This window comes from Shewanella sp. BJSY2023SW007, from assembly GCF_047314525.1.
GTDB classification, from domain to species: domain Bacteria; phylum Pseudomonadota; class Gammaproteobacteria; order Enterobacterales; family Shewanellaceae; genus Shewanella; species Shewanella chilikensis.
Window position 1 is genome coordinate 1 of the sequence record NZ_JBKORL010000091.1, and the last position, 57,671, is coordinate 57,671.

At 52.9% G+C, this 57,671-nt stretch carries 51 protein-coding genes and 2 riboswitches (1 of these 53 running past the window's edge); of the genes, 34 read left to right on the forward strand and 17 right to left on the reverse strand.

All coding sequences use genetic code 11. The features are described from left to right. Positions 1 to 135 precede the first annotated feature (135 nt). Positions 136 to 753 (forward strand): paraquat-inducible protein A, encoded by a 618-nt coding sequence (locus tag ACMHXE_RS15590; RefSeq protein ID WP_101055879.1) that lies wholly within the window; start codon positions 136 to 138, stop codon positions 751 to 753. On the opposite strand, the gene ACMHXE_RS15595 is transcribed toward ACMHXE_RS15590, so the two are convergent. The 4 genes from ACMHXE_RS15595 to ACMHXE_RS15610 are packed head-to-tail and all read right to left on the reverse strand — an operon-like array spanning position 744 to position 6,364. Next, positions 744 to 1,049, reverse strand: coding sequence for a DUF3240 family protein (locus ACMHXE_RS15595; protein WP_025009174.1), 306 nt, complete (start codon positions 1,047 to 1,049; stop codon positions 744 to 746). The two genes, ACMHXE_RS15590 and ACMHXE_RS15595, sit on opposite strands and share 10 nt — an antisense overlap. Beyond that, complete coding sequence (locus ACMHXE_RS15600; RefSeq protein WP_101055878.1) at positions 1,046 to 4,099, reverse strand: efflux RND transporter permease subunit; 3,054 nt, start codon at positions 4,097 to 4,099, stop codon at positions 1,046 to 1,048. The genes ACMHXE_RS15595 and ACMHXE_RS15600 overlap by 4 nt, the downstream gene beginning before the upstream one ends. A 1-nt stretch (position 4,100) precedes the next feature. Next, on the reverse strand, positions 4,101 to 5,123 hold the full coding sequence (locus tag ACMHXE_RS15605; RefSeq protein ID WP_413732748.1) for a membrane fusion-like protein: 1,023 nt from the start codon (positions 5,121 to 5,123) through the stop codon (positions 4,101 to 4,103). Further along, positions 5,120 to 6,364 (reverse strand): TolC family protein, encoded by a 1,245-nt coding sequence (locus ACMHXE_RS15610; protein WP_413732750.1) that lies wholly within the window; start codon positions 6,362 to 6,364, stop codon positions 5,120 to 5,122. Before ACMHXE_RS15610 ends, ACMHXE_RS15605 begins: the two co-directional genes overlap by 4 nt. 84 nt (positions 6,365 to 6,448) lie before the next feature. On the opposite strand from ACMHXE_RS15610, the gene ACMHXE_RS15615 reads away from it, so the two are divergent. Beyond that, positions 6,449 to 6,973 (forward strand): helix-turn-helix transcriptional regulator, encoded by a 525-nt coding sequence (locus ACMHXE_RS15615; protein ID WP_101055875.1) that lies wholly within the window; start codon positions 6,449 to 6,451, stop codon positions 6,971 to 6,973. Positions 6,974 to 7,379: 406 nt separating this feature from the next. On the opposite strand, the gene ACMHXE_RS15620 is transcribed toward ACMHXE_RS15615, so the two are convergent. Together ACMHXE_RS15620 and ACMHXE_RS15625 are read right to left on the reverse strand one after the other, a co-directional pair. Further along, positions 7,380 to 8,303 carry a YeiH family protein gene (locus ACMHXE_RS15620; RefSeq protein WP_234555683.1) on the reverse strand — a complete coding sequence of 308 codons (924 nt, stop codon included), beginning with the start codon at positions 8,301 to 8,303 and terminating at the stop codon, positions 7,380 to 7,382. Positions 8,304 to 8,516: 213 nt separating this feature from the next. Continuing rightward, positions 8,517 to 9,122, reverse strand: a complete 606-nt coding sequence (locus ACMHXE_RS15625; protein ID WP_224867743.1) for a malate synthase — start codon at positions 9,120 to 9,122, stop codon at positions 8,517 to 8,519. Positions 9,123 to 9,216: 94 nt separating this feature from the next. Here ACMHXE_RS15625 and ACMHXE_RS15630 point away from each other — a divergent pair, with 94 nt between their 5' ends. Continuing rightward, positions 9,217 to 10,755, forward strand: coding sequence for a DUF3612 domain-containing protein (locus tag ACMHXE_RS15630; RefSeq protein ID WP_052248136.1), 1,539 nt, complete (start codon positions 9,217 to 9,219; stop codon positions 10,753 to 10,755). A gap of 104 nt (positions 10,756 to 10,859) precedes the next feature. Here ACMHXE_RS15630 and ACMHXE_RS15635 read toward each other — a convergent pair whose 3' ends face one another. From ACMHXE_RS15635 to ACMHXE_RS15645, 3 genes are all read right to left on the reverse strand, one after another. Continuing rightward, positions 10,860 to 11,177, reverse strand: a complete 318-nt coding sequence (locus tag ACMHXE_RS15635; protein WP_234555682.1) for a hypothetical protein — start codon at positions 11,175 to 11,177, stop codon at positions 10,860 to 10,862. Positions 11,178 to 11,328: 151 nt separating this feature from the next. After that, positions 11,329 to 13,239 (reverse strand): methyl-accepting chemotaxis protein, encoded by a 1,911-nt coding sequence (locus ACMHXE_RS15640; RefSeq protein WP_101055869.1) that lies wholly within the window; start codon positions 13,237 to 13,239, stop codon positions 11,329 to 11,331. A gap of 274 nt (positions 13,240 to 13,513) precedes the next feature. Beyond that, positions 13,514 to 15,163 (reverse strand): electron transfer flavoprotein-ubiquinone oxidoreductase, encoded by a 1,650-nt coding sequence (locus ACMHXE_RS15645; protein WP_165566096.1) that lies wholly within the window; start codon positions 15,161 to 15,163, stop codon positions 13,514 to 13,516. A gap of 232 nt (positions 15,164 to 15,395) precedes the next feature. Further along, a riboswitch (molybdenum cofactor riboswitch) is annotated at positions 15,396 to 15,531 on the forward strand. Here ACMHXE_RS15645 and moaA point away from each other — a divergent pair. From moaA to ACMHXE_RS15715, 14 genes are all read left to right on the forward strand, one after another. Beyond that, entirely contained in the window at positions 15,519 to 16,499 is a 981-nt protein-coding gene (moaA, locus tag ACMHXE_RS15650) for a GTP 3',8-cyclase MoaA (protein ID WP_028780719.1), read from the forward strand. (Overlaps the previous riboswitch by 13 nt.) Before the next feature lie 70 nt (positions 16,500 to 16,569). Then, the gene (gene moaB, locus ACMHXE_RS15655; protein WP_100143302.1) at positions 16,570 to 17,100 is read left to right on the forward strand and encodes a molybdenum cofactor biosynthesis protein B; all 531 of its coding nucleotides are present in this window, start codon (positions 16,570 to 16,572) and stop codon (positions 17,098 to 17,100) included. Next, positions 17,093 to 17,569, forward strand: a complete 477-nt coding sequence (gene moaC / locus ACMHXE_RS15660) for a cyclic pyranopterin monophosphate synthase MoaC (RefSeq protein ID WP_025889198.1) — start codon at positions 17,093 to 17,095, stop codon at positions 17,567 to 17,569. The genes moaB and moaC overlap by 8 nt, the downstream gene beginning before the upstream one ends. A gap of 4 nt (positions 17,570 to 17,573) precedes the next feature. Beyond that, a complete protein-coding gene (moaD, locus tag ACMHXE_RS15665) occupies positions 17,574 to 17,822 on the forward strand; it encodes a molybdopterin synthase sulfur carrier subunit (protein WP_144218005.1) in 249 nt (82 codons plus the stop codon). Between the two features lies 1 nt (position 17,823). After that, complete coding sequence (gene moaE / locus ACMHXE_RS15670; RefSeq protein WP_224867739.1) at positions 17,824 to 18,282, forward strand: molybdopterin synthase catalytic subunit MoaE; 459 nt, start codon at positions 17,824 to 17,826, stop codon at positions 18,280 to 18,282. A 12-nt stretch (positions 18,283 to 18,294) separates the two neighbouring features. Next, on the forward strand, positions 18,295 to 19,095 hold the full coding sequence (gene modA, locus ACMHXE_RS15675; RefSeq protein ID WP_413732755.1) for a molybdate ABC transporter substrate-binding protein: 801 nt from the start codon (positions 18,295 to 18,297) through the stop codon (positions 19,093 to 19,095). After that, entirely contained in the window at positions 19,096 to 19,761 is a 666-nt protein-coding gene (gene modB / locus ACMHXE_RS15680; RefSeq protein WP_101055866.1) for a molybdate ABC transporter permease subunit, read from the forward strand. Then, a complete protein-coding gene (locus ACMHXE_RS15685; protein WP_101055865.1) occupies positions 19,758 to 20,852 on the forward strand; it encodes an ABC transporter ATP-binding protein in 1,095 nt (364 codons plus the stop codon). The genes modB and ACMHXE_RS15685 overlap by 4 nt, the downstream gene beginning before the upstream one ends. Before the next feature lie 120 nt (positions 20,853 to 20,972). Beyond that, positions 20,973 to 21,332: a YgiW/YdeI family stress tolerance OB fold protein gene (locus ACMHXE_RS15690; RefSeq protein WP_286998022.1), complete on the forward strand. Its 360-nt coding sequence runs from the start codon at positions 20,973 to 20,975 to the stop codon at positions 21,330 to 21,332. A 55-nt stretch (positions 21,333 to 21,387) separates the two neighbouring features. Continuing rightward, entirely contained in the window at positions 21,388 to 21,909 is a 522-nt protein-coding gene (locus ACMHXE_RS15695; RefSeq protein WP_101055863.1) for a PepSY domain-containing protein, read from the forward strand. Between the two features lie 2 nt (positions 21,910 to 21,911). Beyond that, positions 21,912 to 22,589, forward strand: coding sequence for a response regulator transcription factor (locus ACMHXE_RS15700; RefSeq protein WP_101055862.1), 678 nt, complete (start codon positions 21,912 to 21,914; stop codon positions 22,587 to 22,589). Between the two features lie 49 nt (positions 22,590 to 22,638). Then, positions 22,639 to 23,901: a sensor histidine kinase gene (locus ACMHXE_RS15705; protein ID WP_101055893.1), complete on the forward strand. Its 1,263-nt coding sequence runs from the start codon at positions 22,639 to 22,641 to the stop codon at positions 23,899 to 23,901. 3 nt (positions 23,902 to 23,904) lie between these two features. After that, positions 23,905 to 24,585 (forward strand): TIGR01621 family pseudouridine synthase, encoded by a 681-nt coding sequence (locus ACMHXE_RS15710; protein ID WP_165565932.1) that lies wholly within the window; start codon positions 23,905 to 23,907, stop codon positions 24,583 to 24,585. 114 nt (positions 24,586 to 24,699) lie between these two features. After that, positions 24,700 to 24,867 (forward strand): YqaE/Pmp3 family membrane protein, encoded by a 168-nt coding sequence (locus ACMHXE_RS15715; RefSeq protein WP_025009192.1) that lies wholly within the window; start codon positions 24,700 to 24,702, stop codon positions 24,865 to 24,867. A gap of 85 nt (positions 24,868 to 24,952) precedes the next feature. Here ACMHXE_RS15715 and ACMHXE_RS15720 read toward each other — a convergent pair whose 3' ends face one another. Next, positions 24,953 to 25,609: an FMN-dependent NADH-azoreductase gene (locus ACMHXE_RS15720; RefSeq protein WP_165565933.1), complete on the reverse strand. Its 657-nt coding sequence runs from the start codon at positions 25,607 to 25,609 to the stop codon at positions 24,953 to 24,955. A gap of 108 nt (positions 25,610 to 25,717) precedes the next feature. On the opposite strand from ACMHXE_RS15720, the gene ACMHXE_RS15725 reads away from it, so the two are divergent. Then, the gene (locus ACMHXE_RS15725; RefSeq protein WP_165565934.1) at positions 25,718 to 26,602 is read left to right on the forward strand and encodes a LysR substrate-binding domain-containing protein; all 885 of its coding nucleotides are present in this window, start codon (positions 25,718 to 25,720) and stop codon (positions 26,600 to 26,602) included. Here the strand turns inward: ACMHXE_RS15725 and ACMHXE_RS15730 are convergent. The 3 genes from ACMHXE_RS15730 to ACMHXE_RS15740 all read right to left on the reverse strand — a co-directional run bounded on the left by ACMHXE_RS15730 (position 26,571) and on the right by ACMHXE_RS15740 (position 28,811). Further along, complete coding sequence (locus ACMHXE_RS15730) at positions 26,571 to 27,080, reverse strand: M23 family metallopeptidase (RefSeq protein ID WP_045283325.1); 510 nt, start codon at positions 27,078 to 27,080, stop codon at positions 26,571 to 26,573. The genes ACMHXE_RS15725 and ACMHXE_RS15730 overlap by 32 nt on opposite strands. Before the next feature lie 260 nt (positions 27,081 to 27,340). After that, complete coding sequence (locus tag ACMHXE_RS15735; RefSeq protein WP_413732759.1) at positions 27,341 to 28,147, reverse strand: hypothetical protein; 807 nt, start codon at positions 28,145 to 28,147, stop codon at positions 27,341 to 27,343. Positions 28,148 to 28,151: 4 nt separating this feature from the next. Next, complete coding sequence (locus tag ACMHXE_RS15740) at positions 28,152 to 28,811, reverse strand: Bax inhibitor-1 family protein (RefSeq protein ID WP_101055858.1); 660 nt, start codon at positions 28,809 to 28,811, stop codon at positions 28,152 to 28,154. 271 nt (positions 28,812 to 29,082) lie between these two features. On the opposite strand from ACMHXE_RS15740, the gene ACMHXE_RS15745 reads away from it, so the two are divergent. Continuing rightward, entirely contained in the window at positions 29,083 to 30,912 is a 1,830-nt protein-coding gene (locus tag ACMHXE_RS15745) for a LamG-like jellyroll fold domain-containing protein (protein WP_413732761.1), read from the forward strand. 53 nt (positions 30,913 to 30,965) lie between these two features. Here ACMHXE_RS15745 and moeB read toward each other — a convergent pair whose 3' ends face one another. Both moeB and moeA read right to left on the reverse strand, forming a co-directional pair. Further along, on the reverse strand, positions 30,966 to 31,718 hold the full coding sequence (moeB, locus tag ACMHXE_RS15750; protein WP_165565937.1) for a molybdopterin-synthase adenylyltransferase MoeB: 753 nt from the start codon (positions 31,716 to 31,718) through the stop codon (positions 30,966 to 30,968). Between the two features lie 7 nt (positions 31,719 to 31,725). Beyond that, positions 31,726 to 32,970 carry a molybdopterin molybdotransferase MoeA gene (moeA, locus tag ACMHXE_RS15755; protein ID WP_039034625.1) on the reverse strand — a complete coding sequence of 415 codons (1,245 nt, stop codon included), beginning with the start codon at positions 32,968 to 32,970 and terminating at the stop codon, positions 31,726 to 31,728. Positions 32,971 to 33,244: 274 nt separating this feature from the next. Between moeA and ftnA the strand changes: the two genes are divergently transcribed. Continuing rightward, complete coding sequence (ftnA, locus tag ACMHXE_RS15760; RefSeq protein WP_028780740.1) at positions 33,245 to 33,772, forward strand: non-heme ferritin; 528 nt, start codon at positions 33,245 to 33,247, stop codon at positions 33,770 to 33,772. A 41-nt stretch (positions 33,773 to 33,813) separates the two neighbouring features. Here the strand turns inward: ftnA and ACMHXE_RS15765 are convergent, their stop codons facing one another. Both ACMHXE_RS15765 and ribB read right to left on the reverse strand, forming a co-directional pair. Next, entirely contained in the window at positions 33,814 to 37,011 is a 3,198-nt protein-coding gene (locus ACMHXE_RS15765) for an EAL domain-containing protein (RefSeq protein WP_165565938.1), read from the reverse strand. 259 nt (positions 37,012 to 37,270) lie between these two features. Then, the gene (gene ribB, locus ACMHXE_RS15770; RefSeq protein ID WP_025009206.1) at positions 37,271 to 37,924 is read right to left on the reverse strand and encodes a 3,4-dihydroxy-2-butanone-4-phosphate synthase; all 654 of its coding nucleotides are present in this window, start codon (positions 37,922 to 37,924) and stop codon (positions 37,271 to 37,273) included. 113 nt (positions 37,925 to 38,037) lie between these two features. Then, a riboswitch (FMN riboswitch) is annotated at positions 38,038 to 38,224 on the reverse strand. 324 nt (positions 38,225 to 38,548) lie between these two features. Here ribB and ACMHXE_RS15775 point away from each other — a divergent pair. The 14 genes from ACMHXE_RS15775 to tuf form a co-directional block, all read left to right on the forward strand. Further along, positions 38,549 to 40,687 carry a S9 family peptidase gene (locus ACMHXE_RS15775; protein ID WP_413732764.1) on the forward strand — a complete coding sequence of 713 codons (2,139 nt, stop codon included), beginning with the start codon at positions 38,549 to 38,551 and terminating at the stop codon, positions 40,685 to 40,687. Continuing rightward, entirely contained in the window at positions 40,684 to 40,959 is a 276-nt protein-coding gene (locus ACMHXE_RS15780; protein ID WP_165565940.1) for a GIY-YIG nuclease family protein, read from the forward strand. Before ACMHXE_RS15775 ends, ACMHXE_RS15780 begins: the two co-directional genes overlap by 4 nt. 751 nt (positions 40,960 to 41,710) lie before the next feature. Beyond that, positions 41,711 to 42,091 (forward strand): preprotein translocase subunit SecE, encoded by a 381-nt coding sequence (gene secE / locus ACMHXE_RS15785; RefSeq protein ID WP_039034630.1) that lies wholly within the window; start codon positions 41,711 to 41,713, stop codon positions 42,089 to 42,091. 8 nt (positions 42,092 to 42,099) lie between these two features. Then, a complete protein-coding gene (nusG, locus tag ACMHXE_RS15790; RefSeq protein WP_025012047.1) occupies positions 42,100 to 42,651 on the forward strand; it encodes a transcription termination/antitermination protein NusG in 552 nt (183 codons plus the stop codon). A 123-nt stretch (positions 42,652 to 42,774) separates the two neighbouring features. Next, a complete protein-coding gene (rplK, locus tag ACMHXE_RS15795; RefSeq protein WP_101095066.1) occupies positions 42,775 to 43,203 on the forward strand; it encodes a 50S ribosomal protein L11 in 429 nt (142 codons plus the stop codon). Positions 43,204 to 43,207: 4 nt separating this feature from the next. Then, a complete protein-coding gene (gene rplA, locus ACMHXE_RS15800) occupies positions 43,208 to 43,909 on the forward strand; it encodes a 50S ribosomal protein L1 (RefSeq protein ID WP_039034632.1) in 702 nt (233 codons plus the stop codon). A gap of 262 nt (positions 43,910 to 44,171) precedes the next feature. Further along, positions 44,172 to 44,672, forward strand: a complete 501-nt coding sequence (gene rplJ / locus ACMHXE_RS15805) for a 50S ribosomal protein L10 (protein WP_039034633.1) — start codon at positions 44,172 to 44,174, stop codon at positions 44,670 to 44,672. Positions 44,673 to 44,726: 54 nt separating this feature from the next. After that, entirely contained in the window at positions 44,727 to 45,095 is a 369-nt protein-coding gene (gene rplL, locus ACMHXE_RS15810; protein ID WP_039034634.1) for a 50S ribosomal protein L7/L12, read from the forward strand. A gap of 233 nt (positions 45,096 to 45,328) precedes the next feature. After that, on the forward strand, positions 45,329 to 49,360 hold the full coding sequence (gene rpoB, locus ACMHXE_RS15815; RefSeq protein WP_101055852.1) for a DNA-directed RNA polymerase subunit beta: 4,032 nt from the start codon (positions 45,329 to 45,331) through the stop codon (positions 49,358 to 49,360). A gap of 84 nt (positions 49,361 to 49,444) precedes the next feature. Continuing rightward, positions 49,445 to 53,656, forward strand: a complete 4,212-nt coding sequence (gene rpoC, locus ACMHXE_RS15820; RefSeq protein ID WP_039034636.1) for a DNA-directed RNA polymerase subunit beta' — start codon at positions 49,445 to 49,447, stop codon at positions 53,654 to 53,656. A gap of 178 nt (positions 53,657 to 53,834) precedes the next feature. Further along, the gene (gene rpsL / locus ACMHXE_RS15825) at positions 53,835 to 54,209 is read left to right on the forward strand and encodes a 30S ribosomal protein S12 (protein WP_025012042.1); all 375 of its coding nucleotides are present in this window, start codon (positions 53,835 to 53,837) and stop codon (positions 54,207 to 54,209) included. A 76-nt stretch (positions 54,210 to 54,285) separates the two neighbouring features. After that, positions 54,286 to 54,756, forward strand: a complete 471-nt coding sequence (gene rpsG, locus ACMHXE_RS15830; RefSeq protein WP_025012041.1) for a 30S ribosomal protein S7 — start codon at positions 54,286 to 54,288, stop codon at positions 54,754 to 54,756. A gap of 72 nt (positions 54,757 to 54,828) precedes the next feature. Beyond that, positions 54,829 to 56,925, forward strand: a complete 2,097-nt coding sequence (gene fusA / locus ACMHXE_RS15835) for an elongation factor G (protein ID WP_025012040.1) — start codon at positions 54,829 to 54,831, stop codon at positions 56,923 to 56,925. 80 nt (positions 56,926 to 57,005) lie between these two features. Further along, positions 57,006 to 57,671, forward strand: partial view of an elongation factor Tu gene (gene tuf, locus ACMHXE_RS15840; RefSeq protein ID WP_071239068.1) — the 5' portion only. The gene runs 519 nt beyond the window's last position; only the first 666 of its 1,185 coding nucleotides appear in the window; the start codon lies at positions 57,006 to 57,008; the stop codon falls past the right edge of the window.

Below are 57,671 nucleotides of genomic sequence, written 5' to 3' on the forward strand. Positions count from 1 at the left end.
ATAGACATAAAAAATCGGAAACCTACAAACAGGTTTCCGATTGTCTCTCATCAGAAGGATCGGTCAACCGATCCTTATCTGATCTACATTGCGCCGAGTGGTGGGCCTTTTTGTTGAGTTTGTGGAGTGACCCCGATGCGTCGAATTTTACCTATCATGACCCTGTTATTGTCGCTGGCCTTGCTGATCCCCGGGGTGACTCAACCTATTTTGAGTGTCAGTGGCACAGTGGAAAAGGCCGAACTGACCGAAGCCGGGTTGGACATGATTGCCGAAGCCGTCAGTGATGACTCGGGGCGCGACAGTGCCAGGGGAATGCTGGCGATGATTAGCGGTATGCTGGGGCTGAACAACCTTCAAGGTGAAATGGAGGTGTTCAACAAGACCCGTAGTATCTGGGGCACAGTGACCGAGCTGCATCAACACGGCAATACCCTGGTGGCGGCGCTGGTGATGCTGTTTTCCGTGATAGTGCCGGCCTGCAAGCTGGGGCTGATGCTGCTGGCTCAGGCACCGCTGTCCAGTAAGGTGCGGCAGATCATCGACAGTATTACCGCGGCCATTGCCAAATGGTCCATGGCCGATGTATTTGTGGTGGCGCTTATCATCACCTATATGGCCGGCAACGCCTCGGCCGGCATGGGGGATTTGGTTCACACCCACGCCAGCCTGGAGTCGGGCTTCTGGTTTTTCCTCGGCTATTGCCTGTTGGCCATCGCCGGCCAGTATTGGCTTAAACCCCGTCAGTCCTGACCCAGCACGCCGTCTGTCGCTATCGGTACTATCCAATAGCGGCAGGGGTTGTGACGGCAGACCTCCGCCAGGGTTTGCAGTAGCGCCTGCTGTGACTCTTGCGGATGCATCACCTCGAACTTGTAGAATTCCCGATACCCTTCCACCTGCTCCTTGAGATTGAAGTGGCTGTGCTCGCGGCTGAAGCCACAGATATTGATCAGGCTGAAGCCGGAGAGGTAGTCCAGCGACATCAGGGTGTCGACCACATCGTCTTTTAGATTGTGCTGCACTATCAGCACCAAGAGTTGTTTCATTGGCGTTTCTCCAGGGTTTGATACAGCAGTGGCAACAGATAAAGGGTGGTGATAGTGGAGGTGATCAGCCCGCCTATGACCACGATTGCCAGCGGCCTTTGAATTTCGGCGCCGGGCCCGGTGGCAAAGGCCAGCGGGATCAGGCCGAACATGGCGGTGGTGGCCGTCATCAAAATCGGCCGCAGTCGGCGGGCGGCACCTTGTTCGACCCGCTCACTGAGGCTGGCAAACAGATGCCGCGACTGTTCATAGTAACTGACCATCACCACGCCGTTGAGCACGGCTACCCCCAGCAGGGCGATAAAGCCCACTGAGGCCGGCACCGACAGGTATTCGCCCGAGATAAACAGGCTGAAGATACCGCCCATCATGGCAAAGGGGACGTTGGCCAGGATCAGCAAGGCTTTGGAGATATTGCCGAAGGTGGTGAACAGGATCAGGTTGATCAGCATCAGCGCCACGGGCACCACCAACAGCAGGTTACGGGTCGCCCGTTGCTGGTTCTCGAATTCGCCGCCGAAATTCAGGCTGTAACCGCTGGGCAGAGACAGCTCAGCGGCCAGCTTGCCCTGTAGTTCTTCGACAAAGCCGACGATATCGCGGCCGCTGACATTGGTGGTGACCACGGCAAAACGGTTGCCTTGCTCGCGTTCAATCAGTATCGGCCCTTCGCGATAGCTTATTTGCGCCAGTTCACCAAGGGGCCTGAGGCTGGCATCCGGCATTACCAATAGCCTTTGCTCCAGTTGCGGCAGGCTGTTGATACCATCTGCTGCCTGGGCGATCAGCACGGGAGTTCGCTTCTTGCCCTGGATTATCTCGGTTATGGCCAGGCCTTCCAGTTGGCTCTTGAGATATCGGCCAAACTCATCGGCACTCATGTTGTAACTGCGGGCCAAACCCTCCTTGAGGCGGAGGTTGATAAAGGGGCTGCCTTCGGTCATGGCGGTTTTGACATCCTGGCTGCCGCGAGTGGCGCTGGTCAGGTGTGCCGTCTCGCTGGCCAATCTTGAAAGTGTCTCAAGATCTTCACCGAAAATTTTAATCGCCACATCGCCTATGCTGCCGGTAAGCATCTCGGAGACCCGCATCTGGATAGGTTGGGTGAAGTTGAAATTGATCCCCGGAAACTTGAGCACTTCGGTGCGTATGGCATCGATAAGCTCCTCTTTGCTGGCAAAGCGCCACTCCTCCACGGGTTTAAGTTCCATGAAGACATCGGTTTCATTCAGCCCCATGGGATCCAGCCCCAGTTCATCGGCGCCGGTGCGGGCCACCAACTGGCGTATCTCGGGGACAGTGGCCAGCAGGTGCTGCTCTATCTGAGTATCCAGTGCCAGCGAGGCCTGCAGCGAAATCGATGGGGACTTTTCCAACTGCAGAATAATGTCACCCTCATCCAGGGTCGGCATAAAGGTTTTTCCCACCTGAGTAAACAGCCCCAGGCTCAGTACCAGTGCCACCAGTGCCGTGGCGCAAAAAGCCTTACCGTGCTGTAACACCCACTGCAGACTGAGCAGGTAGCGCACCTTGAGCCAGCCAATGGCCTTGGGTTCGTTGGCCGCTTTTTCATTGACCAGATAGGAGGCCAGCACGGGGATCACTGTCAGCGACAGTGCCAGTGCCGACAGCATGGCAAACACTATGGTGATAGCCACTGGGGTGAACAGTTTGCCTTCGAGGCCGCTGAGAGTCAGTAGCGGTGAGAAGACTATGATCACTATCAGGGTGCCGGATACTACAGGCACGGCCACATCTTTGGTGGCGCGGTAGATGAGGTGCAGCCTGGGCAGGCGTTTGCCGCCGGCAATCTGGTTGACCATGTTCTCCACCACCACCACGGAGGAGTCCACCAACATGCCGATGGCGATCACCAAGCCGCCGAGGCTCATCAGGTTGGCCGACAGATTGAAGTAGCGCATCAGCATAAAGGTGGCCAATGCCGCCAGCGGCAGCGACAGTGATACTACCAATGCCGCCCGCAAGTTGCCGAGAAACAGCGCCAGCAACAGAATAACCAACACCACGGCCTCAAACAGGGCATCTGAAATGGTGCCTATGGCAGTGTCTATCAGGTTGGCTCTGTCGTAGAACACATTCAGCTGGCTGCCGGGAGGCAGGGTCTTTTCTATTTGGGCCAGCTTTTCCCGTACCAGTTTAATGACCTGATCGGTATTGGCATCCTTGAGGCCGACGATCAAGGCCTCTGTGGTTTCTTCACCATTACGGGTCACGGCGCCGTAGCGGCTGAGATGACCTATTTCGACTTTTGCAAGGTCTTGCAGGCGATAGCTGCCGCCCTGATTTGTGGCAATCACCAGTTGTTGCAGGGCCTCCAGCGAGTCGATGCGCCCTTCGGTGCGAACCGTCAGGTTATCTGTCCCTAGCGTGATGCGTCCGGCACCCGTGTTGCTGTTGTTGCTCTCGATACGGGCTATCAGTTCTTCCTGGCTGATACCGGCCTGAGCCAGAGCGACGGGATCCGGGGTGATCTGCAGTGTCTTGGCAAAACCGCCGAGAATGTTGACATCGGCGACTCCGGGCACGGTACGCAGCAGCGGCCTGACTTCCCATTCCAGCAACTGACGGCGTTCCAGCAGCGACAGCGAGGGATTCTCCAGCGAGAACATAAAGATTTCACTGAGCGGGGTGCTCATGGGGGCAACGCCGCCTTCCAGATCGGCGGGCAGCTTGTCCCATACCGCCGCCAAGCGTTCACTCACCTGTTGTCTGGCCCAGTAAATATCTGTGCCTTCGTTGAAGTCCAGGGTGATGTCGGTAATTGCATACTTGCTGGTGGAACGCAGTATCGCCTGCTTGGGGATCCCCAGTAGCTCAGTCTCAACCGGTACTGTCACCTGGGCCTCTATCTCTTCGGCTGTCATGCCGGGAGCCTTGAGGATGATTTTCACCTGGGTCGGCGAGATATCCGGGAAGGCGTCCAGCGGTAGCCCCAGCCAGGAATAGGCGCCGGCACCACAGAGCAGCAGCGCTGTTATCAGGGTAAACAGTCTTTGAGTCAGGGAGAAACGGATAATGGCACTGAGCATGCTATTCGCCCCCCAAACCCAGGAGTATGCCTTTGACGGCCGCCACTGAGTCGCTCAACACCTCGGCACCGACCAGAGTCTCATTGGGTGCCAGGAAGTAGCTGTCGGCGCTGGCGCCTAGCACTTGTACGTCGATTGGCCGCAGCTTGTTTTGGCTGTGACTCAGCACCTGGCTGCCAGTGCCCCAGGAATAGAGACTCTGCTTGGGCACCACCAAGGCATTGATGGCCTGCAGCGGAATAACCTGCAACTGCTGCCCGGGTTGCAGGCCGCAGCTTGGGGGAACGGCCTGGCTCCAGGCATCGACAAAGCCCTGTTTGGCCAGCTGGTCCTTGCGGCTAATCTGCAGTTGGCACTCTCCGGTCATCACGGCATTGACACTGTCTTTCTGGGCCAGGGGTAAACGCAGCTTAAGCCTGAGTTCGTCGGCGGGCAGTATCCCCAGCAGTGGGGCGCCGCTCATCAGCGGTTCACTGCTATCGCCGTATTGCAGCAGTCCGGCCATGGGCGCGTGCAATATCAGAGTCTCGGGATTGTCCCCCGGTTTAAGCAATTCACTGAAATGCTGCAGGTGTTCATATTGCAACAAGGTGTCGAAATACTGCCGGCTTATCTGCGACCAGGTTTCGGCACCTATGGCACCGTTGGCTCGCAGCTTTTGGTTGCGATCATAGCGTTGCTTGGCGAGCTTGAATGCCGCTTCGGCGGCGGCAAATTGCAGCTGAAAGTGGGCAATTTCGGCGCCCTTAAGTTGTACCAGTGCTTGGCCTTCATCGACCCATTCTCCTTCGGCCACCAACCAGCGTCGCTGTTGGATGGTTTCCGGGGCCGTGAGATAGAAGCTGCTGCCGGGCTGAGCCGCCAATATTGCCGGTACAGGGGCGGCCTCTATCTGTTGCACTTGGTTCACTGAGGTGAAGCTGAGTGTCAGCTTACCTAGGTCAGCAACCGAAATTTCCTGCGCCCACAGCGGGGAGAAGAACAGTGTCGACACCAGTGTGCCAACCAGGGTTTTAGGGGTCATAGGGTAACTCCGAGCGCTTGCAGTTGTTGGGAATGCAGCTGGGCTTGTGCCAGATGGTTGAGCGACAGCCTGGCTTGGGTATCCAGGGCCTCAAGATGGCGCCGCAGCCAGGACTCATACTGGGCTGGGCCTTGTTCGGCCGTGGTCAGCAGGGTTTCGCTGAGCTGTTTGCTCAGCTGCACGGCTTGTTCCAGCCCTTGCTGTTCTTGTTGTAGCTGGGCTTGACGACGTTTGAGTTGTTGTAACTGCAGTTGGCTCTGCAGTAGCTGCTGTTGTTGCTGTTGCTCCAGTTGCAGCCTTTGTTGCTGCAGTTCGCCAAGCTGTTGTTGGCTCAGGCCGTTGCCAACAGGTAAGGGGATTTCCAGTGCCAGACCCAGAGACTGTTCATCCTGTCCCAGAGTTGCAGTGTTTTTGGCCGTGACAGACATCAGCCAAGGAGTGTCATTTCCTTCGAGTTGAGCGTTTGTGGTGAGCTGCTGACGTTGCTGCTGCAGCGCCAGCAATTGCCACATGGGATGCCCGGCACCGGCATCATCCGGCAGTGGGGTGTCACTTTCATCCAGTGACGGCAGCTGTTGCAGCCCGGTCAGGCGCTTGAGTGCCTCATTGGCTTCTTGTTGTTGTTGCTCCAGTGGGAGTTTAGTGAGCGACAACTCCAGCAATTCACGTTTTAACAGCAGTACCGAAGTTGCCGGCATTTCACCACTTTGGCTCAGGGCCTGTTGCCGTTGCAGCAGTTGCTGCAGTACCTGTTGCTTGTGGCGTAGTTGCGCCAGCTCCTGCTCGGCTTGTGCCTGTTGCCACCAATACTGACGCAACAGACCTGAGAGATAGAGGCGCTGCAGCTGGCTTTGCAAGGCCAGCATGCGTTCGTTAATGGGCTTGAGCTTGGCATTCTGGCGCTGCATGGCCGGCGACTGAAAAGGCAGGTTGAGCGAGAGCTCCTGCTCATAGCTGTTGTGGCTTTCCAGGCTGCCCAGGTGGCTCAAACTGATGCTTGGCAAGCCTGTTAGCCAGTCCGAGCTGTGATATATTGGAGCCAGTTGTGCCGAAGAGGTGTGCAGCCTGTTTTGACTCAGGGACAAAAGGGCATCTCTGTCTGTTTCCGGGGCCGCTCTCAGCTGAAACACCATTAACAGTAGGCTACAACCCAGGTAGAGGGGGCGGATTTTCATGGGAGTGTCTCTTGGGGAAATACCAGCCGCCAGCCTGGCATTGATTTGGTTGGTTGTCTTCGGCAACCTGTATCATATTTGGGCTTATGGGACATATGTACCATAAGTTAACTACATGTTTTTGAAGATTATTAATCGGGAGTTGCGTCAATGAAGGATCTGGTGATGATAGGGCTGCTCAGCGTGATCATGACGCTGAACTTGCTGGATGTGTTGTCAGATATGCAACTTGGCGTGCCGACTTATCACATAGTGCAGGAGAGTATTTTGGTGGCGCTTTCCGCCTGTGGCGCCCTGTATATCAGTTTTGATCTGCTCCGCCGCAGCCGCGAGATGCAGCTACTCAAGTCAAAGTTAGCCAATGCCGATGCCAGGATCTGCAATATCTCCAGCCGAATGCAAGCTGCTCGCCAGGAATACACCCAGGCGGTACAGCAACAATTTGAACTCTGGTCGCTGACCCGCAGTGAGCAGGAAGTGGCTTTATTACTGTTGAAAGGCTTGAGTTTCAAAGAGATTGCCAGTGTTCGCAGCACCAAGGAGAAGACGGTGCGCCAGCAGGCATCGGCAATTTACGCCAAGGCGGATGTTGATGGCCGCCATACCTTCTGTGCCTGGTTTATGGAAGACTTTATTCAACCCGTTGCTAGCGCCGATACTTCACAGGCGGCCTAAGACGCGGGTGGCATCTGTCGTTTTGAAAGCGACTTGACACGCGTTTCTTGAAGCCAATCCTGCGGCGGCTGAGTGGGTAGGATTAGGCATTTGCTCCGGCAATTTTCCTCCTTGCTACTAGGCTGTCGCCTTCATAGAGAGTGGTTTTCCTGCCAGTTAATGCATATAAAAAGGAATAAAAAATTTTTTCTTAGTGCTTTGGGTTCTTTATTATTGAGAATCGATATTGGCACTCAGGCTCCACAGACACCAATAATAGCGGCATTATTTAACTGTGGAGGTGGCGGTGAAGCCTGGCTATATTCTGCTGTTTCTCTTACTGGTGGTACTGGCATCGACCCAGACTCAAGGCTTGTTGCGGGCTTTGATTGAACTCAGCGCCTTCGTAGGCTTTTGTTACCTGTTTTCAACTCTGCCAGAGAATATAGCCAAGAGACGAGCTGCCGATAAACAGCCAGAGGATCACCCCGAGAAGTAAGGGCTTACTACCACTCTGTTTTAATTTCCTGAGGGTGATACCGCAGCCAATCAGGAACAAACACACCACCAGGGTACGCTTCGCCAGTTCAAATAGCTCCTGATAGATAAATTGGCCCTGAGGCAACACACTGGTGATGGCGATAGCCAGGCAGTAAAACAGAATAAACCCGGGAATATTGAGTTTCCCCTTGCCACCAAACAACAAGGCGCTGATTGCCGCCAGAGGCACTATCCACAAGGCGCGTGCCAGTTTGATGGTGGTAGCTGTCTTAAGAGCTTCTTCACCGTAGGCAGACGCGGCGCCCACCACGGACGAGGTGTCATGAATGGCGATGGCGCTCCAAACCCCGAAGTCATGTTGGCTCAACTGCAGCAGATGACCTATCACGGGAAAAACAAACAGGGCAACCGAGTTGAGTACAAAGACGCAGGCCAGTGCAATGGCGGTTTGTTCGTTGCGGGCATTGATAGCCGGTGCCACCGCGGCGATGGCGCTGCCACCACAGATGGCCGTGCCACTGGCAATCAAGTGACCGACTCGTCTATCCAATCCCAAAACCCGAGTCAACGCCGTGCCCGCCAGCAGAGTCAGCAATATTGATCCCAGGATTAACGGTAAGTTGCCCACAGAGGCGTCGATCGCCTGTTGCAGCGGAATGCCAAAACCCAGACCGACAATGGAGATGGCCAGCAGTTTTTTGGTTAGTTTCCCAAGATCCCAGTCCGATGGCAGCCAGCCGAGATTAGCCAGCACAAATCCCACCAAAAGTGCCAGAGGTGAGGAGATGGCGGGGTGTAGGCAGGCGATGGCAAGCAGGCAAAACAGCCACTTTTTCTGCAGTTGGCTCATGGGCAAGAGATAGCAAGATTCCGGGGACGTTAGTATAAGTGAGGCAAAATGCTAGGAAAACTAAAATTAACTTAATGTTCAGCGTAAGTTTTGCTGAATCTCTGGCTAAGGCAACAGGATCAGGGAAGCCAGTTCCCCGATCCTGAGTCGATGTCACTTCTGGCAGAAGTTTGCTGTGTCTAATAAGGCCAAGTGTCTATGACGCTTTTGCGATTAGACTCGTGAAGACAACTGATATTCATGGCCATCTTTGGTGGTAAAGCGTTTGCAACTCTTGTTGCTGCGTGGCTGACCGCCATCATTGTGCAACAGGCTAATCCACTCACGCTTGAGTCTGTTGTCCTGGCAGCGACCATCGATGAGACAGCGTTCCAGCTGAATGTCTTCAATGGCGGCGCAGTCACGACTGCCGATACAGCCTTGGCGGTCAAAACTCAGCTCCAGGTGACAGTCGCGATCATCCTTGAGCAATATGGCTTCGGGCTCGCTGCGGTGGCCGCTCAGGGCGACAAACTGTTGTGGCTGTTTGAGGCCACATTGGCTGCCATCGGCAAAGCAGGCCAAGAGATGCTGATAGTAAACCACATAACAAACCACCTCGGCATGTGAGCCGTTTGCCAGTGGGAACAGCCGGTCAAGCAGTTGCTTGGCATTGGCCATCTTGTCGGCGATATGGCGTTCACCGAGTGCTTCCACGGCAAAGACGGCTTCGGCGATGAAAGGGTTGTGCTCTTGATTGATTTTTTGCTGCATAGTGGAGATGTTCATCGTCTCGCCCTCGTGTTTGCTTTCCTTGACCTGATGGCACTGTCGCCTCATGGCCGGACAATTCCTGTGAATTGCTTAATTTGTAGGCTAGCGTTTTTTTGATTACAATTTCACAATAAAAATTTTACAGTGTGAATTTTACAAAATGCGCCAAGACCAAAGCCTGATCCGTAAGTCACATTTTCTGGGAACTAAAATAAGAAACCTCAGAAAACGCAATCACTTAACTATGGAAGATTTGTCGGCACGCTGTGTCAGGGTCGATCCTGAGTCGGCACCGTCCGTGTCATACCTGTCGATGATCGAAAGGGGCAAGCGTGTTCCCAGTGCAGGTATGCTGGCGGTCATAGCTGCAGTTTTTCAAAAAGAGGTGAGTTGGTTTCTGGACGATGCGCCGGAGGAGCAGGCTATCACCCCGGACAAAGGACGACGCGGCGGGGTGAGTGGTATGCCGCTGGAGCCAGGTTTCCTGTTCTCCAATGATATTTTGCAGATAGCTATTCCCGAGATGCTGTCACAAACGGGGATCAGCGGCCGCCAGTTTGCCCACCTGTTGATCCGCGCCCATCAGGAACACCATCAAAACCATTTCCCCGATCTGGAACGGGCCGCCGAAGAGGTGGGTAAGAAGCGTCTGCCCTTGTCGGTAGAAGAGATGCTGGATCTCGCCGCGGCGCAGGGACTGAAGATCCAATGGTTCGCCCGGCCGGCAAAACAGCTGACGGATGCCCAGGGGATATGTACCGGAGAGTTGGTGACCTCTTACATGGAGCCGCCGGGAACGCTATTTCTCAACGAGATCCTCAAGTCTCAACCAACTAGGCTCAAGTACGATTTGGCGGTGCATATAGGTCACTGTGTGCTGCATAACCGCGATGGGCTGAGCAATGTGTTGACCGTGGGCCGCAGTGGCTTCAGTGAAACCGATCCCCAGATCCAGAGTTCGTCTCTTAATGCCCAGGATATACTCCAGGCCTGGCGTGGCTTTGAGGCCAGTTTCTTTGCCGGAGCCTTGCTCTGCCCCAAGGTGGCATTCAGGCAGTTGCTGGACAGATACGGCTACGAGATAGATGCTCACCGATTGGCGGGGGTTTCTCCCTCGGTAGCGATGCGGCGTATGACAGTGGTTTCACCTTACCCTCACTGGCACTACTTCGACGCCTATGCTCCGGGCAAGCTAAAAGCAGTGTATCGCGGTAACGGTATACCTCTGCCTTGGGGTAATATGCGGGCGGTGGCTGATCCTTGTCAGCACTGGGCGGTATTTCGGATGATCACCGAACCCAAGGAAGGCAGTTCGGCGCAGATTTCCATCCTGGATGTGGAGCAACAACCCAGGATCTATTGCTGTGAATCGGTTAAGGTCAAAGACTTGGCCGGCAACCACCATGTGCTCTGTGCTGGAATAGATCTCAATCCTGCCATTGAGGCTCAAGGGGAAGATGCCTTGTCATTGGCGCAGGATCTTAAGCAGGCTTGTGTCGAGCAGGGCGGAGAAGGTGCCATTCCCAGAAAGATAAAACAGCAACTGCTGACAGTGGCACGGATACTCAATATCAATTGGGTCGAGCGCGGTATTGCCGGTGATGCCAGATTGATCTGCTCCAGAGGTGCGGTTTGCCCGAGACGGCCAACCTGTTATGGCGAGCAGCCTGAGGTGAGCTTTCCCTGGCCCAAACAATAACCTTGGAACGCTAGCACAACCTTGGGTTGGTAAATACAGACAATAGATAACTTATATTCACCTATTGTCTGTTTTGAGTGGCGCAGTTATTACTGGGTTTTAGTTCACTCCAATATGGCCATTACAAAGCCAATAGTGAGTAAAATAGCCATAATAAGCCTAAGAATGCTTTGTTGTTTTTGATAACGAATAATCACAGGATCCTGGCTGTTGGCCAGAGTGCCAGATTCCAGCGATTGTTTGACTCTTATCGCTATGTTTGATGATTTTTTTTCATCTGTTTGAGCCAGTTCAGGATACTGAATCCGTATATGTTTCAGTAGCTGCTGCCAACGCCAAAGCTGCAAAACAAAGAAGAGTCCTGCCAGAATAAACATCAGCCAGGCGATATGTGACAGCGCCCATTCTATCTGTGGTTCCATGAATACTCTTTTATTAGCCGAAAGATAGTTGCGGCTATGTTATACCAATCAGAAGTAAGATTCAGAAGTTGCATGTGTACTCAAGGCTTTGCGGGAATGAGGTTCAGTATTCCCAACGGCAGTGACAAGGCTGCCGTTGGGGAACCTGAGGTTAAACCTTGAAGCGGGCGACTAAGGTATCCAACCTGTGGGCCAGATTATTGAGTGCGTCACTGGCCGCCGCAGCCGCTTCGGCGGTCTCGGCAGTGCGCTGGGTTATCTCATTGATCTCACTGACGTTACGATTAATATCTTCCACGACTGTGGATTGCTCCTCAGTGGCTGCCGCCACTTGAATATTCATATCGCTTATCTGGGCAATTTGTCCCGAGATACCGCTGAGTGCCTGGCTGGCCTCATCGACGGCCTGAACGCCTTCATGGGATCGATTGCGACTCAGCTCCATGGCACTGACGGCTCGGGCGGCTTCGGCCTGCAGCTTATCTATCATCACCTGCACTTCATCGGTTGAGGTGGCGGTGCGGGAAGCCAAGTTGCGAACTTCATCGGCCACAACCGCAAAGCCACGGCCGGCCTCACCGGCTCGAGCCGCCTCAATGGCGGCATTTAATGCCAGCAGGTTAGTTTGTTCCGAGATGGCACGGATCACATCCAGAATGCCGCCGATGGACTTGGTGTGGGTCGCCAGCGACTCGATCACCTCGCCGACCTGAGCCACATCCTGTGACAATTGGTTAATGGTATTGCGGGCACGGGTCACCACCTGTTGGCCAGTGGCCGATTCGCTGTCGGCATCTTTGGCTGTTACCGCCGCCTGGGCCGCATTGGCGGCAATTTCATTAACGGTTGCCCCCATTTCGTTGATGGCGGTTACCACCATCATGGTGCGGTCTTTCTGATCCTGGCTGTCGCTCATGGTCTGCTGGGCCTGCGCCGAGACTTCCTTGGCGGATAGCCCCAACTGTTCGCTGGTGGCGGCCACTTCGACCACAGAGTCTTGGATCTTGGAGATAAAGCTGTTGAAGCCCTTGGCCAGTTGGGCGATTTCATCTTCACCCTCGACCGGCAGACGTTGGCGCAAGTCGCCTTCGCCTTCGCCTATGTCGCGGAACATTTCCGCCACCTTGCTGATGGGACGGCTAACAGAGCCGGCCACTATCACAGCCAGGAAGATAAAAGCGGCGGCAATCAATACTGTCCATAATAGAATTTGATAGGCCGCCTCTTGCAACAGGGCAAAGATCTCCCCTTGAGGAACCTGGGCTACCAGATACCAATCCATTGACGGAATATAGCTGCTGGCAACCAGCATATCGATACCATCGACTTTGGTTTCAAGCAACTGGAAGTCGCTTTTATCAAGCAGCTTGCTAAGATTGCCTGGGTAGAGATCCTGCAGGCTGCGCTTGCCTGTCAGGTTCTTGTCCGGATGCAGTTGGATCTTGCCCTGATTGTCGGTGAGGAACACATAGCCGCTTTGCTCTATCTTGAAGGAGTTGAGCAGGCGCACCATATCGTCGAGTGACTTGGCCAGCCCCACCAGGCCGCGACCGTTGGGCTGTTGATAGTTAATGAAGAGTTTGACCTCGCCGTTGGCTTCGGTAAACACATTCAACATGCGTTCCTGGCGACTGTCTCTGTAGTTGAAAAACCAGCCATCCTGCTGTTGGTTGAGGATCCGCAGAAAGCCGTCCTGGGTGTAATAGGCCGCTGTTTCCCGATCGGCATAGGAGGCTTGTGCCAAGTGATACTGACGAGTCATATCCTTGAGCTGAGAAATGACCAAAGGGACTTCGGCTTCCGGGCGTCCCTGTTCCAACCAGTGTCTGAGCATTTGACTGTGGGCCAGTTGTTCGGCGCCATTCATCAGCGTGCTGATTTCCAGATCCAACTTATTGCGGATCTGCAGCATTAAGCTTGGCAGTTCGGAACCGAGCATACGTTGTTCAACGACCTCACGGGCACTGCGCTGACTGAGAACACCGACTAAAATCGTCGACATCAGTACCGCCAGCGTCACTGTCAGTAGAATCTTTTGTTTAATGGTGAGTTTGAGTTTCATAGCGACCGCCTATCCATATCCTTATAGTGTGGACAACAGCATTAACTGATTTAACGTTAATTACACTTGAGCATAGTAATTAACGCATTGGCAGGGACTTCCCCGTAAGTCTTTGTAGAGTATAGGCAGGCCAGCTGTTTTATGGGGCTGGATCTTATTGTAGAACCGCGATTATGACTAAAAAACTCTCGTGCATCAATAGGTGCTAATATTGCTTTTGCGTAAATAAAAAACGCGTCTTAAAAGACGCGTTTTTGTGGTTTACAGTCATCAATTACATATTGGGATAGTTAGGGCCACCACCACCTTCGGGTGTCACCCAGGTGATGTTCTGGCTGGGGTCCTTGATGTCACAGGTCTTGCAGTGAATGCAGTTCTGGCTGTTGATCACAAACTTGGGTTGTCCCTCGTCTTCAACCACCTCATAGACCCCCGCAGGGCAATAGCGTTGCGCCGGTTCATCGTATTTCACCAGGTTGACCGCAATAGGAATAGTGGCGTCTTTCAAACGCAGATGGCAGGGCTGGTCTTCTTCGTGGAAGGTATTGGATAGATACACGGAAGAGAGCTTATCAAAGCTAAGCTTGCCATCCGGCTTGGGGTAGTCAATCTTGCTGTAGGCGCTGGCCTCACTCATCTGGGCATAGTCGGGATGCTCATCCCTCAGGGTCACAGGGAACTTGCCGCCAAACCAGTTTTGATCGATGTAGTTAAAGGCCCCCCCCAGGAAGGTGCCGAATTTGTGCATGGCCGGGCCGAAGTTACGCGAGCGGTAAAGTTCATCAAAGAGCCAGCTCTGTTCCAGCCGCTCCTGGAAGCAGTCGAGATCTTTTCCGCCTTCAACCCCGGCGATAAGGCCTTCGGCCAGAGTCTCGGCCGCCAGCATACCGCTCTTGATGGCGGTGTGAGTGCCCTTGATCTTGGCAAAGTTGAGTGTCCCGGCATCACAACCTATTACCAGACCACCGGGGAAGCTCATCTTGGGCAGAGAGTTTAGTCCCCCTTTGGTGATGGCGCGGGCACCATAGCTCAAACGCTCGCCGCCGCTTAAGGTCTTGGCGATGACAGGGTGGGTCTTGTAACGCTGAAATTCATCAAAGGGGCTCAGATGCGGGTTTTTGTAGTTGAGGTCGATGATCAGTCCCACGGCAACCTGGTTGTCTTCCATATGGTAAAGGAAACCGCCACCGCTGGCGCCTTCCAACAGCGGCCAGCCGCCACTGTGAACCACTTTACCCTGTTGGTGTTGTTCGGCCGGGATCTTCCAAATCTCTTTGAAGCCTATGCCATAGTGTTGTGGTGTTTTACCGTTATCCAGGTGGAATTTTTCTATCAGCTGCTTGCCCAGATGGCCACGGCAGCCTTCGGCAAACACTGTATATTTGGCGTGTAGTTCCATGCCCGGCATATAGCTGTCTTTGGGCTGGCCATCGGCGCCTATGCCCATGTCGCCGATCAGTATTCCTTTGACGCTGTCATCTTCATTGAACAGCAATTCGCTGGCGGCGAAACCGGGGAATATCTCCACTCCCAAGCCTTCGGCTTGCTCGGCCATCCAGCGGCAGAGGTTCCCGACACTGATAATATAGTTGCCATGGTTATGCATGGTCTTGGGTACCAGGCTGTTGGGCAGATGTTTACCATCTTCGGCCGACTTGAGCAGATAGATTTCATCTTCTGTAACCTGGGTATGCAGGGGGGCTCCCAGTTCTTTCCAGTCACCGAAGAGTTCTTCCAATACGCTGGGTTCAAAGACGGCGCCGGAGAGAATATGTGCGCCAACTTCAGAGCCTTTTTCGACCACACAGACACTGATCTCTTTGCCGCTGTCTTTGGAGATCTGCATCAAACGGCAGGCCGCAGCCAGTCCGGCGGGGCCTGCACCAACGATAACAACATCGAATTCCATTGATTCGCGTTCCATCATGTCACCTCTATCCTTCAAAGTCCCCCGATGTAAACGGGTGTTTTATTTTTATCCAGCTCCAACCTTACCTGAAAATCTATTCAGCGCACAGTATTTGATCGGAAAGCAGCGGTTAGTTTTGATGAAATTTATGAGTGAAGCTTGTCACAAAAAGTCCACGCAGATTTGAACCAGATCGGGAAATACATTTTTAGGGGTATGGTTCACCCCCCTTTTCGTCCTATAATTGGCCCAGACGGTTCTCCGAGCTTTTGGTCCTACGTCAGTGAAGATATGGCCCTTTAGCCGTGGCAATTTTGCCACCGGGGTGAGCAAAGAAATGCCCTCACCTCCCTAACTTGGAAAGGTGATCATGTCCCAATTACAAGACAATTTTGGTCGAAGATTTCACTATTTGCGGATGTCAGTTACTGACGTCTGTAACTTCAAATGCAGTTACTGCCTGCCGGATGGTTATCGCCCGGAGGGCAAGCCCTCTTTTCTGACGCTCAGCGAGATTGAGAATCTGGTTGCCGCCTTCGCCAAAGTAGGTACCCGCAAGGTACGGATCACAGGTGGCGAGCCTACGCTGCGCAAAGATTTTACCGATATCATCCGCGCAGTTGCCGACAACAGCGAAATTCACACTATCGCCACTACCACCAATGGTTATAGGCTCGAGAAGCACGCCAAAGAGTGGTATGACGCCGGGCTGAGGCGGATCAACGTGTCTGTGGACAGCCTGGACCCCAGGATGTTTTATCAGATCACCGGCGAGAACAAGTTCGATGAGGTCATGCGCGGTATAGATGCGGCGCTGGAAGCCGGCTTTGAGCGGGTCAAGATCAACGCTGTGCTGCTCAAGGATCTCAACGATAAGGACCTGCCGCGTTTCCTGCATTGGATCAAACATACCCCCATAGATCTGCGTTTCATCGAGCTGATGGAAACCGGTTTGGGTCACGACTACTTCAAGGCGCATCACCTGGCCGGAGCCGATATCAAGGCCAGACTCGAGGCCGAAGGTTGGCAGTATGATCAGCCCGCGGCCGAAGATGGTCCGGCGCAAAACTTCAGCCATCCTGATTATCGTGGCCGTATCGGGCTCATCATGCCTTATGCCAAAAACTTCTGCGCCAGCTGTAATAGGTTGCGGGTTTCTGCCAAGGGTAAGTTGCACCTGTGTCTGTTCACCGAACATGGTGTCGATCTTCGGGATCTGCTTCAGAGTCCTGAACAGCAGGATGAGTTGATTGCCCGTTTGCATCAGCAGTTGCAGCAGAAGAAAGAGACTCACTATCTGCATCAAGGCATTACCGGTGTGACCCAACACCTGGCCTCTATCGGCGGTTGAGGGTGGCGCTCGTCTGGGCGCCAGATACTTATCATCGCCATCTCGGTAGCATTCAGCAGCAGGAACTGACATGGGACATTGCATTCATACCCATTTTGAGCCCTTGAATATCGCCATTCTTACCCTTTCAGACAGCCGGGATCTGCAGACAGATACCTCAGGGCGTTTTCTGGTACAGGCACTGCAGGAGGCTGGGCATAACCTGGTCGAGCGTAAGCTCTGCCCGGATGATAAATACCAGATGCGCGCCATCGTCAGTCAATGGATAGCCGCGGCCAATGTTCAGGTGATTATCACCACAGGCGGCACCGGCTTTAGCGGCAGAGACAACACCCCTGAGGCGCTGCGGCCGCTGTTTGACGCTGAAATAGAAGGCTTTGGTGAACTCTTTCGCCACATCACTTACACTGAGCTGGGCACTTCTACCGTGCAGTCGCGGGCACTGGCCGGTATCGCCAATCAAACGGCGCTGTTTTGTCTGCCCGGTTCCACCGGCGCATGTCGTACGGCCTGGAACAAGATCCTCAAAGAGCAGCTGGATGCCCGGCACCGGCCCTGTAACTTCGTATCCCATTTGAAAAAGGTTGCTATAGATGACTAATGCCTTTACCCATATCAATGCCGACGGCAACGCCCATATGGTGGATGTGACCGAAAAGTCGATCACCGAGCGCGAAGCCCGTGCCGAGGCCTATATTGAGATGTCTGCCGAGACGCTGCAGATGATCATGAGTGGCAGCCACCACAAGGGCGATGTATTCGCCACTGCCAGAATCGCCGGCATTATGGCCGCGAAGAAAACTTCAGAGCTGATCCCTCTTTGTCACCCCTTGATGCTGACCAAGGTCGAGGTGGATCTGCAGGCTGAGCCGGAGCAAAACCGGGTCAGGATCACCAGCCTGTGTAAGCTGGCTGGTAAAACCGGGGTTGAAATGGAAGCCCTGACGGCGGCCTCGGTTGCGGCGCTGACTATTTACGATATGTGTAAAGCGGTGCAGAAGGATATGGTGATTACCCAGGTAAGACTGCTGGAGAAACGCGGCGGTAAATCCGGTCATTTTAAGGTGTAACGATATGATTAAAGTGCTGTTTTTTGCTCAAGTACGCGAATTATTGGGAACGGCTGCCATTGAAGTCGAGAGCCAGCCGGGTTTGACGGCCGAGGCGCTGCGTGCCCAATTGGCGGCCACAGACGACAAGTGGGCCAGAGTGATGGCGTCCGACAAGCTGTTGGTGGCCATCAACCAAACCCTCAGCCCTTGGCATACAGAGATCAAAGCGGGTGACGAGGTGGCCTTCTTCCCACCGGTAACCGGAGGTTGAGATGCAAAGCGATCGTATTTTGGTACAAACCGCCGACTTCGATGTCCCGGCTGAATATACCCGCATCGCCGCCGACAACAGCGACGGCGCCGTGGTGACCTTTGTCGGCAAGGTGCGTGACTTCAACGATGGCAGCGCGGTTACCGACCTGACGCTGGAACACTATCCCGGGATGACAGAAGCCGTTTTAGGGCAAATTGCCACTCAAGCCCGTGAGCGTTGGCCGCTGAATCAGCTGACCATAATTCACCGGGTTGGTACTATGCATTTGGGCGAACAGATAGTGTTTATCGGTGTCAGCAGTGCCCACCGCAAGGCGGCGTTTGCGGCTTGTGAGTTTCTCATCGATTTCCTCAAGACCAAGGCGCCATTCTGGAAACTGGAAGCCGGTGAAAGTGGTCAACACTGGGTTGAGGCTCGCGATGCCGACGAGCAGGCCGCCAAGGCCTGGGAAAAGTAACCGGAGCGTGTGATGGTGCTATTGGAGCGATTGCTGAATTCGACGACCAGGGCCGTGCTGACCGCGCTGGCGCTGCTCAGTCTGTGTCTGCCGGCTTCGGCGGCGCAAAGCGTTCATGTGGCTGCGGCGGCCAATATCAAGTTTGCCCTGGATGATATTGCCGAGCGTTATCAGCAACAGACAGGACGCCAACTCAAGATCTCCTACGGTTCTTCCGGTAACTTTGTGGCGCAGATAAAACATGGTGCGCCGTTTGAGCTGTTTCTCTCGGCCGATGAGCGTTATGTCGAGGCGCTGGCTGACGCAGGCATCACTCGCGACAAGGGGTTGGTCTACGCCTATGGACGCTTGGCTCTGGTGGCTCCAAAAAATTCGCCGCTGAAACTGGATCAAGAGCTACAGGGGCTGCAACAAGCACTGGCCGCCGGGCAGATCAAGCGCTTTGCTATCGCCAACCCGGATCATGCTCCCTATGGCGAGCGCGCCCGCGCACTGCTCAAGCAAAAAGGTTTGTGGCAGGAGTTGCAGGCCAACCTCATCTATGGTGAAAACGTTTCCCAGGCGGCGCAGTTTGCCTTGAGTGGTTCGACTCAGGGCGGCATAGTTGCCCTGTCGCTGGCGGTGGCGCCACAGTTTCAGGCGAGAGGTCGTTATCTGGCGTTGCCGGTAGACTCCCATGCCCCGCTGACCCAGCGCATGGTACTGCTTGAGAAAGCCGGTGACGATGCCAAAGCTTTTTATGATTATCTGCAAGGGCAGGAAGCGCGACAGGTGTTCAGCGCCTATGGCTTTGCCTTGCCCGAGGGAAGTTGAATGGATTGGCAGTCGCTGTGGCTCTCGGTCAAACTGGCTGCCATCAGTGTCTTGGTACTCTTGCCGCTTGCCATCTTGCTGAGCCGCTTGCTGGCCTATCGAGAGTTTCGCGGTAAGTCATGGATAGAGGCGCTGATCATGGTGCCTCTGGTGTTGCCGCCCACGGTGATAGGTTATTACCTTTTGGTAGGGCTTGGCAGTGAAAGCTGGCTGGGCCAATGGCTGCAGCAAACCTTGGGCGTGCAGCTGGTATTTCATTTCTCCGGCCTGGTGGTCGCCTCGGTACTGGTCAATATTCCCTTTGCAGTGCAGCCTATTCAAAGAGCCTTTGAAGCCATTCCTCAGGATGTGCGCGATGCCTGCGCCTGTTGCGGCATGAGTCGCACCAAACAGCTATTTAAGGTGGAGTTGCCCTTGGTGTGGCCGGGGATTTTGACGGCCCTGGTGCTGTGTTTCTCCCATGTGCTCGGCGAGTTTGGTGTCGTCCTGATGATGGGGGGCTCCATCGCGGGAGAGACCAAGACGATTTCCATCGCCATCTACGACAGTGTCCAGGCGTTTGACTTCGCCTCGGCCGGTACTATGTCGCTGGTACTCTTGTTGTTTGCCATCACCACATTGGCATTGACCACAGGGTTGTCGCGGCGGCTCGGGAGATTGAGATGACTCCGACAGATCTGCATGTCAGCGTTCATCAAACCAAGGGGATCCCACTGCAGGCCGACTTTGTTTGCCGTGCCGGTGAAGTCCTGGCCGTGGTGGGGCCCTCCGGTGGTGGCAAGACTACGCTGCTGAGGATGATTGCCGGTCTCAATAAGCCGCAATCCGGCAGCATCCGCTATGGTGATAAACCCTGGTTTTCCGAGACAGTGAACCTGAGCCCGCAGCAACGCCATCTGGGGTTTGTGCCGCAACATTTTGGCCTGTTTCCCAATCTGAGTGCGGTCGACAATGTTATCGCCGGGCTGGATCATCTGCCTAAGGGCGAACGCCGTGCCAGAGCGCTGGATTGGCTGGAGCGGGTCAATCTCCACGGTTTGCCGGATCGTTTGCCTGAGCAGTTGTCCGGCGGCCAGAGACAGCGAGTGGCGCTGGCCAGAGCGTTGGCGCGTGAGCCTTCGGTATTGCTGCTGGATGAACCTTTTTCTGCCGTCGATCGCGAGACCCGTGAGCGCCTGTATCTGGAGCTGGCACGGCTCAAGTCACAGCTGCATATTCCGGTGATCATGGTGACCCATGATCTCAACGAAGCCTTATTGCTGGCCGACCGCATGGTGCTTATCAGCCAAGGGCAGTTACTGCAACAGGGTGTGCCCCATGACGTATTGGCCAAACCCCGCAATGAGGCGGTTGCCCGGCAGATGGGCCTGAGAAACCTGTTTGACTCTGAAGTGGTGGCCCTGGAGCAGGAGCGACAACTCACCTGGCTTAAGTTTGGCGAGCAACTGATTGCCTGTGACTATGATGCGCGCCTGAATCCGGGAGATAAGGTGCGCTGGGTGGTGCCCAATCAAGGCGTCAGATTTAACTCCATCAGCCGTGGCCGCCTGTGCCGCAGCTTCAATAAACTCAATGTCAGGCTCGAATCCCTACTGGTGATGGGCGAGTCTGTGCGCCTGCTGGCGGCAATCGAAGGCGTGGATCAGACCCTTAGCGCCGAAGTGCCGTTACATCTGGCTCGCAAGCTGGAGTTGGTTGCCGGTATGCAGACAGAAGTTGCTCTCAAATCTGAACAAATTCATATTCTCGAACACTGATAAGACAGTCTTTATGCCGGTTGTCGATTAGATGATCAAAACTTAATTTAGCTTCCATCCTGAGTTCAAGCGCTGAAATCTATACTGCAGCCATTGAAACAACCTCAGGAGAGAAACAAGATGCAAAAGTTGGCATATTTACTGGTATTATCCTCATTCTGCAGTGCCGCTGCTCTTGCAGCCTATACCGGGCCAGGAGTCGAAAATCGGGTCATTACAGCGTCTCAGGTCGAGCAGGCCAGTGACGATACTCAAGTTGAGCTGACAGGTTACCTGGTGAAGAGCCTGGGCGACGAAACTTACCTGTTCCGTGATGATTCCGGCGAGGTTAAAGTCGAAATCGATCATAAGCTGTGGCGCAATATCAATGCCGATGTGAAAGAAAGCACTCTGGTGAAACTGACCGGCGAGGTTGACAAAGAGTGGAACGGCAATGAAGTTGAAATTGAAAGTATCACCTTGATTGGTGACACTAAATGAATCTTGGCTTGTATGAGTAGTTGGCCTTTGATGCCAGCGCTCGGATGGAGGCAAAATGAGACGTTTATTGGCGGGGCTGGTGCTGTTTTCTTCGGTAGCAGTCGCGGCTCCCTCGCTGCTGGAATTGTTGAATGATAGTGACCGTATTCAACCGATAGAGCTGATGCAGCGTATTGAGTCCCAGTTTCCCGGGGTGATCGTCGAGTTTGAAACCGATGTGGATAATGGGGTCTTGGTCTATGAAATTGACTTAATAAACCCGGATGATCACACTACCACTGAGCTGGATATACTTGCCGGCAGCGGTGAGATCCTCAAACGCAAAGTCGATCGTTTGGAGGCTGACGATATGGCTGAGTTGGCTGCGGTCAAACTCTTGGTGCAGAAAAAGCTCAGTTTTTCCCAACTGGTGGAAATGGCGATGCAAAACAGTAAGGCTCATCTGCTGGAAGCTCAGTTGGACAAAGATCTGGGGATTGCCTATCTGGAGCTGAAAGTAATGGATGAACGAGGCAAGCATAAGCTGGCGTTTGATATCGAAAAACAGCGGCCATTGCCTCTACTGAAATGGGACTGACAATGAAGATATTACTGGTCGAAGATGACGTAACCACTCAGGATTATATCGTCAAGGGCTTCCTGGAGCAGGGACATAACATTGAAACTGCGGCCGATGGTCATCAGGGTTTGCTGTTGGCGACCAGTAGTCAATACGACTTGGTAATACTGGATCGCATGTTACCCGGGCTCGATGGCCTCAAGGTTTTGGCGGCGCTTCGGGCCACCGGCAATCAAACCCCGGTGTTGATCCTCTCGGCACTCAGTCACGTCGACGAGAGGGTCAAGGGGCTGCGCGCCGGTGGTGATGACTATATGACCAAGCCGTTTGCCTTCTCCGAACTGCTGGTGCGGGCTGAGAAACTGATGTTGCGTGGCCAGTCACTGCCGGCCAAGACAGATCTCAAGGTGGGTTTATTGGAGATGGAGTTACTGACCCGTAAAGTGACTCTGGACGGTACTGAACTGATGTTGCAACCCAAGGAATTCCAACTGCTCAAGTACCTGATGGAACACGCCAATCAGGTGATCAGTCGCACCCTGCTGTTTGAAGCCGTATGGGACTACCACTTTGACCCCAGAACCAATGTTATCGATGTGCATATCGCCAAGCTGAGACGTAAGTTCGAAGAGTTGGGGCATGGCGAGTTGATTGAAACCATAAGAGGGGCTGGTTATCGTCTCCGCCAAAGCCATTAAGCCGTATCAGAGCAGCGTATGGCGTATTACCATCTTCTTCTCTGTGCTGGTGACTCTGATCATCGGCGCGTTACTGTTTGCACTCTATCAACAGCTGGTGACAGAGCAGCAGTCTCAGGTTGAGAAACACTTAGCCTCGGAGGCGCAGCGTTACCAGCAACTGGCCTTGAGCGTAGATAAGCGCAGCTTTGCGGCGCAAATCCATGCTGCTGATCCGCAAACTGCACTGATTGCCTGGCAGGGTAGCCCGGATATGGTCGGGGCGTTGACCTTTATGCCCGACAATATGCCACTGCTGCCGAAAACCCGTGATTTCCCCATCCTTACCGGCGGCCCGGATAAACTGCATATTCTCACCGGCGGCGTGGTAATGACCCGCTATGGCCCTGTGCTGATCGCCACCCGTACCGACCACTTGGCGACCTTGATCGAAAAGTTTCTCAGCGCGGCGGCCACCGCTGTGATGCTGACAGTGGTATTGACGCTGGCCATGGGGTATCTGTTTTCCAAGGCGCTGCTCCGGCGTTTGGTGCAATATAACCGCCTGAGTGAACGCATAGAGCGAGGTTACTACAACACCCGCTTGCCTGTGAGTCGCAACAGTGATGAATTCGATATGTTGGCGCGCCAGTTCAATCGGGTGCTGGATACCCTGGAACGCAACCTTGCCGCCGTGCGCGGGGTGACTGACAATATCGCCCATGACCTGCGCACGCCTTTGTCGCACCTGAGGATCGGATTGGAGCAGCTGCCGCAGTATCCAGCGGAAGAGCTACCCGAGCGCAGCGCGATTCTTATTGAAAAGCTGGATCACTGCCTGGCGACCTTCAACGCCATGTTGTCGCTGACCCGCATTGAAGAGGGGCAACAACAACTGGAGCTGGAGAGCTTCAGCTTACAGCAGATGTGTCATGATCTGCTGGATATGGCCGATGTATTGGCCGAGGCACAAGAGCAACAACTCAAGCTGGAAACCAGTGAGGATTGCCATATCACAGGCGATAAACATCTCTTGTTCCAGGCGCTGTTCAATCTGGTCGACAACGCCATTCGCTATGCAGGCGAGGGAGCTTGTATCACCATTTCGCAGCAAGCCAACCAGGTCATCATCAGCGACAATGGCCCCGGGATCCCGGAAGCGGAGCGTGAGCGGGTCTTCGAACGCCTGGTGCGGCTGGACCCCAGCCGTCATAAGCAAGGCACCGGCTTGGGGCTTTCTATGGTCAAGGCGATTCTTTCGCGGCACAACGCCAGTATTTCACTGCAGGATAACCACCCCGGCCTTAGGGTCATAGTCACATTTCAGGTTTAACCCATGTATTCAGTGATAGCTACAGAACCCGACTTTATCCTGCTGGACAAGCGGCCCGGAGTTCACTTCCACAGTCAACACGGTGAGGCCGGGCTGGTGGCCAGTGCCGAGCGAGAATTGGGTTATAAGCTCTATCCCGTACATAGGCTGGATACCTTGACCTCCGGCCTGTTGCTTCTGGCCCGTTCATCCGAGGCGGCGGCCGAATTTACCCGTATGTTCAGTGAACACAAGGTGCAGAAATATTATTTGGCGTTGGCCAAGGGTAAACCGGGTAAGAAACAGGGTTGGATCATAGGTGATATGGCCAAGTCCCGCCGTAGCCAGTATAAGCTGCTGCGTTCCACCGATAACCCGGCGGTTACCCAGTTCTTTTCCTGGTCGGTCGCCGAAGGGTTGCGCCTGTATCTGCTCAAGCCTCACAGCGGCAAGACCCATCAGCTGAGGGTGGCGCTTTCCAGCCTGGGAGTGCCGATTCTGGGGGACACTCTCTATGGCGGCAGTGCTGTTGATGCTGACCGTGGCTACCTGCACGCCTATGCTTTGGAGTTTGAATGGCGCGGGCAAGCGCTTAGATACCTGAGCTTGCCATCGCAAGGCGAAGTTTTTATGCAGTCGGGAGTTCTCGGTCAGTTGCAAACGCTTAAGCAACCCTGGGAGTTGGACTGGCCCAAGCGCAAATAAATACTGGTAGCTGACATTTCGATTTACTCAGGGAAAGGGAAAAGGTTGCAAGCCGGGCATCATGCTGCCAAGTTAAATGGGTTGTCCCTTTAATTCCTTGCCAGGAGTCATACCATGGATACCAATAAACTCTTGCTCGTCATCATCGCCATTTTGTTGCCACCGGTGGCGGTATTTCTCAAAGCCGGTGCCGGTAAAGACCTGCTGATCAATATCATTCTCTGTCTGTTCTTTTGGTTTCCGGGGTTGCTGCATGCGCTCTGGGTGGTGACCAAGAACTGAGCACAAGCGCTGAGACAGTGGCATTGGCCGGTCTTTGTTAGCGGCCAATCTGGGCTTTGGTTTCTCAAACGCAGTGGTTTGATTGCTAAATTTTTTGGGCCAGTTCCCTCAGTGAGGCGCTGGCCGCTTCGATGGAAACCCGATGGCGCTCGTCGGCAAACTCCTGAAATTCACTGCGCACCTCATAAAACTGTTCTACCCCAAGATAGTGGCTCAGGGTCTTGATATGGGGACCCAGGTGATTCATTCCGGCGCGAATGCCCTCGTCGCCAAAGCCAAACTCGCCGCAGGAGTAAACCAACACCAGTTTCTTGCCGCTGAATATCGGTCGCAGCGGAAAATCGCCGCGCTTTAAGTCGAAGCTGAATGTGCGATTGATGCGTATGACCTGATCAAACCAGGCCTTGAGTGCCGCCGGCATGCCATAGTTGTACATGGGCGTTGAGATCAGAATGATATCGGCCCGCTGCAACTCGTCGATAAGGCAGTCCGACAGTGCCAGCAGCCGTTGCTGCTCTGTACTTTGGAGTTCCTCCGGGGTGAATACAGCGGCAATCCAATCTTGGGTGATGGCCGGTGGTGCTTGGTCACCCAGATCACGATAGATGAATTTTGATAGGTTATTTTGGGCTTGCCAGTGATCGCAGAATAGCTGCGCCAACGACTTGGAAATCGAATTGTAGCTGGACTTGTCATTGTCGGTTCTTCTCGCACTGGCATCTATTCTTAAAAGGGTTTTCATCACTTTCTCCGTTTGTTTGCTCAGGGCATAACTATCTGGAATACCGCTCGAGTTGACAAAGGGTCATTTCTCACTTATAGATGAGCAAAATTCACTTATTTAATCGCAATGTTTGCCCATTTACCCACACTGAATAACTTGAGAGTGTTCGAAGCCGCCGCCAGGCATCTGAGCTTCAAGCTGGCTGCGGAGGAGTTGAGCCTGACTCCGACCGCGGTTTCCCATCAGATAAGAAATCTTGAGACTCAGCTGGACACCCGCCTGTTTATCCGCCAGACCCGGGCGGTATCACTGACACCGGCTGGAGCCGAGTTGGCAGAATCCTGTCGCCAGGCCTTGCTCGGCATAGCCCAGGGGATTGAACGTTTGGGTGTGACACCAAACCAGCTGAGAGTTTCCACCACCCATGGTTTTGCCGCCCTATGGCTGGCGCAGCGATTGCCGGACTTTCAGCAGCGTTTCCCCGATATTCGGGTGTCGGTCAGCAGCGATGAGGGGCTGCAGCCTAGCGACCCTCTGGGTGAGACAGATCTCTGCATACGCTACGGCAAAGCGGCAGAAGGCGAAGAGGTACTGTTCAGTGAGACGTTCGGCATTTACGCCAGTCCCGGTTATCTCAAGAGCAAGCAACCTCAGGTGACGCTGTTGCAGACCCGCTGGCAGAACCCGGCTCTCGACGGGCTCGATTGGCAGCAATGGCAACAGACCTATCACGAGTTCAAAGGTGCCAGATTGCTGGAGTTTACCCAGGAGGATCACCTGGTGCAGGCCGCTCTGGCCGGTGAAGGCCTGGCGCTTGCCAGTTCTGTGCTGGTGGCCTCTTTGGTGGAGCGGGGTTGGTTGAAACCTTGCTTGCCGGGCAAGGTGTTGCCTGGGCTCAGTTATCGGCTGCTGCCGGCTCCCGGCCGGGAGCTGAGCCACAGAGTCAGGGTGTTTCTCGAATGGCTCAGGCAGCAGGCACTCAGCGGGGCGCCAGATAGGTCACAGGATTGAGATAAAACGCTTTCTTGTATCCCTGGGGCGCATCATCCATCAACCAAGGCATGGGCATGAGGCTGACTATGCTGTAGTGCAGATGGGGCGGCTTGCCTTTGGCATTGCCCGAGTCGCCGACCGTGCCCAGTTTACTGCCCTGAGGTAGATAAAAACCGTTCGGCTCCAGGCTGTCCAGATGGGCGAAATAATGCAACTTCCAGCCTGGCCCCAAGGCCAGCACCACCTTGCCGCCGAGACGCCACTCCCCTTGATAGAGGCGCAGCATGGGCGTCGGGGCCTGCACTTGAGTGCCGCGGGCGGCGAAGATGTCTATGCCCTTGTGTACCCCGGAGGTGCCCCAGGGGTAATACCAGAAACTGTCTTTATGCCAGTCTTTGGCGCTGGCCTGGTGAACCGGCACCTGTGGGTTTTCCGGGATCAGGGCACCGGCAAAGATCAGCAGTAGCAGCAGGATAAAGCCATAACGTTTCTTCATTGCCGACACCTTCCTTAGCTTCAAAATTAACAGCAGATCGCTATTCGCGTTATCGGGTCTTGTTTTATCCCGAGCCTATCAAGATAGTACTTGGATGCCAAACCTATCCTGGTTCTGGGGTTTTGCTCTTGGCTTGCGTCCTGGAGTGCTATCACAGCTCAGTGCCAGAAAGATTTTCCGATGACACCCGCAGTGACATAAAGGTATTGAGACCTCGGGATATTCAGCAGCATTTCTGTAATCGAACATCCCATAATGCTTCAGTGGATTGGGACAAACAGTTCGTCTGTGATGGTCAGTTTATCTTGCTGCAAGCGGTAGACAGAGTCGAGCATAAAAGCCGCACTGCCTTGCCAGCAGAACCCGCCACTTCCCGAAATGCGTAATTGCTTATCGCGGCCCAGAGCCAGAGTAGAGAAGCCGCAAAAATCGCCACTGCCAAGCTTGCCGTCGGCAAAAGCCAGTTTGTGGCGTTCAGTGGCGGTTATCAGCTCGACATAGGGCGATATCTGATCGCCGGCGTCAAATTCGGTTTCCGCTTGCCCCGGAAACAGCCGCAAACAGGCCTGGCCCATCTGCCAGCTTGAGGGAATAGCCAGCGCATCCGCAGCACCTGCGATTGGGCAAGTTTGTTGACTGAAACTGCCGAGCTTTTGCTCTCTGTTGCTCTTGCAGTTGGCGGCGTTGTATTGCAGGGCCGCCAACACGGATTCACCCCCGAGGCGATAAAAGTGGCTGCCCCAATTGAGTTCTTCATATTCGGCCAGAGCTATGCACTCGTTGAGTTGACCACTGCGGGACAGACCCAGCAAGAGATCGCTTATCAGCCAGTAGTAGCGGCGAACATCTTCGATGGCCGGCTCGGTTGCACCTTTGATTTGGGGGAACAACTCATAGCCACATTCTTGATGAAAGGTGGCGAGCGCCGCCGTTGCCTGTTGATACTCGCCTTTGGCATAACCTTGCTGGAAATCACTCCTGGCCTTGGCCAGAGCCTGAGTGCTGCACTCGGCAGCGCTCAAAGAGCAAAAAGCCATGGGGAGCAGCAACAGCAAGAGTAAACGCAAGGCGTTAATTCCTTCTTCCCAGAATGCTCAAAATGCGTAGGAATAGGTTGATGATATCCATATAAAGCGCGGCGGCGCTGTCGATGGCGTTGTCGACTGTCTTTTCCTTGGCATTGGCTCGGCCCCAGTCATAGCCAATGTAGCCACAGAAGATCAATACCACTATCCAGTCGGTAATGCCGTGATGGGTCTTGAAGATAAATAGCTCTACCAGTTCGACAATGATCACCAACAGTAGGGCTATTGTCAGGGCGCCGGCTATGCGGGCAAAGAAGGCGGGAAATAGGGTGCCCAATATCATCATTGCCAGAGTCACGATAGTCGTTATCCGCAGTGCCTCCAACACCAGAGTCGGGTCATAGCTGCTGACCACCAGGTTAATTATCAGACCGAAGGGAACAACGACCAGGTTGTAGCCGAGAAAGCTTATCGCGGGCTGGGCTGAGCTTTCAAATAGATAGATGCCCGCCATACAGCAGACGAAGTAGCCGATAAAGAACAGCCAGATTGGAATGGTGATGATGATTTCAGGATCGATATTCAACACCATCAGATAGTTGACCACAAACCCCCAGATCAGGGTCAGACCAACGACCAGGTTATATTTGCCGGCACTGATCTGGCCCTTATTTGTGCCATAGTTGCGTCGCAGGCTATTGTCCATAGTGGGAAATTTCCTTTTTGCAGATTTCAGGCGAGATGAAAGCGCCACACAATATAGAAAAATATCAGGCTCAACAAGGCGCTATCACCCAAAATCCTGTAGGACATCTTCCAACCCTCAAGCGCTTGCTGCAATAGTGACTTTTGTTGCTAGTATGTATATTTTGATGCTTTGTTGTAACTTAATGATTTTGAAATAAAAGTATTTATTTTGCTTCATCTGTCCTTGTTTAAATTCAGACTTTCTTACTAGCCTGAACTGGAGAGATTTAATGCGACACTCAATTGGAGCACTGGTTCTGGGCGCCGTGCTTGGCCTGACCGGGTGTAACTCAGATAGCGACAGTGGCACTCAAGCCGCAGCCGAGAGTTACACTCTGGTGGTCATGCCCGATACCCAGAAGTACTCCCGCTATAATCCCGAGCGCTACAATGCTCAAACTCAATGGATTGCCGATAACTACCAGCAACAAAATATCGTTTTTACGGCGCATCTGGGGGATGTGGTTGACCTGCCTGACTCAGAGCAGGAATGGCTCAATGCCCGTGCGGCCATGAGCATTCTGGAGGCCAATCCAGCCACCCCATACAGCATATTGGCGGGTAACCATGATGTGCTGGCTTACCGTCAGTCCGGGGTTGATATCAACAGCAACCTCGACAGCGACAGAACCCTGGCGGCAGAGCCTTTCCTCAAGCATTTCCCGGCGTCTTTGCAGCAAAATAACTTTGCCAGTTTCCAGGGGGCAGATGCCACCGGCTTCAACAGTTATCACCTCTTCAAGGGCGGTGAGCGCGAGTATCTGTTGCTGGCGCTCGACTGGCGTACCTCGGCGGCCAGCATAGCCTGGGCACAGTCAGTATTGGATGCTCACCCGGAAACACCAACCATACTTACTACCCATCAGTTATTAAATGTGGCCGATGATGGCAACAGCGCCATATTTACCGACAATGGCGCCATGCTGTGGGACAAGTTGATCAAAGACAATGACCAGATTTTTCTCACCTTCAACGGCCATCACCATGGTGAGGCCAAGATGGTGGCCAAGAACCGCTATGGTCGCGATGTGGTCATGATCTTGGTGGACTACCAATCGGGATTCTGGGGTGGCAACGGTATGTTGCAACTGGTGAGTTTCGATGAAGCCAACAAGCGGTTGCAGTTCCGTTCATTTTCACCTTGGGTAGCGGCCATCCCTGAGGCAGAGAGGCAGCCTCAGGATGTGCTGCAACGCTGGGAGTTTGAACAGCCACTGGACTTTGAAAAACGTTTTGCCAAGCTGAATCAGGAAGTGGAAACCGAAGGCCCGGGTAAGCTTGAAGGAACACTTGCCTACTGGATATTCGATGCCGAGCATAAGTTAACCAGCACAGATCCAACCAAGGTGCAGTTTATGGATCTATCTGGGCGCGGTAATACCTTGAGCCTCAAGGCCAAGACGGGCAGCAGTGGCACTCAGGAGCAATTGTTTGAACTGCTGGATGAAGCTCCTGGCTTCGGCCACGCCACAGGGGCGGCTCGTTTCAAGGGCGGCAACACCCTGGGCGGCTATTACCTCTCCAGCCAGGCACCGACGCTGGTTTCTGCCGATGGCCAGGCGGGTATTCTGCCGCAGTACACCATAGAGATGATAGTGCGTCTGGCACCAGAGTGGCAGGCATCGGAAAATGCCTGGGGCGCCGTCTTTGCCCATAAACCCAGCCAGAGCCAGGTGTGTGAACACCATAAGCTGGATTGTGGCGGCGGTGATCCTTCGCTGGCGTTGACCGCCTCCAGTCTCAAGGAGTTCCAGTGGATCTCCACCTCCAGCAATGGCGTGGGGCCCAGCAACTGGTCTTGGGAAGTGGACAGGGATTATTGGTATCACGTGGCCATAGTCAACGACGGCCAATACGCCACCATGTATGTGGACAACTCCAGGGTAATGCGTACCGCCGAAGCCGAGCAGCATGGGCTGGTGAGTATTCCCGGCGGCGAATGGATGGTAGGCGCCTCCAGTTGGGACGGTGAGGTGGCCGATCTGTTCCGTGGTGATATTGCCGAGATCCGGATTGTCGACAGGGTATTGCCTGAGTCTGACTGGCTTAACGCCAAGTAAAAAAATGCTGAAAATCAAAGAGGCTGCCCAGGCAGCCTCTTGTTATTGCAGACTCAACCGCAGACGGGGCAGTTGGGGATCTGCGGCAGCTTCATCTCGCGAAACTCCATGGTCATGGCATCGAACATCAGCAAACGACCGTAGAGCGGCTTACCGATACCACTGATCACCTTGATGGCTTCCACTGCTTGCAGGCAGCCCATCATACCGACGACCGGCGCCAGAATACCCGACTCGACACAGCTGAGTTGCTGCTCGCCGAACAGACTGCTGAAACAGTGATAGCAAGGCATCTGTTGCTGATAACCGAAGACGGAGATCACCCCTTCCATACGGATAGCGGCAGCGGACACCAAGGGCACCTTATGCCGAAAACAGCTGCGATTGAGCTGTTCGCGCACCGCAACATTGTCGGTGCAGTCCAGCACCAGATGGTGTTCGGCAACCAGTTGATCCAATTCGGGATCATCCAACACTCCATTGATGGTTTCTATCTGAACATGGGGATTGAGCGCACTCAGGCTCTCTTTGGCCGATTCCACCTTGGGCTGGCCTATATTGCCATCCTGGTGCAGTACCTGGCGCTGCAGGTTGGACAGTTCGACAGTGTCGAAGTCCACCAGGGTCAACTTGCCGACCCCGGCAACCGTCAGATACTGACCGGCAGCGCAGCCTAGGCCACCGGCACCTATCATCAGCACCTTGGCCTGTTTGAGCTTCTCCTGGCCTTCAATGTCCATCGCCTTGATGGAGATCTGCCGGCTGTAGCGCAGCATCTCGGCATCTGTGAGTATCTCGTCGCTCATATCGGCCTCAGCACAGCACGCTGTTAAAGGGTTCTACCGTGACTCTGGTGCCCGCCGGGGTGTCGCCCTGCATCTGTTCCAGAATAATAAAACAGTTGGCCAGGCTCATGGAGGTCAGCATGCCCGAACCCTGTGAGCCGGTTACCGCCACTTCCAGTTCCCCGTCCTGGTTGCGGCTCAGAATACCGCGCTGGTATTCCACCCGTCCGGGCTGTTTACGTATGGGGGCGGTCAATTTGGCATCCAGTAGTAGTGGGGTTGGTTGTGGCAGCCCCTGCAGTTTATGCAGCAAAGGCCACACCAGCTTGTAGAAGGTCACCATGGATGAAACCGGGTTGCCCGGCAGACCACAGAACACCGCCTTGCCTATATGGCCGAGGGCAAAGGGTTTGCCCGGCTTGATCGCCAGTTTCCAGAAGCTTATTTTGCCTTCCTCATCGAGGATCTGCTTGGTGAAGTCGGCCTCACCGACCGAGACCCCCCCTGAGGTGATCACCATATCGGCACTGGCCGAGGCGTTGCGAAACGCTTGGCGGATAGCCTCAGGATCATCCGCAATAACGCCGAGATCCTGCCACTCGACACCGGCGCGGCTGAGCAGGCCCTGAATCGAGTAGCGATTGGAGTCATAGATCTGACCGGGCGCCAACTCTGAACCCACGGGGCGCAATTCATCACCTGTGGAGAAGAAAGCGATTTTAACCTTACGGATCACTCTAAGGCTGCTGATGCCTATGGTGGCCATCACCCCCATTTCGGCGGCACCTATCAGAGTGCCGGCCCTGAGGACCTTGGTGCCGGCCAGCAGCTCTTCGCCGCGGCCACGCACATTGTCTCCGGCCTGCTTGCAAGGTTCTATGGTGATCTGCTCGCCATTGGCTTCGGTTTTCTCCTGCATCTGCACTGTATCGAAACCCGCAGGCACAGGAGCGCCAGTCATGATGCGAACACAGCCGCCTGGCTGATATTGGCCTTCAAAAGGGTGGCCGGCAAAGGAGCTACCCAGTAATTTCAGGCTGGCCTTCTCGGGCAGGTCGGCATAACGATAGGCGTAGCCGTCCATCGCCGAGTTATCGAACGGCGGCAAGTCTATGCTGCTGGCCAAGTCTTCTGCCAATACTCGTCCCAGAGAATCCGACAGTTGCACGGTTTCGGTATCTTCCAACGGGGTGACCTGCTCGAGTAGCAGGGGCAGAGCGAGATCCGGATGCATCAGCCCTGGATGGGCACAGACGTCTTGCGGCTTGGACATAGAGCAACCTTATTTGAGCTATTACTGAACCTGGTTGGCTATTATGCCACGCTGAAAGTGGATGACTATGATCTGCATGCCAGTTTTCGCGCACTGGGTGCAGGCTTTTCCTTTTACAGTCAGCGGATTGCGCCAAATAGCAAATGAGAATTCAAGTTAAATGAAAAGTGTTTTCATTATAAATCATTGCGTTAGGTAAAGATTCTTGCATTTGTTGTGTCCCTTGATAACAATAGCGCCCATGAAACAGATACCCGAAATGAGAGGCAAGGATATGTTGGCACAAGCCATGATTGATAAGTTGAACGAGCAGATCAATATGGAGTTTTTCTCCTCTAACCTGTATCTGCAGATGAGCGCCTGGTGTGAAGACAAAGGCTTTGAAGGCGCGGCCAAGTTCCTGCGGGATCACGCCGATGAAGAGATGCAGCATATGCGCCGTCTGTTCACCTATGTGAGTGAAACCGGTGGCATGCCTCTGCTGGGCGCCATTGAAGCTCCAAAGGCCAATTTTGAATCCCTGCTGTCCCTGTTCGAGTACACTTACGAGCACGAGCAGCTGATCACCAGCAAGATCAATGCTTTGGCTCATACCGCCTTCACGACTCAAGATTATTCTACCTTCAACTTCCTGCAGTGGTATGTGGCCGAGCAGCACGAAGAAGAGAAGCTATTCAAGTCGATTGTCGACAAGATCCGCCTGGTGGGCGAGGATGGCAAGGCGCTGTTCCTGGTGGACAAGGACCTGATGCAACTGGCGAGCGAAGGTGGCGAGACAGTGATGAATGCACAGATGGCTTAAGGCTATCCGCTGATGACAAGAGCAGCCTTAAGGCTGCTTTTTTATGCCAGAAGCTGACGAATGAAAGTTTCACCCTGAGCGAGGATCGGAGTCAGGCTCTTGGCCGGCAGCGGTCTTGAAAGCAGATAGCCCTGGCCAAAATCACAGCCCATGGACTTGAGCAAGATCCATTGCGCGCGGGTCTCTATGCCTTCTGCCACCAGTTGTAAGTCCAGGCTCTTGCCCATCATGACTATTGCCCGCACCAGGCTGGCATCGGCCTCATTCACCAAGGCATTATCGACAAAACTTTTGTCGATTTTGATCACTGAGATAGGGAACTTACGCAGATAGCTCAAGGAGGAGAAGCCGGTTCCAAAATCATCCATATGAATCGTCACCCCGAGTTGGCGAATGCTGTTGAGCACCTCCAAACAATGGGGACTGTCGTCCAGCAACATGGATTCGGTGATTTCTATGTGCAGTCTCTCGGCGGCTATGCCGTGACGTTTGATGGCGTCGGCCAGCAAGGTGTCGAAGCGTACCCCACTGACATTGATACACTGGCGGCTGGAGACGTTGATCGCCATATCCAGCTTTATTCCCTTGGCATGCCAATGGCTTAGGTCTTTCAGTGCTTGTTCCAGTACCCATTCGCCTATCGGCTCTATTAGGCCGTTGTTCTCTGCGATAGGAATGAATTTCTCCGGCGAAACCCAGCCATATTCGGGGTCATTCCAGCGTATCAACGCCTCGACAGAGGTGATTTGGCCGGTTTCCATAGAAACTATGGGTTGATAATGCAAGCAAAACTCTTGATGCAACACGGCGCTTCTTAGATGTTGCTCCAACTGCAAGCGCTCCAGCATGCTGGCGTTCATGCTGGGAGTGAAATACTGGTAGTTGTCGCGGCCGTTGTCTTTGGCGCTGTACATGGCGGTTTCTGTGTTGCGGGTCAAGGCATCTATGTCATCGCCGTCCTCGGGATAGACACCTATACCAAAGCTGACCGAGATCAGGGTGTCCTGACCATCGATATCGAAGCTATTGCCGAACAGGGCTTTTACTCTGTCGGCTACTGCTGTCAGGGCGGCATCATTCTTATAGTGTGGCAAGATCACGGCAAATTCATCGCCCCCTATGCGGGCGACAAACTTCTGTTCATCCGGGAGTGACTCCAATCTTCTCGCCACCTGTTGTAACAGTAGATCACCGCGTTTGTGGCCCAGTACATCATTGATATATTTGAACCTGTCGAGATCGATCAACAGAATTGCCAGTTTGTGACCATGAATACGGGCCTGTAACAGCTCGTGGTGCAGCCGCTCGTTGAACATCTTGCGGTTAGGCAGCTTGGTCAGAATATCGAAATGAGCCTGATACCAGATGTCCTGCTCGTATTTTTTACGGTGGCTGATATCGACAAACAAACCTATGTGTTTGAGTATATTGTTGTTATCGTCTCTAACCAGGGTGATGGCCAAGTACTCAGGATAAATTTCACCGTCTTTGCGCTTATTCCAGATCTCGCCTTCCCATTTGTTATTGGTCAGCAGGCTATCCCACATATTACTGAAGAAGGCATCATCGTGGCGATAGGAGTTGAGTATTGAAGGATTCTTGCCCTTGACCTCTTCCAGCTTGTAACCGGTAATGCGGCTGAATGCCGGGTTGACCAGTTCAATACGGTTATTGGCATCTGTGATGACAATCCCCTCGCCGGAGTAGTCGAATACCGCAGCGGCCTGTTTCAACTGTTGATAGGATTTTTGCCTTTCATTAAGCATTTGTCCCAGAGCCTTGGCCATGTCGGCCAATTCATCCTTACCCTCGACCTTGATATCCAGATCCAGATTAGGATCCTTGGTCATCAAGCGCATGTTGTTGGCTATAGCATAGATACGCCTGAGCAGATTGTGACTCAGGGCCCGGCCAAGAAACAACAGCAGGCCGATAGTGACGGCGGCTGAAAGGAGATAGAGGGCAATAAGGCGCAGCGATTGGGCGCGCTGAGCGTTGGAAAGATTGAGAATATCATCGGAAATACTGTCGGCTATGGCATCCATTTGGCGGATCCTTTCACTGGCCAACTGCCACCAGACTTCGGGAGTCACAGGTGGCTTGGGTTGGGTCAGGGCCTTCAGAGCATCGAGCATCTGCTCGTCGGAAATCTGCACCAGGGAGTCTATCTCTTTCACCTTGGCCCCCCGGCTTTGCATGGATGCTATCAGCTGCATCTTGTGGCGATATTCGTTGAGTTTGTCCTCGATTTGGGCGATCGCCTGTTGTTGTGTATTAGAGAGCACCCGGTTTGAGCTTAGTTTGTTGAGGATCTGCTCCAGTGATTCCAGTTTGCTATAGAAGCCTTGTTGGTACCTGCTTTCTCCCCGAAGAAGAAAGTTTTTAAACTCATGCAATAGGCCGCCATAACCCAGCTGGGAGCTGAACTTGTGTGCCTGGCGCGTGATGGCATCTTGTTGGCGCAGTTGTTCCCTGACGTTATTCAATGCCCGACTCTTATTATCCTGCAGCATGGTTTGCAAGCGTTGTTTGTGTTCTGCTATAGCACTGGCCCGGAACAGATCTATGCTCTGATCTTGCTCTGTTATTAATGCCAACAGCTGTTCATAACTGTCGGTATCAAACTGACGTTTCAGCAGCATGCCGTTGATCAGGCCGCGCTCGCGCACCGCCAATTCCTGAATCCGCAATAGTGCAGCCAGGTCGGCATAGGCTCTGGCCTGTTGTACATTGCTTGACAGGGATTGCAGATTAGCTATACCCAGCAGGAGTTCGTAGTTAAAGTCGGAATAGAAATTCAGTGCGTCGCTTTCGTCGCGGCTCAATAGTTCGCGCCGGTTGTTTTCCAGAGCCTGCTTGCCGAGCCGCAGAGCTTCCAGTTTGGTTTGTAGCAGATGCTGGGCCGTAGGAGACAGTTGTTCAGGGAGTTGCAATAAGTGGGGAGAGTTTTGCAGGGCGGTTATCTGTGCCGATACCCGCTGCTGCTGCACCTGCAGACTATCGGTAAAGCACTTACCATCGCAGGCGATATAGGCGGCGCTGAGACCACGTTCCTGCTGCAATTCGTAGATGAGATCGGCCAGGCGACGCCCTACCTCGACGGCATGATAACTTTGGTTGGCCAAACGATAGTTATGCAGCAGTTCAAATAAACGCACACAACCCAGTAGGCTGAGAACCAAAACAGGCACTAAGGCAAACAAGAGTAATTTGCGCTTTAGGCTCAGTTGGCTTAACACCTATGGCTCTCCTCGAAATCCTAACTGATAAAGACCTGCCTGTAAGCTATTGGGATACAGGCAATAACTCTCGATAAGTAACATATTGCCTATCAGGGGGCGACCCGTTATTCAAGGATTTCTAATCTAGGTCACGAAAATAAACCTTAAAAAGAAAAGGGTTAATGTAAGCCTTGTTGTAACCTAGTTTGCTGGTTTGTTTAAATCAAAAGCGGCTATGTAGCCGCTTTTGATTAAATAGTTAGAGAGTGCTGGTTTATTAGCCTGCGTTGGCCAGCAGAGATTCGCGATAGCTGACAATATCCTCGATGGAAAGAACCGGCAGGTCGTGTTTGTCACCAAAGGCAATGATTTGTGGCAGTCTGGCCATGGTGCCATCCGGATTGGTCACCTCGCACAGCACTCCGGCGGGTTTTAGGCCTGCCAGTTGCATCAAGTCCACAGTGCCCTCTGTGTGACCGCGGCGGGTCATCACACCACCGGGCTGAGCCCGCAGCGGATAGACGTGTCCTGGGCGGGCCAGGTCTTCCGGTTTGGCGTTGTCGGCAATGGCGGTCTTGATAGTCGTCACCCGGTCGGCAGCGGAAACCCCTGTCGTGACTCCGACTTTGGCCTCAATGCTTACGGTAAAGGCGGTGCCGAACTGGCTGGAGTTGTTTTCCACCATGGGCGGCAACTGCAGCGCCTTGATTTTCTCGTCGGTAAGGCAAAGACAGACAATGCCGCTGCATTCGCGGATCAGCATCGCCATCTGGGCGTTGGTCAGACTCTCGGCGGCGAAGATAAGATCGCCTTCGTTTTCTCTGTCTTCATCGTCGACCACCAAAACACCGCGGCCTTGACGCAGTGCTTCCAGGGCGGTTTCGACTCTTTCAATCGGGGTGCCAAAAGGCGCTAATAATGACTGATTCATGGTAAAAATCCTTAAATTACGGCTTGGGTTTTCCAGAATCAGGGCAAAGAAAGGAATAGTGGCCTCTCTGCCGCTGGCAGAGACGTATCACTAAGCGGATCGCCTGGCGGCAATCTGATTCTCTTTCATCCGGACTGAGCCATCTAAATGGCAACACCGTCGGCTCTGGAATAGTCACGCTAGGTCGTGATGACACCAGATCTGCTGACCCCGCCAGAATCTGGCGGGCGCTCGCGGGCTTTCATGTCGCTGACATGATTTACCGCCGGTGGGGAATTTCACCCCGCCCTGAGAATTGACCCGTCACTTATATGTGGCAGGCGGCAACAGCATGCGCCTGTTACATACAAATGACAAGCGGACAGGGTCACATTTTCTGCGGGTGAAGGGGAGCCTTTGAGAGTAGGGCTTAGATGGCAGGGCTTGCCGTTGGCGCCGGTCGGCGTCACTATATGCAGGCGGCCTGTAGTCGAGGGAGTAGGCCGCTGATATTAATGCTTCTCAGGCTAAGGAAGGTGCGAACAAGTCCCATGTGTGCTCTGCGTCGGCTTACGGGCCTGGATGCAAGGCGTGGTTCGCAGCAAATGGCCCTAGTTCTTTGCAAGAATTCCCTAAGGAAAAGTGATGAGTCGAGCAGGATCCCTGATGTTGGTTTTAGGCACAGCCTTGTGGCTGTGCGGATGCAGTGGAATGAATTCAGAAAATAAGCTGGTGGCACCGGTTGCCGAAAAACGTCCCCACACCATGAGTCTCCACGGTGTGACCAGGACAGATGACTATTATTGGCTGCGTGACGATGAACGTAAGGCTCCGGACGTTATCGACTATCTGGAGCGGGAAAACGCCTATACCGCCGCGCGTCTTAAACCTTGGGAACCGCTGAAACAGAAACTGTTTAAAGAGCTGACCTCCAGGCTGGAGCAGGATGAGAGCAGCGTGCCATATCGCTGGCATAACCATTGGTATTATCGCCGTTTCGAGGCTGGGCTGGAGTATCCGGTGATCGCCAGAAGCCGTGAATTCAATGGTGAAGAGCAGTTGTTGCTAGATGTTAACCGGCGCGCCGAGGGGCAGGAGTTTTACGCTCTGGGCGGAGTGTCTGTCAGCCCGGATGAGCAGATACTGGCCTTTGCCGAGGATACCCTCAGCCGCCGTATTTACAGCGTCTATTTTAAAGATCTTGCCACAGGTGAACAGCTTGCCGACAAGCTGACGGGCGTCGATGGCCGGGTGGTCTGGAGCAATGACAACCGTTATGTGTTCTATATCGCCAAAGACCCACAGACCCTGCTGGGATACCAGGTTTTCCGGCACAAGCTGGGAAGCCCTCAGAGCGAGGATCTGCTGGTTTATGAAGAGCAGGACGATACCTTCTATATCTCCCTCGGCAAGAGTCTGGATGAATCCCTGATTGTATTGCACCACGAGAGCACCACGACCAGTGAAGTTTCCCTGCTCGATGCCAACGCCCCGCTCGGCGAATTCCGGGCGTTTCTGCCGCGGGAAGAGGGCCACGAATACAGCATCGCCAAACGAGGAGATGAATTTTTCATCCTTAGCAACTGGCAGGCGACCAATTTCAGGCTGATGAAAACCACGGCTGCCGATGCCGGCGACAAGCGCAAGTGGCAACAGGTGCTGGCCCATGATCCCGAGGTGCGCCTCGAAGACCTGTTATTGCTGGACGATTATCTGATAGTACAGAGCCGCAGAAAGGGGCTGAGCCATATCAAGGTCTATCCCCATACCGATCTCAGCCGGGGCTATGAATTGACCTTTGATGACCCGGCCTATGTGGTTGGTCTGGATATCAATCCCAGCCAGCACAGTCGCGAACTGAGGTTATATTACTCGAGCCCGACTACCCCCGAGAGTATTTACAGCTATCAACTGGATAAGCCGGGCGAGCGCAAACTGCTCAAGCAGGAAAAAGTCTTGGGGGACTTCGAGCCCGGCAACTATCAGGCCGAGCGCTTGCTGATCCCGGCCCGTGACGCTGCCCAGGTGCCCGTGACTCTGGTGTATCGCAAGGACAAGTTCCGTAAAGACGGCAGCAACCCACTGTATCAGTACGGTTATGGTGCCTACGGCCATATCATAGAGCCGGATTTCGATGCCTCTATTCTCAGCCTACTGGATCGTGGCGTGGTCTATGCCATTGCCCATGTCCGGGGCGGAGAGATGCTCGGCAGGCCTTGGTATGATGATGGCAGGCTGTTTAATAAACGAAACAGTTTCAATGACTTTGAAGACACTACCCGGGCACTTTTGGATCTGGGTTATGCCGCACCCGGCAAAGTAGTTGCCGCCGGTGGCAGTGCCGGTGGTTTATTGATGGGCGCCGTGGTCAATCAGGCTCCGGATATTTACCTGGCGGTGGCCGCCCATGTGCCCTTTGTGGATATAGTAACCACCATGCTTGATGAGTCGATTCCGCTGACGACCAATGAATATGATGAGTGGGGCAACCCCAATGACAAGTCCTACTTTGACTATATGTTGAGTTACTCGCCCTATGACAACATTCGCCATCAGGCCTACCCGCATCTGTTGGTGACCACAGGGCTGCACGACTCTCAGGTGCAGTATTTTGAGCCAGCCAAGTGGGTGGCCAAACTCAGGGACTACAAGACGGACGACAATCTGCTGTTGTTACAGACGGATATGGAGGCCGGCCATGGCGGCAAGAGCGGACGTTTCCGGCAATTTGAAGATACCGCGCTGGAATATGCCTTCTTCCTCGGCCTGTTGGGACTGGAATGAGTGGTGATAACTGGCAGTTGTATATCCTGCGCTGCGCCGGGGGCGAACTGTACACAGGGATCACCAAGGATGTGCCCCGGCGCCTGCAGGAGCATCAGAGTGGCGGCCCCAAAGCCGCCAAATATCTGCGCGGTCGCGGGCCTTTGCAACTCGTTTATCGTGAAGAGATTGGCAGCCACGGTGATGCCCTGCGGCGGGAAATGGCGGTAAAAAAGCTGAGTAAGCGCGCCAAACTGAGTTTGATTGCCAAGTCCGCAGTTATGCCGGGGTGAGCGACCTTAAAAAAGGAGCAGGAGCGCCAATGGCCGGGCCATTACAGCGGGCGCTTCCTGCGGTCGGGAAGAGGGTCCCCAAGGAGGGGGTGATGGCTCATCAGCGATGGCCCATCAGCAAGATAGTGACAAAGAGCCGCGGCCGGCGAGTTCCACAACGCCAGTCGATGGCTGTTTCTCTTACCACCTAAAGCAGAAAACATGCCAAAGCAATAACACATTGTTTATATTTGTTATTCTTGCGGCCATCTTGAAGTAAGTGTCCGCACTAGTGTCCTCTTTCCTTAAAAAGTGACCGATTTGGCTATTCGGGTGTCCGCCGGACACTCAAACCGGATCGTAAAGTGGTCCATTTAAAGGTTGGCTAGTGAGGCGAGCAGGAAACCAGTTGCATGCTTGATGTTACACTCTCGAACAGATAGAAAACTCGGTAGCTTATTGTTTCCGAGCGGACGAATTGATTTTCGAGCCTTTTTGGGAAAAGTATTGGTCCTGGATTTGGTTCTTGGCATCAAGGCGCTTAACTGTGTTTTTTGTTAACTGACACAAAGAGTCCGGCTTTCTCTTGGTTTCGCCCCGTGTATCCTTGATAACAAAGTTGATTAAGAATACAATCTATGGCCGATTTTTGTGCCCTGAGCCGGAGAATTCTCGTCAGGGGCGAGTTCGAAAGCGGGCTGGCGCTGAATTAAGCCTTAAACTTACTCAGCTGTCCCTAGGCTCAGGTCGTAATGAGTAACGGAATTAACCGATGACAACAAATACTGAAAACCAGGGCAACTCTCTGGATATCGTAAAGTGGGTAGTAGCTATACTACTGGTGGCTGCAGCGATTGTTGGCAACCAGATGTACAACGACAGTGAAATCTTCACTCTGCCAATCCGCGCAGCGGGTGTGGTTGTCGTATTTGCTATTGCAGGTTTTATAGCCCTGCAAACGATTAAGGGTAAGCAAGCATTGGCCTTTGCCCGTGAGTCACAAATCGAAGTGCGCAAAGTTGTATGGCCTACTCGCCAAGAGGCGTTGAATACCACCTTTATCGTACTGGCTGCGACAGGTATCCTGGCCTTGATCCTTTGGGGATTGGATGCGGTATTGCTGCGCATTGTCAACTTTATTACTGGCGTATAGGCACTAGAATGACTGAAGCTAAAGAAGCTAAGAAAAGATGGTATGTGGTTCAGGCTTTTTCCGGTTATGAAGGCCGTGTATGTAAGTCTTTGCTTGAACACATCAAAATGCATGGTATGGAAGAGTTCTTCGGCGAAGTACTGGTTCCTACCGAAGAAGTCGTGGAAATGCGTGCCGGCCAACGCCGCAAGAGTGAGCGTAAGTTCTTCCCCGGTTATGTGCTGGTACAGATGGAAATGAACGATCAAAGCTGGCACTTGGTGAAGAGTATTCCTCGAGTGATGGGCTTTATTGGTGGTACTTCAGATCGCCCAGCACCTATTTCTGATAAGGAAGCCGAGGCTATCCTGCGTCGCTTGCAGGAGACGACTGATTCTCCGACTCATCGCGTTATGTTCGAACCCGGCGAAGTGGTTCGGGTTACCGATGGTCCATTTGCCGACTTCAACGGTACTGTTGAGGAAGTGGATTATGACAAGAACCGCGTTAAGGTGTCTGTGATGATCTTCGGCCGCTCAACTCCGGTTGAGTTGGACTTCAATCAGGTCGAAAAATCCTGATTAAATAAAATACAAAATCCGTTTGGCAACGGGTGCGGATTTCTATATAATCCGCACCCGTTGTTTTCGGGGAGCTCAAGGCATGTTGCCTGAGCGTTTGAACCCAAACTGAGGAAATGTCAGATGGCAAAGAAAATTGAAGCTTACATCAAGCTGCAAGTAGCAGCCGGTGCTGCAAACCCGTCTCCACCAGTTGGTCCAGCTCTGGGTCAGAAAGGTGTGAACATCATGGAATTCTGTAAAGCATTCAACGCTCGTACTGAAAAGTTCGAAAAAGGTATGCCAATTCCAGTAGTGATCACTGTTTACAATGATCGCTCATTCACTTTCGAAACCAAGACTCCACCTGCAGCCTTCTTGCTGAAGAAAGCCGCTGGCCTGAAGTCAGGTTCTGCCCGCCCTAACACTCAGAAAGTGGGTACTATCAAGCGTAGCCAGGTTCAGGAGATTGCTGAAACCAAGGCAACCGATATGACTGGTGCTGACATTGAAGCGATGATTCGCTCAATCGAAGGTACTGCGCGTTCCATGGGTTTGGTAGTAGAGGACTAATATAATGGCAAAGCTGACTAAGCGCATGCGCACCATCCGCGAGAAAGTGGACGTAACCAAAGCATACGACATCAACGAAGCTGTAGCTCTGCTGAAAGAACTGGCTACTGCCAAGTTCGTTGAGAGCGTAGACGTTGCCGTTAACCTGGGTGTTGATCCTCGTAAATCTGACCAAAACGTTCGTGGTGCTACTGTGCTGCCACACGGTACCGGTCGTGAAGTACGTGTTGCTGTATTCACTCAAGGTGCCAATGCCGAAGCTGCGAAAGAAGCTGGTGCTGAACTGGTAGGTATGGAAGATCTGGCTGAGCAGGTGAAAGCCGGCGAAATGAACTTCGACGTAGTTATCGCATCTCCTGATGCAATGCGCGTTGTTGGTATGCTGGGTCAAATTCTGGGCCCACGCGGCCTGATGCCTAACCCTAAAACCGGTACTGTAACTCCTAACGTTGCCGAAGCTGTTAAGAACGCCAAGGCAGGTCAGGTTCGTTACCGTAACGACAAGAACGGTATCATCCACACTACTATCGGTAAAGTGGACTTCGAAACTGTTCAACTGAAAGAAAACCTGGAAGCACTGCTGTCTGCACTGAGAAAGGCTAAGCCTGCTGCAGCCAAAGGTCAGTATGTGAAGAAGGTAAGCATCTCCACCACTATGGGTGCAGGTGTAGCTGTCGACCAGAACACTCTGGACGCTGCTAGCTAATTTTACAAAATGCGCGTGTTAGCCTATAATGCGCGCACTTTTGTGGGTTGGAACCTATGACGGGTGTTTTCACTCTGATGGGTTTCCGTCCAAGACCGCAGGTGTTGACCGTCTGGAATACTTAATTTCCTGCGTAGACGGTGTCAGGCCCCAGATAGATTTATTTCTGCTGGATTATCTGCACCGTAAGTAACTGAGTACGTTTGTATTCAGTATGGTAAACACTGGGGGATTCCCCAGGTAGAATCCAGGAGTAAAGCCAATGGCATTAAGACTCGAAGACAAAAAAGCGATTGTTGCTGAAGTCAACGAAGCTGCCAAAGGTGCGCTTTCTGCAGTTGTCGCCGATTCACGCGGTGTAACTGTAGGTGCTATGACAGTTCTGCGTAAGACTGCTCGCGCAAACGGTGTGTATGTACGTGTAGTACGTAACACTCTGGCTCGCCGCGCAGTAGAAGGCACTGCTTTTGAGTGTCTGACAGAGGTGTTCTCTGGCCCAACTTTGATTGCTTTCTCTAACGAGCACCCAGGTGCTGCAGCTCGTCTGTTAAAAGACTTTGCTAAAGAGCAAGCCGCTTTCGAAGTTAAAGGTGCAGCTTTTGAAGGGGAATTCATCCCTGCAGCTGACATTGATCGTTTGGCAAAACTGCCAACTTACGAAGAAGCACTGGCACAGCTGATGATGACTATGAAAGAAGCATCTGCTGGCAAGTTCGTTCGTACTCTGGCCGCTCTGCGCGATCAAAAACAAGAAGCCGCTTAATCTCAAGCTGGCTGCTTAACAGAATTGAATTCAGAACAATAGGAAACATTTGTTATGTCTATCACTAAAGACCAAATCCTTGAAGCCTTTGCAGCTATGTCTGTAATGGAAGTTGTTGAACTGATCGAAGCTATGGAAGAGAAGTTCGGCGTATCTGCTGCTGCTGCAGTAGTTGCTGGCGGCGCTGGTGAAGCTGCTGCTGCTGAAGAGAAAACCGAGTTCGACGTAGTTATGACTTCTCACGGTGACAACAAAGTTGCTGTGATCAAGGCTGTACGTGGTGCCACAGGTCTGGGTCTGAAAGAAGCCAAAGCTATGGCTGAATCTGCTCCAGTAGCTGTTAAAGAAGGCGTCTCTAAAGAAGAAGCTGAAGCTCTGAAGAAAGATCTTGAAGAAGCTGGTGCTCAAGTAGAGATCAAGTAAGTCATACTGACTTACAATCACCCAAGCCAATTGGGTGGAGGCTGGCGGTTTTTTGACCGTCGGCCTTTTTTGCGCTGTAAGCGTTGGCGATTTTTTTCACCGTTTGTCGCCAGATTTTGCAGTCCCTAGCAGTGATTATTGGTTAGGTTCTTGCCATCAACGGTGATGGGCAAACGTGCTGGATTAACTGTGTTGATTCAGTCTTGGTCACATCTCGCAAGCAGAGGAAACCCATGGTTTACTCCTATTCTGAAAAGAAGCGTATTCGCAAAGACTTCGGTAAGCGTCCACAGGTATTGGACATCCCTTACCTGTTGTCTATTCAGTTAGACTCTTTTAAGAAGTTCACCGATCAAGATCCTACCGGTGAGCGTGGCCTAGAGGCCGCCTTCCGTAGCGTTTTTCCCATCAAGAGCTTTTCTGGTAATTCAGAACTGCAGTACGTCAGCTATAAGCTGGGCGAGCCTGTTTTTGATGTGAAAGAGTGTCAAATCCGCGGTGTGACATACTCCGCTCCACTGCGCGTTAAGCTGCGCATGGTGCTGTATGATCGTGAAGCTGCCGCCGGCACTGTAAAAGATATTAAAGAACAAGAAGTCTATATGGGGGATATCCCTCTGATGACTGAAAACGGTACCTTTGTTATCAATGGTACTGAGCGTGTTATCGTATCTCAGTTGCACCGTAGCCCAGGTGTGTTCTTCGACCACGACCGTGGTAAGACACACTCCTCAGGTAAAGTGCTGTATAACGCGCGTATTATTCCTTACCGCGGTTCATGGCTCGACTTCGAGTTCGACCCTAAAGATGCGTTGTTTGTACGTATCGACCGTCGCCGTAAGTTGCCTGCCAGCATCATTCTGCGTGCCCTGGAATATTCTACTCAGGATATCCTCGACATCTTCTTCGAGCGTATTGACTTCAAGATCAAGAAAGATTCTCTGGTCATGACACTGGTTCCTGAGCGTCTGCGTGGCGAAACTGCCAGCTATGACATCAAGGACTCAGAAGGCACTGTGCTGGTAGAGAAGGGCCGTCGTATCACTGCCCGTCATATTCGCCAACTGGAAAAAACCAACACCACTGAACTGGAAGTCCCGGTTGAGTATATTGTTGGTAAAGTTGCGGCTCAGGACTATATCGATCCTGACACAGGTGAAGTACTGGTTACTGCCAACAACGAGATCAGCCTGGAAGACCTGGCCAATCTGTCACTGGCCGGTATCAAAGAGATCAGCACTCTGTACATCAATGAGCTGGATCACGGTGCTTATATCTCTGACACCCTGCGTATTGACTCAACCACCAACCGTTTGGAAGCGCTGGTTGAAATCTATCGCATGATGCGTCCTGGCGAGCCACCAACCAAGGATGCAGCCGAAGCTCTGTTCCAGAATCTGTTCTTCAGCGAAGAGCGCTATGACCTGTCTAAAGTGGGCCGGATGAAGTTCAACCGTCGTCTCGAAATCGACGAGAACGAAGGTACCGGTGTACTGACCAAAGAAGACATAGTTGCCGTAATGAAGAAGATCATCGAAATCCGTAACGGTTTTGATGAAGTCGATGATATCGACCACCTGGGTAACCGTCGTATCCGTAGCGTTGGCGAAATGGCCGAGAACCAGTTCCGTGTCGGTCTGGTACGTGTTGAGCGCGCAGTACGTGAACGTCTGTCTCTGGGCGATCTGAACGAGCTGATGCCTCAGGATCTGATCAACGCCAAGCCAATTTCTGCCGCAGTGAAGGAGTTCTTCGGTTCTTCTCAGCTGTCGCAGTTTATGGATCAGAACAACCCGCTGTCAGAAGTGACTCACAAGCGCCGTATTTCGGCTCTTGGTCCTGGCGGTTTGACCCGTGAGCGTGCCGGCTTCGAAGTTCGAGACGTGCACCCAACTCACTACGGTCGTCTGTGTCCAATTGAGACTCCTGAAGGTCCAAACATTGGTTTGATCAACTCACTGTCTACCTTTGCCCGTACCAACTCATACGGCTTCCTGGAAACACCTTATCGCAAGGTGATCGACAGTGTGGTTACCGATGAAGTGGAATATCTGTCAGCCATCGAAGAAGGTCGCTATGTGATTGCACAGGCCAACATCGAGCTCGACAACGAAGGCCGCATTGTGGAAGAGCAGGTTGCCTGTCGCCACAAGGGTGAATCTACCTTTATGCGCGCTTCAGATATCCAGTATATGGACGTATCTCCGCAGCAGATCATCTCTGTGGCGGCATCTTTGATCCCATTCCTTGAGCACGACGACGCTAACCGTGCATTGATGGGTGCAAACATGCAACGTCAGGCTGTACCAACACTCAAGTCAGAGAAGCCTCTGGTGGGTACAGGTATTGAACGTACACTGGCTGTTGACTCAGGCGTGGTTGTGGCTGCCAAACGTGGCGGCGTGATCGACTATGTTGATGCCAGCCGCATCGTGGTTAAGGTTAACGAAGATGAGCTGCGCCCAGGCGAAGCCGGTATCGATATCTACAACCTGACCAAGTACACTCGCTCCAACCAGAACACCTGCATCAACCAGCGTCCATGCTGTAGCGTAGGTGAGCCTGTGGTGCGTGGTGACGTGCTGGCCGATGGTCCGTCAACCGACTTGGGCGACCTGGCTCTGGGTCAGAACATGCGCGTGGCCTTCATGCCATGGAACGGTTACAACTTTGAGGATTCCATCCTCATCTCCGAGCGCGTAGCGCAGGAAGACCGTTTCACCACTATCCACATTCAGGAACTGTCCTGTATTGCCCGTGACACCAAGCTGGGTAGCGAAGAGATCACTGCCGACATCCCTAACGTAGGTGAGTCTGCACTGAGCAAGCTGGATGAATCCGGTATCGTTTACATCGGCGCCGAAGTTAAAGGCGGTGACATTCTGGTTGGTAAGGTAACGCCTAAGGGTGAAACTCAGCTGACTCCGGAAGAGAAACTGCTGCGGGCTATTTTCGGTGAGAAAGCGTCTGACGTTAAAGACAGCTCTCTGCGTGTACCTAACTCAGTGAAGGGTACAGTTATCGACGTGCAAGTCTTCACCCGTGACGGTGTTGAAAAAGACAAGCGCGCCATCGAAATCGAAGAGATGCACATTGCTCAAGCCCGTAAGGACTTGACTGAAGAGTTCAAGATCCTTGAAGAAGGTGTACTGAGCCGTGCCCGTAACCTGCTGCTGAGCGCCGGTTTCAGTGAAGCCAAATTGGCCGAACTGCCACGCAAAGACGTATTGGTTCAGGTTATCGACGATGAAGCCAAGCAAACCGAACTGGAACAGCTGGCTGAACAGCACGAAGAGCTGAAAGCCGACTTTGACAAGAAGTTTGAAATCAAGCGTCGCAAGATCACCCAAGGTGATGATCTGGCTCCAGGCGTACTGAAGATCGTTAAGGTTTACCTGGCGGTTAAGCGTACCATCCAGCCTGGTGATAAGATGGCCGGTCGTCACGGTAACAAGGGTGTGATCTCCAAGATCTGTCCTATCGAAGATATGCCATACGACGAGCAGGGTAACCCTGTCGACATCGTACTGAACCCTCTGGGTGTACCTTCGCGGATGAACATAGGTCAGGTACTGGAAGTTCACTTGGGTGCTGCGGCTAAAGGTATTGGTAATCGCATCAATGCCATGCTGGAAGAACAGCGTGAGCTGGCCGAACTGCGTGGCTACATCAAACAGGTCTATGAACTGGGCGATGAAGTGAAGCAGCGCGTGGATATCGATTCATTTACCGATGATGAAGTTCTGCGTCTGGCCAAACACCTGAAGGATGGTCTGCCAACGGCAACCCCAGCCTTCGACGGTGCCAAAGAAAAAGAGATCAAGCAGATGCTTGAGCTCGCAGGTCTGCCGACTTCCGGTCAGCTGAATCTGTTTGATGGTCGTACCGGTAACCAGTTCGAGCGTCCTGTGACCGTAGGTTACATGTACATGCTCAAACTGAACCACTTGGTTGATGACAAGATGCACGCCCGTTCTACCGGTTCGTACAGCTTGGTTACTCAGCAGCCTCTGGGCGGTAAAGCTCAGTTCGGTGGTCAGCGTTTCGGTGAGATGGAAGTGTGGGCCCTGGAGGCATACGGTGCTGCGTATACTCTGCAGGAAATGCTCACAGTGAAATCGGATGACGTTAACGGTCGTACTCAGATGTACAAGAACATCGTTGACGGTAACCATCAGATGCAGCCAGGAATGCCAGAGTCCTTCAACGTATTGCTGAAGGAGATCCGTTCTCTCGGTATCAACATCGAGTTGGATCAAGAGTAAGACGCGGTTTAAAGCCTGCGTTTGGCAACGAATTGGTGCTCCGCGAGAGCGGGGCACCGGGTTTAACTCCTTCAGGAGAGAAACGTGAAAGACTTATTAAAGTTTCTGAAACAGCAAAGCAAGACTGAAGAATTTGAAGGCATCAAGATCGGCCTGGCGTCGCCTGATCTGATCCGTTCTTGGTCATTTGGTGAAGTTAAGAAGCCTGAAACCATCAACTACCGTACATTCAAGCCTGAGCGTGAAGGCCTGTTCTGTGCCCGTATCTTTGGCCCGGTCAAAGATTACGAGTGTCTGTGCGGTAAGTACAAGCGTCTCAAGCACCGCGGTGTGATCTGTGAGAAGTGTGGCGTTGAAGTGACCCAGACCAAAGTACGTCGTGAGCGTATGGGCCACATCGAACTGGCCAGCCCAGTTGCCCACATCTGGTTCCTCAAGTCACTGCCATCCCGTATCGGTCTGATGCTGGACATGACTCTGCGTGATATTGAGCGAGTACTCTACTTCGAATCTTACGTGGTTATCGAGCCAGGCATGACCAGCCTGGAGCGCGGTCAAATGCTGACCGAAGAAACCTACCTGGATGCGCTGGAAGAGTATGGTGACGAGTTTGAAGCCAAGATGGGTGCCGAAGCGGTTCTGGAACTGCTGCGCGCTATCGATCTGGAGAAAGAAGTTGAGCAGATGCGCGAAGAGCTGCCATCTATCAACTCTGAGACCCGTCGCAAGAAAGTCACCAAGCGTTTGAAGCTGGTTGAGGCCTTCTACCATTCAGGCAACAAGCCAGAGTGGATGATCCTCAAGGTGTTGCCGGTTCTGCCACCTGATCTGCGTCCTCTGGTTCCACTGGACGGTGGCCGTTTCGCGACTTCAGATCTGAACGATCTGTATCGCCGCGTGATCAACCGTAACAACCGTTTGAAGCGTCTGCTGGATCTGGCTGCTCCGGATATCATAGTTCGCAACGAAAAGCGTATGTTGCAGGAATCTGTTGATGCCCTGCTGGATAACGGTCGTCGCGGTCGTGCCATTACCGGTTCCAACAAGCGTCCTCTGAAGTCCTTGGCCGACATGATCAAGGGTAAGCAAGGTCGTTTCCGTCAGAACCTGCTGGGTAAGCGTGTTGACTACTCAGGCCGTTCGGTAATTACCGTGGGCCCAACTCTGCGTCTGCACCAGTGTGGTCTGCCGAAGAAAATGGCGCTGGAACTGTTCAAACCATTCATCTACGGCAAGCTGGAAGGTCGTGGCCTGGCCACTACCATCAAAGCTGCCAAGAAGATGGTTGAGCGTGAAGTTGCCGAGGTTTGGGACGTACTGGATGAAGTGATCCGCGAACACCCCGTGATGCTGAACCGTGCACCAACACTGCACCGTTTGGGTATCCAGGCGTTCGAACCTGTACTGATCGAAGGTAAAGCGATTCAACTGCACCCATTGGTGTGTGCGGCTTATAACGCCGACTTCGATGGTGACCAAATGGCGGTACACGTGCCTCTGACGCTGGAAGCCCAGCTGGAAGCCCGTGCGTTGATGATGTCAACCAACAACATTCTGTCACCTGCCAACGGTGAGCCGGTTATCACTCCTTCTCAGGACGTGGTACTGGGTCTGTACTACATGAGCCGTGAGCGCGTAAATGGCCGCGGTGAAGGTATGGCCTTTGAGTCTGTTGCCGAAGCCGAGAAAGCCTATCGCACAGGTGCCGCTGAGCTGCACGCCCGGGTTAAAGTTCGTATCACCGAAACTCATATCGATGAGAACGGTGAGCGCACCCAGCAGCGCCGCATTGTCGACACCACAGTAGGTCGTGCTCTGTTGTCACTGATCCTGCCAGCCGGTATGTCTTTTGATCTGGTTAACCAGAACATGGGCAAGAAGCAGATCTCCCGTTTGCTGAACACCTGCTACCGTCAGCTGGGTCTGAAAGATACTGTTATCTTTGCTGACCAACTGATGTACACAGGTTTCCAATACGCCACTATCTCTGGTGCCTCTGTCGGTATCAACGATATGGAAATTCCGGAAGCCAAGTACAAGCTGGTTGCCGACGCAGAAGCCGAAGTTCTGGAAATCCAGGAACAGTTCCAGTCTGGTCTGGTAACTGCCGGTGAGCGTTACAACAAGGTTATCGATATCTGGGCCAGCGCCAACGAGAAAGTCTCCAAGGCGATGATGGAAAACCTGTCTTCCGAAGTGGTTATCAACCGCGATGGTGAAGAAGAGAAACAGGCTTCCTTCAACAGCATCTACATGATGGCCGACTCAGGCGCTCGTGGTAGTGCCGCTCAGATCCGTCAGTTGGCGGGTATGCGTGGTCTGATGGCCAAGCCAGACGGCTCTATCATCGAAACGCCCATCGTGGCGAACTTCCGTGAAGGTCTGAACGTACTGCAGTACTTTATTTCAACCCACGGTGCTCGTAAGGGTCTGGCGGATACCGCACTTAAGACAGCAAACTCAGGTTACCTGACTCGTCGTCTGGTGGATGTTGCCCAGGATCTGGTCGTTATCGAAGATGACTGTGGTACTCACGAAGGTCTGATCATGAAACCGCTGATTGAAGGTGGTGACGTGGTTGAGCCACTGCGTGAGCGGGTACTGGGTCGTGTTGTTGCCGAGGATGTTTACTATCCTGGTTCCGACGAAGTCCTGGCGCCACGTAACACTTTGCTGGATGAGGCATGGTGTGACAAGCTGGAAGAGTACAGCGTTGACGAAGTTAAAGTTCGCTCTGTGATCTCCTGTGATACCGACTTCGGTGTTTGCGCCAAGTGTTACGGTCGTGACCTGGCCCGTGGTCACCTGATCAACCAAGGTGAAGCAATCGGTGTTGTTGCTGCTCAGTCAATCGGTGAGCCTGGTACACAGCTGACGATGCGTACCTTCCACATCGGTGGTGCGGCATCCAGGGCTTCTGCAGAAAACAACGTTCAGGTGAAGAACGCCGGTAACCTGAAGCTGCATAACGCCAAGTTCGTTAAGAACAGCGATGGCAAGTTGGTTATCGTATCGCGCTCGTCTGAGCTGGCGATTATTGATGAACTGGGCCGTGAGAAAGAGCGCTACAAAGTGCCTTACGGTACTGTGCTCGAAACGCTGGAAGGCGCTGAAGTTAACGCTGGCCAGACCATCGCTAACTGGGATCCGCATACTCACCCAATCATCACTGAAGTGGCGGGTTATGTGAAGTTTGAGCAGATGATTGACGGTGTCACCATCTCGCGTCAAACCGACGAGCTGACCGGTCTGTCTTCCATCGTGGTATTGGATGTGGCCCAGCGCCCAAGCGCCGGCAAAGAAATGCGTCCAATGATCCGTTTGGTTGACGAAAACGGTAATGACCTGACCATTCCCGGTACCGACGTACCTGCGCAGTACTTCCTGCCCAGCAATGCGATCGTAAACCTGGAAGATAATGCTCAGATCAGCGTTGGTGATGCACTGGCTCGTATTCCTCAGGAATCGTCCAAGACTCGCGATATTACCGGTGGTCTGCCAAGGGTTGCTGACCTGTTCGAAGCCCGTAAGCCAAAAGAGCCTGCGATTCTGGCTGAGATCAGCGGTACCATCTCCTTCGGTAAAGAGACCAAAGGTAAGCGTCGTCTGGTCATTACCCCTGCTGAAGGCGGTAACCCATACGAAGAGATGATCCCTAAGTGGCGTAACCTGAACGTGTTCGAAGGTGAAAAAGTCGAACGCGGTGAAGTGATCGCCGATGGTCCAGAGTCTGCTCACGATATTCTGCGTCTGCGCGGTATTCACAACGTAGCCAACTACATTGTGAATGAAGTACAGGACGTATATCGTCTGCAGGGTGTGAAGATTAACGACAAGCACATTGAGGTGATCATTCGCCAGATGCTGCGTAAGTGTCTGATCACTGAAGCCGGTGATTCTGAGTTCCTCGAAGGGGAGCAGGTTGAGGTGTCCCGCGTCAAGATCGCTAACCGCGAACTGGAAGAGCAGGGCAAGATTCCGGCCAAGTTCGAACGCGAACTGCTGGGTATCACCAAAGCCTCTCTGGCGACCGAGTCCTTCATCTCCGCGGCCTCGTTCCAGGAAACCACTCGCGTACTGACCGAAGCGGCAGTAGGCGGTAAGAGTGATAACCTGCGCGGTCTGAAAGAGAACGTGATCGTAGGTCGTCTGATCCCGGCCGGTACCGGTTATGCTTACCACAACAACCGTAACCAGGCTCGCGGTGAAGTAGCGACTGAAGCACCTAGCATCAGCGCCAGCGAAGCCGAACAGAACCTGGCCGATCTGTTGAACCTGGCTGGCAGTCAGGAATAAGTAGCATAGATGTTACAAAAGGCGCCGAAAGGCGCCTTTTTCATTGGAATACGCTGCAAAAGTTGGCTATTTCTTGACAGCCAAGCCTTACCTTTCTAAAATTCCGCGTCCCACTATTGTGGGATTAGATTTTTCACACCTTATTGTTGAGTTGAAATCAACTGATTCGGAGCTATACATGGCAACTGTAAACCAGTTGGTACGTAAGCCTCGCGCACCTAAAGTCGAAAAGACTAACGTGCCTGCGTTGAACGCGTGCCCACAAAAGCGTGGTGTTTGTACTCGTGTGTACACCACTACTCCAAAAAAACCTAACTCTGCACTACGTAAAGTAGCTCGTGTGCGTCTGACCAACGGTTTCGAAGTAACTTCGTACATCGGCGGTGAAGGCCACAACCTGCAGGAACACAGTGTAATCCTGATCCGTGGTGGTCGTGTTAAAGACTTACCTGGTGTGCGTTATCACACTGTTCGTGGCGCCCTGGACTGTGCTGGTGTGACTTCACGTCGCCAAGCTCGTTCTAAGTACGGTGCTAAGCGTCCTAAGTCTTAATGGTTTTCCGTTAAGTAAGGCCAAGCTAAATATAAATTCCAGTTTTGGAAATACCTGAAGCATACGGAGAATAGTTATGCCAAGACGTCGCGTAGTAGGACAACGTAAAATCCTACCTGATCCAAAGTTTCAAAGTGAGTTGCTGGCTAAGTTCATCAACGTCATTATGCAGGACGGCAAAAAGTCGACTGCTGAAAAAATTATCTACAAAGCACTGGATGTTGTAGCCGATAAGAAAGGCGAAGAGCATCTGGTTATCCTTGAAGCAGCCCTGGAAAACGTTCGCCCAGCGGTAGAGGTTAAGTCTCGCCGTGTTGGTGGTTCTACTTACCAGGTTCCATGTGAAGTTCGTCCAGTTCGTCGTAACGCACTGGCGATGCGCTGGTTGGTTGAAGCTGCTCGTAAGCGTGGTGAAAAATCTATGGCTCTGCGCCTGGCAGGTGAACTGCTGGACGCTTCCGAAAACAAAGGTACTGCCGTTAAGAAGCGCGAAGACGTGCATCGTATGGCAGAAGCCAACAAAGCGTTTGCTCATTACCGTTGGTAATATCGGGCGCGGGCTTGCCCGCGCTTTCTCTGACATTGCTAAGATTTTTATCTTAGTCAAGAGGGTATAATCGTGGCTCGTACAACTCCAATTGAGCGTTATCGCAACATAGGTATTTGTGCTCACGTTGACGCAGGTAAAACTACTACCACAGAGCGAGTCCTGTTCTATACAGGGGTAAACCACAAGATGGGTGAAACCCATGACGGTGCGTCTACCACTGACTGGATGGTTCAGGAGCAGGAGCGGGGTATTACTATTACCTCTGCGGCTGTTACTACGTTCTGGCGCGGTATGGATGCCCAGTTTACTGAGCATCGTATCAATATCATCGATACCCCAGGTCACGTCGATTTTACTATTGAGGTAGAGCGTTCTCTGCGCGTACTTGACGGTGCTGTAGTGGTCTTTTGTGGTTCTTCTGGTGTGGAACCTCAGTCTGAGACCGTATGGCGTCAGGCCGACAAGTATCATGTCCCCCGTCTGGTGTTCGTCAATAAGATGGACCGTGCCGGTGCCGACTTTGATCGCGTAGTAGGACAGATCCGTAACCGTCTCGGTGCAACTTGTGTGCCTATTCAATTGAATATTGGTACAGAAGAAAACTTTAGCGGGGTTATCGATCTCATCAAGATGAAAGCCATCAACTGGAATGAAGAAGACCAGGGCCTGACTTTCACTCACGAAGAGATCCCAGAGCATTTGCTTGCCAAGGCAACCGAAATGCGCGAATACCTGGTAGAGAGTGCCGCAGAGGCTTCTGATGAGCTGATGGACAAATACCTTGAAGAAGGTGAGCTCACAGAAGAAGAGATCAAAAAAGCGCTTCGTCAACGTACTATCAACAACGAAATTGTGCTGGCTACCTGTGGTAGTGCCTTTAAAAATAAAGGCGTACAGGCAGTTCTCGATGCCGTTGTTGAATACCTTCCTGCTCCGGTTGATGTTCCTGCGATTAAGGGCATCGATGATAGAGAACAGGAAGTTGAGCGTGTTTCTGATGACAATGCACCTTTCTCTGCGTTGGCATTCAAAATCGCAACAGACCCATTTGTGGGTACTTTGACCTTTATCCGGGTTTACTCAGGTGTCCTGGAGTCAGGTTCAGCCGTTTACAACTCTGTAAAAGAGAAGCGTGAGCGTATCGGCCGTATCGTGCAGATGCACGCCAACGACCGTAAAGAACTGAAAGAAGTGCGCGCAGGTGATATAGCTGCTGCTATCGGCCTGAAAGATGTGACAACCGGTGACACCTTGTGTGACCCAGACCATAAGGTAATTCTGGAGCGGATGGAATTCCCCGAGCCGGTAATTACCATTGCTGTGGAACCTCGTTCCAAAGCCGACCAGGAAAAGATGGGCATTGCGCTGCAGAAGCTGGCAATGGAAGATCCTTCTTTCCGGGTTGAGACTGATGAGGAGTCGGGTCAGACTCTGATTTCAGGTATGGGTGAGCTACACTTGGACATTATCATCGACCGTATGCGCCGTGAGTTCAGCGTTGAATGTAACGTTGGTAAACCTCAGGTGGCTTATCGTGAAACTATCCGCAGTGCTGTGGAAGTGGAAGGTAAGTTTGTGCGTCAGTCTGGTGGTCGTGGTCAATTCGGTCATGTCTGGCTGAAACTGGAGCCTCGTGAAGAGGGTGCCGGTTATGAGTTTGTCAACGAAATCGTTGGTGGTGTTGTTCCTAGGGAATACATCCCTGCGGTTGACAAAGGGATCCAAGAACAGATGAAGAACGGTGTAGTCGCCGGCTTCCCTGTATTGGACGTGAAGGTCACTCTGTTCGATGGTTCATATCATGATGTGGACTCGAACGAAATGGCGTTCAAAGTTGCAGGTTCTATGGGCTTCAAGAAGGGGGCGCTGCAAGCTAACCCTGTGTTGCTCGAGCCTTGCATGAAGGTTGAAGTGACAACCCCAGAAGACTACATGGGTGACGTAGTAGGTGATCTGAACCGTCGTCGTGGTCTTATCGAAGGTATGGATGACGGCGTCGCCGGTATCAAGATTATTCGAGCTGTGGTACCTTTGGCTGAAATGTTTGGTTATGCAACAGATTTGCGCTCAGCGACTCAGGGTCGGGCTTCATACTCCATGGAGTTTTTGAAGTACTCTGAAGCGCCGCAAAACGTTGCTAAAGCAGTTATCGAAGCTCGTACCTGATTTAGGTAACGGCATTAACTGTTATTTTGATTGATGGTGTCCGGCAGCGCCGGACTCTTCTGAAAAGAAAGGAATATATCGTGTCTAAAGCTAAATTTGAACGTTCCAAGCCCCACGTTAACGTGGGCACCATTGGTCACGTTGACCATGGTAAAACCACTCTGACTGCTGCTATCTCAACTGTACTGTCTAAGACTTACGGTGGTGAGGCGCGTGACTTTGCAGCGATCGATAACGCTCCAGAAGAGCGTGAGCGCGGTATTACCATCAATACCTCTCACATCGAGTATGACACTCCAACTCGTCACTACGCCCACGTAGACTGCCCAGGTCACGCTGACTATGTTAAAAACATGATCACCGGTGCTGCCCAGATGGACGGCGCAATCCTGGTAGTAGCTTCTACTGACGGCCCAATGCCACAGACTCGTGAGCACATCCTGCTGTCTCGTCAGGTAGGTGTACCTTTCATCATCGTATTCATGAACAAGTGTGACATGGTAGACGATGAAGAGCTGCTGGAACTGGTAGAGATGGAAGTTCGTGAACTGCTGTCTGAGTACGATTTCCCAGGTGATGACCTGCCAGTAATTCAGGGTTCTGCTCTGAAAGCTCTGGAAGGCGACGCTCAGTGGGAAGCCAAGATCATTGAACTGGCAGAAGCACTGGATACCTACATCCCTGAGCCAGAGCGTGATATCGATAAGCCATTCCTGCTGCCTATCGAAGACGTATTCTCAATCTCT

What these genes read in the sequence shown, in the direction of transcription:
- ACMHXE_RS15590 (WP_101055879.1), top strand. Translation starts at nt 136, where the DNA reads ATGCGTCGAATTTTACCTATCATGACCCTGTTATTGTCGCTGGCCTTG.
- ACMHXE_RS15595 (WP_025009174.1), bottom strand. Translation starts at nt 1,049, where the DNA reads ATGAAACAACTCTTGGTGCTGATAGTGCAGCACAATCTAAAAGACGAT.
- ACMHXE_RS15600 (WP_101055878.1), bottom strand. Translation starts at nt 4,099, where the DNA reads ATGCTCAGTGCCATTATCCGTTTCTCCCTGACTCAAAGACTGTTTACC.
- ACMHXE_RS15605 (WP_413732748.1), bottom strand. Translation starts at nt 5,123, where the DNA reads ATGACCCCTAAAACCCTGGTTGGCACACTGGTGTCGACACTGTTCTTC.
- ACMHXE_RS15615 (WP_101055875.1), top strand. Translation starts at nt 6,449, where the DNA reads ATGAAGGATCTGGTGATGATAGGGCTGCTCAGCGTGATCATGACGCTG.
- ACMHXE_RS15620 (WP_234555683.1), bottom strand. Translation starts at nt 8,303, where the DNA reads ATGAGCCAACTGCAGAAAAAGTGGCTGTTTTGCCTGCTTGCCATCGCC.
- ACMHXE_RS15625 (WP_224867743.1), bottom strand. Translation starts at nt 9,122, where the DNA reads ATGAGGCGACAGTGCCATCAGGTCAAGGAAAGCAAACACGAGGGCGAG.
- ACMHXE_RS15630 (WP_052248136.1), top strand. Translation starts at nt 9,217, where the DNA reads ATGCGCCAAGACCAAAGCCTGATCCGTAAGTCACATTTTCTGGGAACT.
- ACMHXE_RS15635 (WP_234555682.1), bottom strand. Translation starts at nt 11,177, where the DNA reads ATGGAACCACAGATAGAATGGGCGCTGTCACATATCGCCTGGCTGATG.
- ACMHXE_RS15640 (WP_101055869.1), bottom strand. Translation starts at nt 13,239, where the DNA reads ATGAAACTCAAACTCACCATTAAACAAAAGATTCTACTGACAGTGACG.
- ACMHXE_RS15645 (WP_165566096.1), bottom strand. Translation starts at nt 15,163, where the DNA reads ATGGAACGCGAATCAATGGAATTCGATGTTGTTATCGTTGGTGCAGGC.
- moaA (WP_028780719.1), top strand. Translation starts at nt 15,519, where the DNA reads ATGTCCCAATTACAAGACAATTTTGGTCGAAGATTTCACTATTTGCGG.
- moaB (WP_100143302.1), top strand. Translation starts at nt 16,570, where the DNA reads ATGGGACATTGCATTCATACCCATTTTGAGCCCTTGAATATCGCCATT.
- moaC (WP_025889198.1), top strand. Translation starts at nt 17,093, where the DNA reads ATGACTAATGCCTTTACCCATATCAATGCCGACGGCAACGCCCATATG.
- moaD (WP_144218005.1), top strand. Translation starts at nt 17,574, where the DNA reads ATGATTAAAGTGCTGTTTTTTGCTCAAGTACGCGAATTATTGGGAACG.
- moaE (WP_224867739.1), top strand. Translation starts at nt 17,824, where the DNA reads ATGCAAAGCGATCGTATTTTGGTACAAACCGCCGACTTCGATGTCCCG.
- modA (WP_413732755.1), top strand. Translation starts at nt 18,295, where the DNA reads ATGGTGCTATTGGAGCGATTGCTGAATTCGACGACCAGGGCCGTGCTG.
- modB (WP_101055866.1), top strand. Translation starts at nt 19,096, where the DNA reads ATGGATTGGCAGTCGCTGTGGCTCTCGGTCAAACTGGCTGCCATCAGT.
- ACMHXE_RS15685 (WP_101055865.1), top strand. Translation starts at nt 19,758, where the DNA reads ATGACTCCGACAGATCTGCATGTCAGCGTTCATCAAACCAAGGGGATC.
- ACMHXE_RS15690 (WP_286998022.1), top strand. Translation starts at nt 20,973, where the DNA reads ATGCAAAAGTTGGCATATTTACTGGTATTATCCTCATTCTGCAGTGCC.
- ACMHXE_RS15695 (WP_101055863.1), top strand. Translation starts at nt 21,388, where the DNA reads ATGAGACGTTTATTGGCGGGGCTGGTGCTGTTTTCTTCGGTAGCAGTC.
- ACMHXE_RS15700 (WP_101055862.1), top strand. Translation starts at nt 21,912, where the DNA reads ATGAAGATATTACTGGTCGAAGATGACGTAACCACTCAGGATTATATC.
- ACMHXE_RS15710 (WP_165565932.1), top strand. Translation starts at nt 23,905, where the DNA reads ATGTATTCAGTGATAGCTACAGAACCCGACTTTATCCTGCTGGACAAG.
- ACMHXE_RS15715 (WP_025009192.1), top strand. Translation starts at nt 24,700, where the DNA reads ATGGATACCAATAAACTCTTGCTCGTCATCATCGCCATTTTGTTGCCA.
- ACMHXE_RS15720 (WP_165565933.1), bottom strand. Translation starts at nt 25,609, where the DNA reads ATGAAAACCCTTTTAAGAATAGATGCCAGTGCGAGAAGAACCGACAAT.
- ACMHXE_RS15725 (WP_165565934.1), top strand. Translation starts at nt 25,718, where the DNA reads ATGTTTGCCCATTTACCCACACTGAATAACTTGAGAGTGTTCGAAGCC.
- ACMHXE_RS15730 (WP_045283325.1), bottom strand. Translation starts at nt 27,080, where the DNA reads ATGAAGAAACGTTATGGCTTTATCCTGCTGCTACTGCTGATCTTTGCC.
- ACMHXE_RS15740 (WP_101055858.1), bottom strand. Translation starts at nt 28,811, where the DNA reads ATGGACAATAGCCTGCGACGCAACTATGGCACAAATAAGGGCCAGATC.
- ACMHXE_RS15745 (WP_413732761.1), top strand. Translation starts at nt 29,083, where the DNA reads ATGCGACACTCAATTGGAGCACTGGTTCTGGGCGCCGTGCTTGGCCTG.
- moeB (WP_165565937.1), bottom strand. Translation starts at nt 31,718, where the DNA reads ATGAGCGACGAGATACTCACAGATGCCGAGATGCTGCGCTACAGCCGG.
- moeA (WP_039034625.1), bottom strand. Translation starts at nt 32,970, where the DNA reads ATGTCCAAGCCGCAAGACGTCTGTGCCCATCCAGGGCTGATGCATCCG.
- ftnA (WP_028780740.1), top strand. Translation starts at nt 33,245, where the DNA reads ATGTTGGCACAAGCCATGATTGATAAGTTGAACGAGCAGATCAATATG.
- ribB (WP_025009206.1), bottom strand. Translation starts at nt 37,924, where the DNA reads ATGAATCAGTCATTATTAGCGCCTTTTGGCACCCCGATTGAAAGAGTC.
- ACMHXE_RS15775 (WP_413732764.1), top strand. Translation starts at nt 38,549, where the DNA reads ATGAGTCGAGCAGGATCCCTGATGTTGGTTTTAGGCACAGCCTTGTGG.
- ACMHXE_RS15780 (WP_165565940.1), top strand. Translation starts at nt 40,684, where the DNA reads ATGAGTGGTGATAACTGGCAGTTGTATATCCTGCGCTGCGCCGGGGGC.
- secE (WP_039034630.1), top strand. Translation starts at nt 41,711, where the DNA reads ATGACAACAAATACTGAAAACCAGGGCAACTCTCTGGATATCGTAAAG.
- nusG (WP_025012047.1), top strand. Translation starts at nt 42,100, where the DNA reads ATGACTGAAGCTAAAGAAGCTAAGAAAAGATGGTATGTGGTTCAGGCT.
- rplK (WP_101095066.1), top strand. Translation starts at nt 42,775, where the DNA reads ATGGCAAAGAAAATTGAAGCTTACATCAAGCTGCAAGTAGCAGCCGGT.
- rplA (WP_039034632.1), top strand. Translation starts at nt 43,208, where the DNA reads ATGGCAAAGCTGACTAAGCGCATGCGCACCATCCGCGAGAAAGTGGAC.
- rplJ (WP_039034633.1), top strand. Translation starts at nt 44,172, where the DNA reads ATGGCATTAAGACTCGAAGACAAAAAAGCGATTGTTGCTGAAGTCAAC.
- rplL (WP_039034634.1), top strand. Translation starts at nt 44,727, where the DNA reads ATGTCTATCACTAAAGACCAAATCCTTGAAGCCTTTGCAGCTATGTCT.
- rpoB (WP_101055852.1), top strand. Translation starts at nt 45,329, where the DNA reads ATGGTTTACTCCTATTCTGAAAAGAAGCGTATTCGCAAAGACTTCGGT.
- rpsL (WP_025012042.1), top strand. Translation starts at nt 53,835, where the DNA reads ATGGCAACTGTAAACCAGTTGGTACGTAAGCCTCGCGCACCTAAAGTC.
- rpsG (WP_025012041.1), top strand. Translation starts at nt 54,286, where the DNA reads ATGCCAAGACGTCGCGTAGTAGGACAACGTAAAATCCTACCTGATCCA.